The organism is Wylensekiella montiformis, from assembly GCF_009697385.1.
In the GTDB taxonomy this organism is placed as follows: Bacteria; Bacillota; Negativicutes; order Selenomonadales; family Selenomonadaceae; genus Selenomonas_A; species Selenomonas_A montiformis.
In genome coordinates, this window is record NZ_VUNL01000011.1 from 57,672 (window position 1) to 100,521 (window position 42,850).

Here is a 42,850-nt window from a genome sequence, read left to right on the forward strand (position 1 = left end):
CGGGATTCTTTTCCTCTTTCCATTTCATTCCCTTGGCAATGGCATCCTGATGCGAGCCGGAGAACGCCGCAAAGACCAGTTTTCCGGCATATGGCTGGCGATATCCGACCTGCATACGCGTAAGACGCTCATACGTTTCGACCAGTTCCGGCATATTCGAAAAATCCAGTTTTGGATCAATTCCCAAGGCAAACAGATTCATAGCCACAGTGACGATATCCACATTGCCCGTGCGTTCTCCGTTTCCGAACAAGGTTCCCTCAACCCGGTCGGCTCCTGCCAAAATGCCCAGTTCCGTATCAGCTACGCCGCATCCCCGGTCATTATGCGGATGGAGCGACAGCACGACATGATCGCGGTATTTCAGATGCTTATTCATATAAGCAACCTGCATAGCGTAAACATGCGGCATGCTCATCTCTACGGTTACCGGCAGATTGATGATCGCCTTGCGGTCTGCGGTAGGTTTCCAAACATCCAGCACCGCATTGCACACTTCCAGCGCATATTCCGGTTCCGTTCCCGTAAAGGACTCCGGGGAATATTCGAAACGATAGTCTGCACCTGCCTCTTCCGTAAGCTTCTGCAAGAGCTTCGCCCCGTCCACAGCCATCTGCTTGATTTCCTCTTTGGACTTCCGGAACACCTGCTGCCGCTGCGCTACAGAAGTCGAATTATAAACATGAACGACCGCATTCCGAACTCCCTTCAACGACTCGAAGGTCTTGCGGATGATATGCTCGCGGGCCTGCGTCAGGACCTGTATCGTTACATCATCAGGAATCAGATCGTCTTCGACCAGACGGCGCAAAAACTCAAATTCCGTCTCTGAGGCGGCCGGGAAGCCGACCTCAATCTCCTTGAAGCCCACCTTGACCAGCATTTTGTAGAATTCCAGCTTTTCCTCCAGGTTCATTGGCGTGATCAGCGCCTGATTGCCGTCGCGCATATCCACGCTGCACCATACCGGCGCATGATCCGGCGCATCCTTCTTCGCCCAGTCCAAATCGATCTCCGGCGGCATGAAATAACCCTTGCTGTACTTCTGATAATTCATCATAATGCTCATCCCTCCAAAAAGAAAAAGCCCTTCATCTCTAAGAGACGAAAGGCCATGCTTACGTGTTACCACTCCAATTCGTGTCCGGCGGACACCTCTGCGGACTCCATCAAGTCCTACTGCTGTAACGGGCAGATCCCGTCCCGGTTTACTCGCTTCTGCTTTCAGCGGGATGCTTCAAGGTGAGTTCCGGACCGTTCCGCTGCTGTCTTTCACCAAACGACAACTCTCTGAATACATCCCGCTCCATACTATTCCTTTGCAACGCATTTCCCTGTGTTGAATACTAAGATAGCACAGAACCGTTTTTTTTGCAAGCATTTTATGTAAAACTGTAAACTTTATTTTTTAGCAGTATGATTTTCCGGCTCCCGGGGAGATTTTTTTGCCGCAGCCCGCATCTTTTCTTCTTCGCGCTGTTTTCTTTTTCTTTCCTTATGCGCTTCATAGCGGCGGCGGCCGTCCTCAAACGCGCGTTTTGCTTCCTCCGTATCAAGGATCAGCGGCGGTACGGATTTCGGACGGGAATTCCGATCCAGTGCCACCATGGTAAAATACGCGGTGAGAGCACGCTGCGGCTTGCTGTCCTGATCCAGATCCTCTACATCGACGTTTACCGCTACCTCCATCGAGCTATGACCAACAAAAACGATCTCTGCCGAACAGGTCACCAAATCCCCGATCAAGATCGGCAAATGAAATTCCAGCTCGTCAACGCGGGCTGTGACTACGTTCGACCGGGCATACTTGCGGGCGGCAGCATAAGCTGTCGAATCCATCATTTTCATGATTTCGCCACCATGCACATTGCCATTCGGATTGGTCTGGCTCGGCATCATGACCTGACTGATTACGATCTTGTTCTGTGCCATATACAGCATCCTCCTATTTGTTTCTGCAATCGTACCACGCATCGTCCATGTATACGCTTACAACAGTTTATTCTTATTGTACCATGTTTCCCTGTGAAAATACATTCGTTTTTTTCACAAGATACAGCAATGTTTTAAGCATATCTTCTTTCCGCTGAAAAAACAGTAACGGATGTCACAAAAAATCGGCAGAAAGGCCTGATCCAAAATGGCCCCTCTGCCGAAATAACTGTCATGCCATCCTGCCCGCCGCGCAAGCAAAAACGACAAACCCGTTTAGATTGTTACTCGATCCTCTTCAGGCGGGAGCTTTAGCGCCCCTAAAGCCCTGAATAAATCTCACTTTATGGACTACTTTATGAACTGGTCGATAGCCCGGTTAAGGCGGTCCAACGCTTCCTTATCCTCATCACGAACCGCGTCCACCACACAATGCTCCAAATGATCCTTGAGTATGATTTTGCTCACGCCATTGATCGCACTGCGGACAGCGGATAACTGCACCAAAACCTCGCTGCAGTCCCTTCCGTCCTCCACCATGCGTTTGATGGATTCCAAATGACCGATCAGCCGCGACATACGGTTCAGTACGGCTCTGGTCTGTGTATGGCTGTGATGATGCGTATGCGTGACGACCGTCCCATCAGGCAGGATATGAGTATGAGCCGGATGTTCCGGTCTTTTTTCCTCCTTCATAATCGCTCTCCTTCCGTCGGGACAAAGCTTAACAAGGGCGGCAGGTCACTGCACGGCAATGCACAGCGTCTCGCCATTGATGTTCCACTCTTTTGCGGTTCCCTCCGAACGATCATAGCAGACCTCATCCGCCAGAGTGATCTCCCGCAAATAAGCTTCATTCTTCCGGACGATCTGTTCCAGCTTCGCATTGCCGCTGAGGCTGACCCGGATATGATCGGTTACCTCATAGCCGTTTTCCTTGCGCATGGTCTGGATTTTGCTGATTACTTCACGGACAAAGCCCTCTTCCAGCAAGTCCTCGGTCAGGGTAGTATCCAGCGCAATGGTCACGCCGTTATAACGCTGACAGTTATAACCTTCCGTCTGCGCCATGGTCACCTCGACATCTTCCGGCGTCAAGGTAATCTCGCCGGAAGAGAGGGAGAGCTTCAGCATTCCCGTTTTGTCCAGTTCTGCCTTGGCCTGATGTCCATTGACCCGGCTCAGCGCCGCCTTGATTTCGCCGATCTGCTTGCCGACCTTCGGCCCCAGTACGCGGAACTGCGGTTTGAAGGTATAGGTGAGATAAGATTCCATATTGTCCTTAAACGTCACCTGTTTCACGTTCAGCTCATCCTCTACAATCTTCCGGAAAAATTCCGGCAGCTCGCGTTCAGCATGTACATACATATTGGCTACCGGCTGACGATTTTTGATATTCGTCTCATTTCGCGCAGCACGGCCGAGAACGACAATCTCAAGGACAAGCTCCATATTCTGTTCCAGACCGGTATCGATCCACGCTTCATTGACCTTCGGGAAATCCGTCAAATGTACGGATTCCGGAGCATTCTTATCAATACTGCAGACCAGATTGCGATATATCGACTCGGTAATGAACGGTACCATCGGCGCCGCGGCCTTGGCGGTTGTAACCAGTGCAGTCCAGAGCGTCATATAGGCATTGATCTTATCCTGCTCCATGCCCTTAGCCCAAAAACGGCTGCGGCTGCTGCGGACATACCAGTTCGACAGTTCATCGACAAACTGCTGCAATGCCTTGGCGGCTTCGGTAACCCGATAATGAGACAGATTCTCGTCGACATGCTTGACCATGGTATTCAAACGGCTCAGACACCATTTGTCCATGACACTAAGCTTGTCATACTCCAACGTATATTTCGTTGCGTCAAACGCATCGATATTCGCATAGAGCACGAAGAATGCGTAAGTATTCCAGAGCGTGCCCATGAACTTGCGCTGGCCTTCCTGCACGGCGTCGTCGTGGAAGCGGTTCGGCAGCCATGGCGCACTGTTCTCGTAGAAATACCAGCGGATGGCGTCGGCGCCGTGCTTTTTGAGCGCGTCCATCGGATCGACGGCGTTGCCCTTCGACTTGCTCATCTTGCGGCCTTCCTTGTCCTGCACATGGCCGAGCACGATGACATTCTTGTAGGGCGCCTTGTGGAAAAGCAGCGTTGAAATCGCTATAAGCGAATAGAACCAGCCGCGCGTCTGATCGACGGCCTCGGAGATGAAGTCCGCGGGAAAACGCTTCTCAAAGATGTCCTTGTTCTCAAACGGATAGTGCCACTGCGCGAACGGCATGGAACCGGAGTCAAACCAGCAGTCGATGACTTCCTTGACGCGGTGCATCTCCTTGCCGCACTTCGGGCATTTGATCGTGACGTTATCAATGTATGGGCGGTGCAGCTCGATGTCCTCGGGGCAGTTGTCGCTCATCTCTCTGAGCTCGGCGATGGAGCCGATGACGTGCTGCTCGCCGCAGTCCGGGCAGACCCATACAGGCAGCGGCGTACCCCAGTAGCGATTGCGCGAGAGGCCCCAGTCCTGCACATGCTCGAGCCAGTTGCCGAAGCGTCCCTGACCGATGGACTTCGGGATCCAGTTGACGGTGTTGTTGTTCGCGACGAGTTCGTCCTTGACCGCCGTCATCTTGATGAACCACGTCGGGAACGAGTAGTAGAGAAGCGGAGTGTCGCAGCGCCAGCAGTGCGGATAGCTGTGCGTGAATTCCGGCGCCTTGAAGAGCTTGCCTTTCTCCCCGAGGTCCTTGAGGATCAGCGGATCGGCCTTCTTGACGAAGACGCCCGGCCAGTCCGTGTCCTCCGTGAGCTCACCCTTGCTGTTGACGAAGTTCACGAAGCCGATGCCGTTCGCCATGCAGACACGGTTATCGTCCTCACCAAAGGCCGGTGCCAGATGGACGATGCCCGTGCCGTCCTCCGTCGTGACATAGTCATCCGCGAGGACGAGGAACGATTTCTTGCCCGGCTTCATCTTGCCGACAGCGTAGGGATAGAGCGGCTCGTACTCCCGGCCGACGAGTTCCCTGCCCTTGCAGCGCGCGAGCACCGTGCGCTCGCCCGGCACGTCCTCGAACACTTTGTCGACGAGGGCCTCGGCGAGGATGTATTTCTTCTCCCCGACTTGCACCTTCACATAGTCGACCTCCGGATTCACGCAGAGCGCGAGATTCGACGGCAGCGTCCAGGGCGTCGTCGTCCATGCGAGATAGCAAGTATCCGGCTCGCCTTTCACGCCGAACTCGACCATCGCCGAGCGCTCCGTAACATCCTTATAGCCCTGCGCGACCTCGTGCGAGGAGAGCGGCGTGCCGCAGCGCGGGCAGTACGGAACGACCTTGTAGCCCTCGTAGAGCAGGCCCTTTTTCCAGATCTCCTTGAGCGCCCACCACTCGGACTCGATGAAGTTGTTCTCATAGGTGATGTAGGGATGTTCCATGTCCGCCCAGAAGCCGACAACATCGGAGAACTCCTCCCACATGCCCTTGTACTTCCAGACCGACTCGCGGCATTTCTTGATGAACGGCTCGATGCCGTACGCCTCGATCTGCTCCTTGCCGTTGATGCCGACGGCCTTCTCGACCTCAAGCTCGACCGGCAGGCCATGCGTGTCCCAGCCCGCCTTCCGGAGGACTTTCTTGCCCTTCATCGAAGCGAAGCGCGGCAGCATATCCTTGATGACGCGCGTCAGCACATGACCGATATGCGGCTTGCCGTTCGCCGTCGGTGGCCCGTCATAGAACGTGAACGTATCCGAGCCCTCGCGCTGGTCAATAGCCTTCTGCGCGATATTATGCTCTTTCCAAAACTTCAATACGTCTTTTTCACGATCCACAAAATTCAGATTGGTTTCTACCTTATCATACAAAGAGATTCCCCCCCATTCATAAAAAAAGCCCGCATCCAAAACAGGATGCAGGTCATCTGCCTACTGAAAACCACCTATTTTCACGCACCATCATGCGCTGTTCCGTAACGGGGAATTCCGGCGGGGCCTACTCATGCGTTCAGCCTGCTGCTCCAAAGGGATCTTCAGCCTTTCCTACTCGCTCCCGGCTCTCACCTCACCCGGTTCGCTGACGCTTTCACCATCGGCCTACTCTTCTTCTTCCATGCATTTCTATGTGATATTCCTTATTGTAGCACAGGGACGAGCGGATTACAAATAAAAAATCCCCGGCTCTGTTCTCTTCTTTTTTCAGCCGGTTTAAGCTATAATAAACTGAGATTTTCTATCAGCATCATAAATGCGGGAGGCTTTTATGCATCAATATCTGTTTTTTATCGGCGATTTTCCCGTCCGCACTTACGGACTCGTACTCTCGCTGTCCATCATTCTGGCTACCGGGACCGGCTATTTTCTTGCTCAAAGAGAAGGACACGGCGATGAAAAGCACCTCGTCGATCTCGGGATTTACTGCGGCATTGCCGGCTTGATCGGCGCACGTCTTTGGGATGTCTTTTTCTTTGACTGGGGGTATTACCGCCACCATCTCACCGAATTGTTCAATGTCTGGCAAGGCGGCATGGCCGTTCAGGGTGGAATTGTATTCGGCGTAATCGCAGGAATCCTGTACTGCCGCCGCCATCATCTCGATACCATCCGCCTCATGGACACACTGGCTCCGGCCATCATCCTCGGACAGGCGTTGGGACGCTGTGCCAATCTTTTGAATGGGGATGCCTTCGGCGCCCCGACCGGCGGTTCCTTCGGCATCATTTACCCAGCGACTACACTGGCCGCTCATACCTACGGCGCACAGCCGCTCTGGCCGGCCGAAGTATGGGAAGGTCAGCTGGATATGGTGATCTTCGCCCTGCTGCTGATGTTCCGCTGTACCAGCCATGCCCGGGGACAGTGCTTCGCCCTCTATGTCATGCTGTACAGCACTGCCCGGTTTGGTCTGGAATTTCTGCGCGGCGACTACGCGGAAAAAGTACTCGGTTTCATGACCAGTGCGCAAACGACCAGCTTTTTCGCTTTTTCCATCGCCCTGTTTTTCTTTATCCTCCTCGGTCTGCGCCAAAAGCGGAAGACTCCGCCTTATCCGGATAAAAGAAAATGAATGCCCATCAGACCTGCCCGGCGGACGCGCGCTTGACGTACTCCGATCACTTCCTCTATAATAATAGATAATAATATGATGATTTGTTATCGATACCATCGAAAAAAGGAGCACACCAGCTAGTGAAGATATTAGCCCGTCATTTAACGGCCGATTTATTTAACTGCAAAAACAGCAAGCTCACCGACACTGAGCTGATCAAAAAGAATCTGCAGGACACGCTCAAGGATCTGAATTTCCGCCTGATTCATTTGGATACCGAGCCGTTGGAAGACTGCCATGTCGCGATCATGGCCATCTTTCAGGAAGGCCACCTTACCATGGATATCTATACGGATTTAAAATATGTTGCCATCGATATTTTCCTCTGCCGGGAAAATGCGGAACCGGATAAGATCGCGCGGAATATCCGCAGCTTTTTCAAGCCGGACAAGGTAAAGACCACCGTCTTGAAACGAGGAAATTTCGGCAGTGCTAAAGACATCCGACCAAAAGTCAGAACCAAGGTCGCTCCGCTTCGCCGCATCCACAATACCGGAGCAAAAGTCATCCGCGCACTGGCCAGAAGAAACCACAAATAAAGACTCGGATGCAAGGCTGCATGAAAATCCATTTGGGACTTCATGCAGCCTTTTTCTTTTCCCGGCAGATATAAAATAAGCCTACCCCCGAAGGGATAGGCTTATTTTATGATATATCAGCTTCTGATATTTATGCGCAAATCAGAGGGCACGCTGAACCTTGCCGGAACGCAGGCAGCGCGTGCAGACATTAACACGTTTGACTTCACCATCCACTACAGCGCGGACACGCTGAATGTTCGGTTTCCAGGAACGTTTCGTCTTCAGATGCGAATGACTGACGTTATTGCCAGACAGCTCGCCCTTTGCACAAATTTCGCAAACACTTGCCATGTGTTACACCTCCTTACCCCATCGGGACACATAGTCCCAACACACAATATAGGTATTTTAACACAAATCGTAACGCCTTGCAAGGAAAATCCCAATTTATCCGCCCCAAAGCAGCATAAAGTAAAACTTATTCAGCGGGAGTTTTTTCTCCCCCGCTGAATTTAGTCGAACTTATCCAGAGCTTTAGGGGGGTATCCCCCGCCTGCAAAGACGGAAGTCTTAGCGCCCCTCAGCATCGGATAACGGGAGAAACGGAAAGCTGTCAGAGAGATTACGACGGCCGTCTGTGCCGGTCAGCCTCATCAAGAATGGCCTGCAGTTCTTCCCCATGGAATAAATATTTTTCATTGCAGAAATGGCAGCATACTTCTGCCTGGCCATCCTGCACCAGACTCTCCAGATCCTTGCGATTCAGGCTCATCAGCACTTCACCGATCCGCTCCTTGGAACAGGAACAGCGGAAGGACAGATCCGTAGCAGTCAGGTAATGAACCGGCATCCCCTTCATGAGTTCGGCGATGATCCCCTTTGCATCCATTCCCTGTTCTACCATGCTGGAAACAGAGGAAACCTGTCTCAGATTGGATTCCAGACGATCCAGACAATCCTCGGAAGCATCCGGCAATGGCTGAAGAAAAAAGCCGCCGGCGCCAATGCAATGAAAGTCTGGATCGATCCGAACGCCAAGGCCGACACTGGAAGGCGTCTGTTCAGAAACAAACAGATATTTTGTCAGATCATCCGCGATTTCCCCATCGGTGATTTCTATGCTGCCAGTTACCGGCTCCTTCAGGCCGGTAAACCGCGTAACGGAAAGCATGCCCTGCCCCACGCCGCCGCCGACATCAAGCTTCCCTTGGGAATTAAGCGGCAAATTCACATGCGGTTCGTCGACATAGCCGCGTACAAACCCCTCCGGTACGGCATCGGCGACAATTTTGCCCAATGGCCCGTCACCAGCGAATTGTATGGTCAAAGCCTCCTGGTTCTTGAGATTTGCCGCCAGAAGAAGCGCTGCGGTCATCGTACGGCCTAATGCGGCAGCCGCCACCGGGTAACAGTCATGACGGCGGATTGCCTCATTCACCAGATCCGTTGTCACTGCCGCATAAATGCGGACTCCGTCAGCCGTTGCCTTTGCCAGATGATCCTTCACTTTTTTCATCCTTTCCGTATTCCGAGTTTCAATCCCTCACATGGTATACTGCATCAATACATCGTCAGTATCCGCATCATAAATCCGGATCACGCGGTTTTCCAAAACAGCGTACGTATTGCGTCCATCCGCGCGCTTGGATAAGGCAGCCGATCCCGGATTCAAAAAGATCGTACGGCCGCGCTTTTCCAATACAGTGGTATGAATATGTCCGGTAATAAAAAGATCCGCCTTGAGATGCGCCGCCATGGCATCCTTCTCCGCATCCGTCATGACCGTATCTCCGTGCGTAATGATAATACGCAGCCCTTCCGCTACTACATAAGCATAAGGAGCCTGCACCGGTACGTTCAGGCAATCGGCATCCACAGCAGAATCACAATTTCCCCGCGCAATAATAACCGGCACAGGACAGGAATTGATACGCTCTGCCAGTCCGGCGGGATTATAATCCTCTTTTCTCGGATTCCGGGGGCCATGGTAGAGAACGTCACCGGCATGAAGAATCATATCTGCATCATGAAAATGCCGCTCATATGGCTTCTGCCAGGCCATCTCATGCCCATGCGTATCACTGATTATCCCGATTTTCATCGTCTGCGCCTCTTTTCTCAACCAATCTTCTTCAACAGATTGGCCATCTCCATGGCGGCCATCGCTCCATCGGCGCCCTTATTGCCCGCCTTTGTGCCTGCGCGTTCTACCGCCTGCTCAATGTTCTCTGTCGTCACCACGCTGAATATCGTCGGAACGCCCGTCTGCATGCCAACCTGGGCAATGCCTTTGGACACCTCATTGCATACATAATCATAATGTGTCGTCGAACCGCGGATCACGGCGCCAAGACAAATGACCGCATCATACCGGCCGCTTTCCGCCATTTTTTTTGCAGCCAGCGGAATCTCAAAGGCCCCCGGAACCCAGGCGACATCAATCTGCTCATCACTTGCCTCATGGCGGTGCAAAGTATCGAGCGCGCCGCCGAGCAATTTACTCGTAATGAACTCATTAAAACGGGCGACAACGATGCCAAAGCGCAGTCCTTTTCCCGTCACAAATCCTTCCATAACCTTTGCCATAATCTATTCCTCCTCTAATATTCCAGCCGCATGAGGCAGCCATCTTTCATTTCAGCGTCTCGTCGTTAAGCAGATGTCCCATTTTTACCTTCTTAACGGTCAGATATTTTTTATCGAATTTATTGGCATGGATCATAAGCGGCACACGTTCCGTGATGGTCAGTCCATAGCCCTCCAATCCGGCCCGCTTTGCCGGATTATTGGTCATCAGCCGGATACTGGTCAGGCCGAGGTCAGATAAAATCTGCGCGCCAATACCGTAATCGCGCAGATCCGGCGCAAAGCCCAGTTCCACATTGGCCTCAACCGTATCACGCCCCTTGTCCTGCAAAGCATAGGCCCGCATCTTGTTGGCCAGTCCGATGCCACGTCCTTCCTGACGCATATAAAGCACCACGCCTTCCCCGGCGGCCTCAATCCGGCGCAGCGCCGCCTGCAGCTGATCGCCGCAGTCACAGCGCAGCGAGCCGAGCGCATCCCCCGTCAGACATTCTGAGTGGACGCGTACCAGTACATTTTTCTTTCCGGCAACCTCGCCCTTGACAATGGCCAGATGACATTTCCCATCCAGCCGGCTCTCATAGGACTTAATCCGGAAATGACCGAATTTGCTGGGAAAATCCACATCCGCTACCTGCTCGACAAAGGATTCCGTGCGCTTGCGATATTCGATCAGGGATTTCACCGTAATCAAATGCAGACCATGCTCTTTGGCAAAAGCAATCAGCTTGGGCGTCCGCATCATATGACCATCATCATCCATGATCTCACAGCACAGCCCTGCCGGATAAAATCCGGCCAGCCGGGCAAGATCCGTTGTCGTCTCCGTATGACCGGCCCGGCGCAGCACACCGCCCTCCACAGAACGAAGCGGAAAAACATGTCCCGGACGGCGAAAATCCGATGGACGCGCTTTCGGATCAAGCAGCTTGCGAATGGTCAGGCACCGCTCATAAGCAGATATGCCGGTATCCGTTTCATGCGCATCAATCGAAACGGTAAACGCGGTTTCATGATTGTCCGTATTGTTGGCGACCATCTGACCGATATTCAGTTCATCCAGCCGCTTCCCATCGATTGGTGTACAGATCAGCCCTTTTGCGTATTTCGCCATAAAATTGACATCATCCGGCGTAACTGTAGCGGCGGCAACGATAAGATCCCCTTCATTTTCCCGATCCTCATCATCGACGACGACCACCATCTGCCCCTTTTTGATATCTTCAATGGCCTGTTCCACTGTTGCAAAATCTGCCATAATTTCTCTCCTTTGTTCAAAACCCATACTCCGACAGCATAGCACGGCTCAGACCGCCAGAGCGTCCCCGTGTCTCCGCCGGATTTCCAGCGATCAGCTTCTCGACATACTTGCCCAAAATGTCCGTTTCAATATTGATAAGGCTGCCCGCATGCTTGCTGCCAAGATTCGTTATCTCTCTCGTATGAGGAATCAGACTCACCATAAAATCCTGCTCCGTCACGGCCGCTACCGTCAGACTGATGCCGTCCAGAGCCACCGATCCTTTTTCCACAACGTAATGGAGTATCTCCGGCGCAGCTTCTATAGTCATGAGCACCGCATTGCCTTCTTCGCGAAGCGACCGGATCCTGCCGGTTCCATCAATATGTCCGCTGACGATATGACCGCCCAGCCGGGCCGATACAGCCAGCGCCCGTTCCAGATTCACCGGATCTCCCGGCTTCAATTCAGCAAGCGAAGTGCGCCGCACCGTTTCCGGCATGACATCTGCGGTAAAAAACGCGCGGCCAAACGATGTGACGGTCAGACAGATACCGTTCACGGCAATGCTGTCTCCCTCATGTACATCGCGAAGGACCTGAGTGCAATCGATTCTAAGATGCCCCGAACCCGCCTGACGGATCCGCCCCACTTCCTCGATAATTCCCGTAAACAATCACGTCACCTCCGAACGACATAGCCTGTGAGCAAAATATCGCCGTCCAGCATCTCTGTGGTCATACGGTCCAGCCGCACCGCATCGCCGAGGCTGGAAAATCCTTCTCCCTCAACCGGAGTCAGCGCACTGCGCCCGCCGATAAGTTCCGGTGCAATGAACATGCACACTTTATCGACCAGACCAGCTTTCAGCAGGGAAAAGTGAATCTGACCGCCGCCTTCTGCCAAAACGGAACAGATTTCCCTTTGGCCCAACTGCTTCATCAGGCTGCGCAGATCCACCCGACTGCCCTTTCCGGCCGTCAGAACTTGTACGCCGGCATTTTGAAGCGCCTCGACCCGCTCGGGCGGAGCCAGTTCCGTAACCGCGATAATCGTCGGGGCCAGCCCGTCTGTCACCACCTTTGCCGTCAGCGGCGTTCTGGCCATACTGTCCGCAATAATGCGCACCGGATTTTTCCCCTGCCGATCCGGCAGGCGCGTTGTGAGCGACGGATCATCCTTCAATACGGTTCCAATCCCGGCCAAAATCGCATCATACCGGTCCCTCATCTCATGCACGCGGTTTCGGGACGCATGATTCGTTATCCACTGCGACTCCCCGGTGCAAGTAGCAATCTTTCCATCCAGAGACATCGCCGCCTTGAGTACGACAAAGGGAAATCCGGTTTCCATCCATTTCAGAAACACCTCATTGAGCTGAGCTGCTTCCTTTTCCAGCACGCCGCAGCGCACGTCAATGCCGGCATTTTCAAGAATCCGGATCCCTTTCCCCGACACCAGAGGATTCGGATCCTTCATGCCGATGACCACACGCTGTATACCGGCTTCGGCAACCGCCTTGGCACATGGGCCGGTGCGGCCATAATGCGCGCAAGGCTCCAATGTAACATAAAGCGTCGCCCCTCTGGCCAGTTCCCCGGCCATGCGAAGCGCATGAATCTCCGCATGTTCCGTGCCGGCCCTGCGGTGCCAGCCGGCAGCTACGATATGCCCGTCGCGGACGATCACCGCTCCCACCAGCGGGTTTGGCGAAGTGCGCCCCTCCGCATGGCGCGCCAGCGCTAAGGCCGCGCGCATAAAATCTTCATCCTGCAAAACAATCACCTCAGATCCTATACGATCGAAACCATAAGGTCTGTAAATGAGACTTTGAGAAAACAAAAAAGCCACCGGAAAGAATGTTCTTCGCGGTGACCGAAACGGCATGCCAATAAGCACCCATGTCTTTTCTCATCCCGACTATACGGTCGGCTCCGGAATCTGACCGGATCATGCTCCGAAGAGCTCGCGGGCTATACCGCCGGTGGGGAAATACTCCCCGCCTCAAAGACAAATCTCTTGTAAATAATCATAGCACAACAGAACGTATCCTGCAACCCCGGCAACGCTTAATTCAGTGACGGGCCATCCGGACAGCGCACAGCAGAATCCGACTGCACCGTTTCCCGATAAATCGCCCGCAGAGAAGGCGGCCGCAAAACAGAAAGATCATTGCTGGCAGCCAGCCGGGACAAAACCGTTTCAACGAAAGCCTGCATGGAAGGACTCATGCCGATTCCGTCTTCCCGTTTGCGTTTCCACCATTCGTATTCCGCCTGAAACGTAAACGACGACCGGCCGTATGCTTTGCCGGCGCCCAAAAAATCGCAAATCATTTCTGCCGCATAACGATACGGCATATCCGTCGGATGCGCCCCCCGGTCAAAATTGTCCCACCAGGCCTCATAATGATGGAGATTCCGCCCGTGATGATGAATCCAGGCCAGCGAGCGTCCATGATTGCGTTCCTTGCAAACCTTAATAGGAGAACATACGCCGTTATAATACCGTACACTCTCCCGAAACTCCATAGGAGAAAACTTAGACCAGTCATGCATAATCCCCTGCCAGGGAATCCCGGCAATCCGGCAAAAATGAAACACCCAGTATTTGTGCCGAAGAATCATCCGTGTATGCCCAACCGCGCGTTGAAACAAGTTCACATTCTCTCCTCCTTCCAGCAGGAACGCATCAAAGCGATCTCCCGCGCATAGCCTGCATGATCGTTCGGCGTTTCCAGAATAAAGGGAAGGTTCCTGAGCCGGGGATGATTCGTCACCGCCGCCAATGCGGCAAGGCCGATTTTTCCCTCTCCAATCCGGGCATGGCGGTCTTTTCTGGAGCCGCACGCATTCAGACTGTCATTCAAATGGACGGCACGTAAGCGGGGGAGTCCGACAATGCGGTCAAACTCCCTCAGCACACCATCCAGATCGCCGGCAATATCATAACCGGCATCCCATACATGACAGGTATCCAGACAGACGCCCACTTTTTCTTTGCGTTCAATCCGGTCCAGGATAGCGCGCAGCTCTTCAAACGACCGGCCTACCTCGGTTCCCTTTCCGGCCATCGTCTCAAGCAGAACCGTCGTAGACTGCTGCGGCGTCAACACTTCGTTTAACAGCCCGGCAATCTTTTCGATCCCCGCTGCTGCCCCCTGCTTCACATGACTGCCGGGATGAAAATTATAATAATTTCCCGGCATGTACTCCATCCGACGAAGATCCTCCCTCAGGACATCGCGGGCAAACTCCCGCAGCTCTTCCCGGGCGGCGCAGGCGTTCATAGTATACGGCGCGTGGGCCACGACCTGAACAAAATGATGAGCGGCGGCAAAGGTACAAAAAGCTGCCACATCCTCCTCATCCAAGGCTTTTGCCCTGCCGCCGCGGGGATTCCGAGTAAAAAAAGCAAACGTATCCGCCCCGAGCTCCGCCGCCTCTCTTCCCATGGTCAGATAACCGCCGGCGGACGACAAATGACTGCCGATATGAAGCTGCTTCATCCTATCTATCCCCTTCCCCTGAAAGAGACAACCTTCCCGCTGTCGGATGCACGCATCCGCAGGTTTTCTCCTTCACGCAAGACCTTTTCTTCTGCCCATATCGTACACCATTTGACGATATGATGCAAAAAGCCGCTTTCCATCTGGCGGAAAGCGGCTTTTGAGTCCCTCGAAACCTCAGGCTTCCCTGAGCTTCCGGCGTATTTTTTCCTGATTCAGCTGCAGAATATTGCCGGCCATTCCCAGCACATACATCCCGTCTTTCAGCTTCAGAAGAATTCCGGTTTTCCCATTATCGGTTTCCAGCACGCCCTTCATCTCTGCATGCTCAGGCAAAGGTCTGTCACCCCAGAACAACGGCTTGGACATCGCTCTCAGTTTACTGATCCTCATACGTTCAGCCTCCTATGAAACAACACGATCTTCTTCCTGACTCACGGCTCCTCTTGAGAATATGATATCTTCTCTCTATGAAATCCATCTGTATTTGCTATATAATATAATAGAATAAACAGCCCATCATTTTACTCGGAGGATCATCACACCATGAACATCGCGATCATTACCGGCGCTTCCAGCGGACTTGGACGCGAATATGCCCGCCTGCTTGCCTCAGAGGAAACGCTGGATGAGCTTTGGCTCATCGCCCGCCGCCGGGATCTTTTGGAATCGCTGGCACAAGAGCTCAGCCCTGTTCCATGCCGCATCTTTTCCTGCGATCTCACACAGGAAACGGTTTTCCCCGCGCTCCAGCAGCAGCTCGCCCAGTCCGCCGGACTGGAGGTACGCTGGCTCATCAACGCCGCAGGCTTCGGCCGTATCGGAATTTCTTCCGACATCAATCTGACGGATCTTTCCCGCATGATCGATCTCAACTGCCGGGCAGCCATGTCCATGACCCAGCTGACGCTGCCCTTTATGTCCGCGGGAAGCCATATCCTTCAAATCTGTTCCTGCGCCGCTTTTCAGCCTATCCCGTATCTGGCCGTTTACGCTGCCACAAAATCCTTTCTTCTCAGCTACAGCCGGGCGCTCAGTGCCGAACTCCGCCCGCAGGGAATCGGCGTCACGGCAGTCTGCCCCTACTGGATCCGGGATACGGAGTTCATTTCTCAGGCCATCCGGACAGACAAAACCGGCCTGTTCCACGGATTTCCCTTTACCTGCACCAAACACGAAACAGCCCTGCGCTCTCTGCGCGCTGCGCGCAGCCATATCGAGGTATGCACTCCCGATCTCGTCTCTTTCCTGCACCGCATCCTGACCAGCATACTTCCGCACGGCATGCTGGTTCATCTCAGCAAAATTTATCGCTATTTCGCCTGAAGCAAACCGCCTTCCCGGACCGGAAAGGCGGTTTGCTTTTCTCCTGTTATCGCTTCGCGGAACAGCCGTGACAGCCGGAGCAATTGCCGCAGCAATCTTCTTTTCCATCACGGAAGTTTCGATAAACATGGCGGACGGCGAAGAAAAATGCTGCCGCCACCAACGCGCCGACTAAAAATGTCGCCATAAAAATCCCTCCCGACTGTGCTCAGAATCCAAGCAGACGGCCGATTTGATAAACCAGCAAGGAAATCAGCCATGCGGTTACAAACATGTAAACAGCGGAAAAAGCGACCCATTTCCAACCGCCTGCTTCTTTCTTAATCGTACCAAGCGCCGTAACACACGGCGTATAAAGCTGAGAGAACACCATGAAGGCCAGGGCGGAAAGAGCGGTAAAGCTTGTCGCCATCCCCGTATTCATGAATGCGCCGGCCGTCTCAATCGCATCCTCGGCTTCCGTAGAAACATCTGCCGCCCCGTAAAGAATTCCCATAGTCGCCACGACCGTCTCCTTGGCCATGATGCCGGACAGCAGAGCCGCGCCCGCCTCCCAGGTAGCAAAGCCATGGAATACAAACAGTTGTGACATCCAGGAGCCGAGCATAGCTAAGATGCTGTCCTCGATCTCGCAGGGCCCGCTGAAATTATAATTCGACATAACCCAGAGAAGGACCGATGCGGCGAAGATAATCGTACCGGCTTTAACCAGATATCCCTTTCCTTTATCCCATGTTTCCAAAAGCACCGTTTTCATATCCGGCAGGCGGTACGGAGGGAGCTCCAGCAAAAACGTAGAACCCTTATCCCGGAAGACCGTGGCACCCAGACATTTCGCGGCCACGATGGCCATCACCACACCGGCAATATACATGGCGAAAACAACATTTGCAGCCTGGTCAGGGAAGAACATAGCCGCAAACAAAGCCATGATCGGCAGCTTCGCTCCACAGGTCAAAAACGGCGTGACCAGAATCGACACCATGCGGTCTTTCTCCGAGTCCAGCGCCCTGGCGCCCATAATAGCTGGCACCCCGCAGCCGAAACCCATCATGAGCGGCATAACGCCCTTGCCGGTAAGGCCGCAGCGGCGCATGATCGGATCCATGATGAAAGCGATGCGCGCCATATATCCGGTCCCGTCCAAAAAAGACAAACAGAAAAACAGAACAAAAATCAAAGGAACGAACGTCAGCACAGCGCCAACACCAGCGATAATACCGTCGCATACCAGAGAAACAAGCCAATCCGCCACACCGGCATCCGTAAGGAAATCGGTCATAAACGCTACAAAATCCGTATTGATAACATCATCCAGAACATCGGCAATGGGCTGCCCGATCCAGGTAAACGTAATCTGGAATACCGCATAGAGAATCGCCAAAAAAATTGGCAGGGCAAGGAAGCCGTTCGCCAGATACCGATCCAGTTTCTCCGACACGGACTGACTCACATGCTCCGTATTGACCGCCTGAGCCATAATCTTATCGATCAGCTCGTATCTGGCCTCGATAAGCGCTTCCTCCTTGCTACTGTCCGGAATATCCTTCGCACGAATCGCCTGTACCCGGTCGATGTGTTCCTGCACCTGCGCACTGACATGATATTGCGACATCACCGTATCCGTAAAAACATCCAGCAGCTTTCTTGTACTTTTACTGCTTCGTCCTACGGTCTCGACGACCGGCATGCCAATGGCTTCTTCCAGCTTTTTGACATCGATGCGGATGCCGCGGCGCTCGGCATCGTCCTGCATATTCAAATCAATCAGCAGAGGAATCCCCTGCTCCAAAAGCTGAACCGTCAAAAAGAGATTGCGCTCGATATTCGAACTGTCCACGACATCCATGACCAGATCCAATTTATTGTTCATGAGATAATCTATGACGATTTTCTCCTCCGGGCTGCGTGCATTGACGCTGTAAGTCCCCGGCAAATCGACAATCGATATGGCCCGGTCTTTATAACGCGTATAGCCTACCTTTTTATCTACGGTCACGCCCGGCCAGTTTCCGATCTTCTGCCGCGCTCCGGTCAGCTCATTAAATATCGTAGATTTTCCGGTATTCGGATTACCGGTCAGTGCTACTGCTAATGTTGCCATGTCACTTATCCAACTCCTCTATGATTCTGATTCCCAAAAAGACCGTGCCTCTTCACGAAGCCATGACGACTTCCACTTTCTCCGCATCTGCACGCCGCAAAGCCAAACTATAAGAACGAACGCCGATAGCCATCGGATCGCCAAACGGCGCGGACCGCAGCACCCTCACTCTCGTCCCCGGAGTCAATCCCATGGTCATGAGGCGCTCCTTTAATTCCGAATCATGAATATGCTGAACTTTGAGCAGCATACCGGGTTTCCCCTCTTTCAATGTCATAGCCAAGCCTCCCGAATCAGTCTGTTGTAAATGATAATGAATTTCGTTTGCATAACTAGGATAACATACACCGGATGAGAATGTCAAGGATTATCATTTTCATTTGTACAAAAAGAAAAAAGCATGTGTAAAGCAAACGCTCACACATGCTCTGAGTTCAATGTGCCGGATGAACCAGCGCAACCGGACACAACACCTTTGCCCCCAGACGATTGGTAAATACATCGGCCTGTACCCGAAATACATCGGCCAGCAGATCTGCGGTCAGAACCTCTCCCGGCCGCCCCTGCGCCCAAATTCGCTTGTCCTTCAGCACGGCAACCTCATCGGAATATTGCAGCGCATGATTAATATCATGCAGAACCATAATGATCGTCATGTGATAATTTTTATTGATGTCTGTGACGATTTGCATCACTTCGAGCTGATGGGCGATATCCAGATAAGTCGTCGGTTCATCCAGCAAAAGAATCTTCGGTTTCTGCGCCAGCGCCATGGCCAGAAACGCCCGCTGACGTTCCCCGCCGGAAAGCGTCTGTACCTGCCGGTTCTGAAGCGATTCGAGGTGCGTAACCGACAACGCCCATTCCACCGCTTCACGGTCCGCTTTTCCATCTGCCCGGCGAAACCAATGCCGATAAGGGAAGCGTCCATAATCTACCAGCTCACGGACCGTCGTATCTGCAGGGGCCGCCGCCCCCTGCGGCAAGATAGCCAAAAGGCGAGCCAGCTGCTGCCGGTCCATGCAGCGTATATCCTGCCCGTTCAGCGCAATCCTTCCGTCATATTCGGTACAAAGTCCGGCAGCAGACCGCAGCAGCGTCGATTTCCCTGCCCCGTTCGGGCCGATGACCGCTGTGCGCCTGCCCTCCGGAAAGGTCAGGGACAGATTATGCAGAATCTCCCGCCCACCGATATGCACACACAACGAATCTACAGATAAAATCATCTTACAGCTCCCTTCGCAGCAAAAACAGGAAGAAAGGCGCTCCCAGCGCCGCCATGATGATTCCCACCGGAAGCTCCACCGGCGCAAAGGCTGTCCGCGCAAAGGTGTCGCTGAACATTACTACGGCAGCCCCCAACAGGACGGAAGACGGAAGGAGAAAGCGATAATCCGAGCCGATCATCAGGCGCGCGATGTGCGGAACGATAAGTCCCACGAAGCCCAACAGGCCAACCACGGATACGGCGCTGGCTGCCAGCAATGCCGCCACAGCAGTCAGAAAAAGGCGCGTGCGTTCCACATGCAGCCCCAGTCCACGCGCCAGTTCATCGCCAAGCTGCAGGACGTTCAGATGTCGGGCAGCCGGCAGGGCAAGAAGCAGTCCAGCCAGCGTATACGGCCATAACAGATCTACATGCGGCCAGCTTCGAGCGGAAAGTCCTCCCACCATCCACATCAGCGCATTGTGAACACGATCGCTGTAAAAAATCAATAAAGCGGAAATACCCGCGCCAAAAAAGGCTGAAACAGCCACTCCGGCCAGAATAATGCGAACGGGCTGAATTCCATTCTTCCATGCCAACAGATAGATCAGGACCGCCGCGCCCATCGCCCCCAGAAAAGCAGCAGGTGTAATCAGCCAGCCAAACTGAGGAAAGGCCAGCATAATCAGAATCCCCATCAATCCCGCGCCGGATGAAACACCGATAATATGCGGATCAGCCAGTGGATTTTTCATAATGGCCTGAAGAATCGCGCCGGACAAGGCAAGATCTGCACCGGTAAGAGCGGCAACGATCGTGCGGGGCAGCCGGATATTCCAAAGGATCTGCTCATGAACTCCCGCGCTTCCGCCCCGAAAGACCGACCAAATCTCAGACAAAGGGATGGAAACGGACCCCTTCATCATACTCAGTATTCCCGCCGCCCCCGGCAACACTCCGAAAAAAATCAGCAGAAGAATCCGCCTTCCCGTCCGACGGGGAATTTCTGACTTCGCCGCCGGGCGCTTCAACATGCCGCTCATGGAGCAAACACCTTCGGATACACGCATTTGGCCATGGTTTCTACCGCCTCAGGATAATGAATGCCGGGACTGAGCAAAAACAATTCCTGCGGCAGATAGTAAATGCGGTTTTCCCGCACAGCTTCCACCGACTGCCAGGCCGGATTGCTCTGCATCATCTCGTCCATCCCCGCCTGAATCTCTTTCAGATTGCCCATACTGGTCACGAATAGGATCTCCGGATTCTGTGCCACCAGCGTTTCCATGCTGTACGGCGCCGCATCCGGATTCTTTTCCAGCGGGGTGATGCCGCTGGCTGCATTCTCCCATCCCAGCATGTGTGCCACAGACCCTGCGATGCTTCCGTCCAGCTGAACCGTAAGTCCCTGATTGGTGCTGTGAATAACAAATACGCGCCGTTTCTGCTGCGGAATCCGGTCACGAACCGACTGGATTTTGTCATCCATCTCACGAACCAGCTGCTCTCCTTTTTCCTTTTCCCCGGTGATCTGTGCCAGAATACCGACTTCGCGCTTGACGTCCTCATAACTCTTCATATCCAGTACCAGCGTGCGAATCCCATTGCTTTCAAGGGTGTCCACCAATTTCTCATTCATTCCCTTGTTGACGATCACCAGATCCGGATTGCAGGACAAGACTTTCTCCACATCAATCTGATATACCTTGCCGACACTGGTCAGGTTCTTCGCATACGCAGGCATTTTGGTTCTGGAATCCGGACGGCCCGCCACGAGTCCGGCTCCTCCGACCGCCTCAAGCGGCTCAAGAAAAGAAGCGGATGTCACAACAATGCGCTGCGGCTTTTCCGCCAGCTCGACCGTCCTCCCCAGATCATCCCGAATCACTGCATAGGAATTCTCCGTTCCCGATGCCCCCCCGCCGTTTTGTTCCGGGCCGCAGCCGGTCAGAGTCAGCATCAAAACCAATCCCAGCAGCAAAAGCAGACAGCGTTTCATGGTCTCACCTCAGTTCTTACGCGTCAAAATCGTAGACAAATAATTCAGCTTCTCCTCTTTATGCGCCTCAATATCGTGGATAATCCGTTCTTCTTCCAGCCCCGCACGGCTGACCAGCACGGCCTGCCGGGACATATCGTGGCGGGCCAGAATATCCGTCACTTCCCCGAAATTTTTATACACTTTCATCAGGACCGCATTATCCGCGGCATCCAAAGCCTTCTCCACCTTTTCTGGAGCAGCCGTAGCGGGAATCACAGCCAAAATATCATTTCCTTCAACGATCGGATACCCCATCTGGCTGCCGATCGCCGCAAAGGCGGGAATGCCCGGTATGGTCCGAATCTCCACCGGCTCATGTTCCAGCAGACGATATACATAGATATACGTGCTGTAAAACATCGGATCGCCAAGTGTCAGAAAAGCAACATTTTTCCCTTCTTCCAGCAAGGCAAGAATTTCCTTTTTATTGTTCGCCCAGGCATCCGTGCTGTTCTCAGCAAAGCCGCGAACCATAGGAAATACCTGATAAACGATTTTCACGTCTTCTTTCAGATACGGCTGTGCAATCGATAAGGCCACACTGCCTTCTTTTTTCTCCGTCTTCGGCGCAATCAGTACATCCACATCCTTGATGGCATGAATCGCCTTGACCGTCAACAATTCCGGATCCCCGGGGCCTACGCCAATTCCATAAAATACTCCGCTCATCAATACCTGTCCTCCATTTCCGCCTTGCTCCGAATCACAAACACAAAAAAACCCTTCTCCTTTCGAAGAAGAGCAACCGACTTAGCCAGCAAAATCCCCTCCCCATCCTTCGTAGGTGCGAAAGAAGCCACCGGCTCCTTTGACGGTGATTGTCAGACAGGCAGTTCTCCTGACTCTGCTTCAGCAAGCTTCCCCGCCTTCCCGGCATCATATCCAGTGGCATATCCCTGAGAAAGCTCTTCACATTACAGTGGCGTGACCGCACCGGCCTTTCACCGGTTTCTCTATTAAGCCTAAGCACCTGTCCCTGCTACTGATTGTACACCGCGTCTCATGGTCTGTCAATCACAGGAAGAGAGGCGCGGCCCCACGATCCATTGTCTCACAAAAAAGGCCGGCCATCCTGCTCAGATGACCGGCCCCTTGCGGCAAATAAATCTGTTGTGATTCTTTGTTATTTCAGCATAGCCAGCATGGTTCCGGCAGCCACCGCCGTACCGATGACGCCGGCAACATTCGGCCCCATAGCATGCATCAGCAGGTAGTTGCCGGGCTTCGATTTCATGCCGACAACCTGACTGACCCGCGCCGCCATCGGCACAGCCGAAACGCCCGCCGAACCGATCAGCGGATTAATCTTCCAGCCAGATACACGGCACATGATCTTGCCAAATATGACGCCGCCGGCCGTGCCGAAGATAAAGGCGATCAGACCGAGAAGAATGATAAGCAGCGTCTGCGGAACGAGAAAATCTTCCGCATTCATCGTCATTCCGGTTCCGGTCGCAAGGAAAATCGTAACGATATTGCACAGCGAATTCTGAGCGGTATCCGAAAGGCGGTCCATAACCCCGGACTCACGGAACAAATTGCCAAGCATCAGGCAGCCAAGCAAAGCAGCAATCGGCGGCAAAAGCAGGCTGATGATGATTGCCGCGACGATCGGGAAGCAAACCCGCTCAAATTTCGTAACCGGACGCATCTGCTCCATGACCACTTCCCTCTCCTTCTGAGAAGTCAGCAGCTTCATAACCGGCGGCTGAATCAGCGGCACCAGCGACATATACGAATAAGCAGCTACGGCGATAGCGCCAAGGAGATGCGGCGCCATCTGAATGGACAGATAGATGGCCGTCGGGCCGTCAGCGCCGCCGATAATGCCAATTGCACCGGCTTCCTGCACATTGAAGCCCAGCATCATAGCGCCCATCAGCGCGACAAATACGCCGACCTGCGCAGCTGCTCCCAAAAGCAGGGTAGACGGACGAGCCAGAAGCGGACCAAAATCCGTCATCGCGCCAATTCCCAAGAAAATCAGCGGCGGAAAAATCTCATTGGCAATGCCGTAATGAATGGCCTGCATCAGACCAGGATCCGTAAGGAAACCCGTCCGCGGGAAATTCGCCAGAATACATCCGAATGCGATCGGCCCAAGCAGCAGGGGCTCGAACTCCTTGACAATGGCCAGATAAAGCAGGACCAGACCAACCAGAATCATAATGCCGTTTCCAGCGGTAAACGCGGCGAATCCGCTGTCATTCCATACCGCCTGCAGCGACACCGCAAATGCATTAAAAAGTTCCATATCTTTTCCTCCTCCCCCGGATTAAAACGGATTGCTGAAAGGAACCCGGCCGGAATTTTTCCATCCGTCGCGGGACAGCGGCCGGATCGCGTGAATCTGTTCGGGGCCATATCCGTAAGAGGACAATGCAGCAGCAATGACGGCAACCACTTCAGGCGATATCCCTTCCTCTGCCGCAGGCGCAGCAGGAGACGGGTCAGGAACAACTGCCGGCGCAGCAGACTCCTGTTTTACCTTCGGCTTGGTCGGATCAAGATAATGAATCAATTTGATCACCAGCCCCAGCGCAATCAACACCAGAAATACGACCGTCATGTTGATGAGCATGATAATGAATGGATTGGATGTTACCGGTTGCGACATAAACTCACCTCATTAAAATAAAAAAACATCCCTGTAAAAAACGAAATCACACCAGCTTTATTATAAAGGAATTTTCAAAAAAATAAAAATAGTTTATGGGAATATCTACGATAGCCCTGAGTTATCCGAATATTTCTCTTATTTATCCGATGCAAGAAGCGCCCGGATGCTGCGGACAAACTGCTCGCGGATTGCCGCGCGCTCTCCCAATGCGTGCAGATCCGTACGCACGGAAAAGCCGGCCGCCAGAAGGCGGCTTTTCCAGGAAGCCGGTTCGTTTCCGGCCATATCCCGGTAAACATGCACGCCGCCCGCCAGAAGCAGCGGCGCCAAAAGAACAGCCTCTGCCCCTCTTTGTTGCAGGCGATTCAGCACCTCGCGGAATCCCGGCCAGTCCGAGGGTTCAAGAACCCCGATATGAACAGGGATATTCCGATCATCCGCCATGCGCTGCAGGCGCTCATAAATCGGATTATGCTGATGCGGCGACCCATGCCCCAGCAAAACAACCTGCTCCGTTCCCCGACAGTCCAGCGACTGCAGAATGATGCGCAAAAGTTCCTCATCCCGCTTTTCTTCTGCAAAAAGCGGAGAACCGATCCGCAGTTCCGCAAAAAGGGGCTGACAGGCCGATGCCGGAAGCCATACCTTTTGAGTATACTCTTCTCCCGGCGTCAAATGAGAGGGCTGCAGAACAACCCGCTCCACACCGCGTTGACGCAAGTCTTCTAAGGCCTCCTCAACGGAAGGAACCAGAACGCCCTCCGCGCGCAGCCGCTTCCGCATAAACTGCGAAGTATACGCCTGACAAACCAGATAATCCGGAAAAGCATGCCGGATTGCCTCAGCACAGGCGTCCAGACTGGCATGACGGGCCGACGCGGAAGCCACACCGAAGCTGACGAACAGAATGGCCTTTTTTCCGTTCAACCCCCTCATCCCTGTTCCTTTTTGACGACATCGGCGATCCGGTGGCAGATCACATCGAGCTGCGCCTGATCCGGTCCCTCTGCCATGACACGAATCAGTGGCTCCGTACCGGACGGCCGTACCAGAATACGCCCATCGCTTCCCAGCTCCTGATCTCCTTCCTCGATAGCCTTCCGGATGGCTTCATTTTCTTCCCATCCATCCTTTGTCGCCACCTTGACATTGACCAGAAGCTGCGGATACGTCGTCATGAGTGCCGTGAGTTCCGAAGCCTTTCTGCCGCTCCGCTTCAAAGAGGAGAGAACCTGCAGCGCAGTAATCGGGCCATCTCCCGTTGTGCTGTAATCGGTAAAAATAATATGTCCGGACTGCTCTCCGCCAATCTTATACCCGTTCTTGAGCATATTTTCCAGAACATAGCGGTCGCCGACCTGCGTGATCTCTGCCCGGCCGCCAGCTTCCCGGATGGCCTTGTGGAAACCAATGTTGGCCATAACCGTCGTGACCACCGTATTATAAGGCAGCGTCCCCTTTTTCATCATATCCTGTGCACACATGACCAGAATATGATCCCCGTCGATCACCTGCCCTTTCTCATCGACGCAAAGGCAGCGGTCCGCATCGCCATCATGCGCAATGCCGAAATCGGCATGGTTCTCCAAAACGGCTTTCTGCAGCGATTCCAAATGTGTGGAGCCGCAGTGATCGTTGATATTCACCCCATTGGGCAGCGCGTGAATGACCTTGACCTTAGCGCCAAGCTCCCGCAAAATCTTCGGCATTACCTCATACGAAGCACCATTCGCGCAGTCCAGAACAATATTCATTCCGTCAAAACGCTCGCTGCAGGTGCTCAGAACAAATTCCACATACTGGTTCAAGAGGTCGGTGCGATACTCAATATGTCCGACCTTGTCGCCGGAAGGACGGGCAAGCGTGTCATCCTGCTCCAACTGATGAACGATAGCTTCCAGCTCATCTTCGACAGCATCCGGAAGTTTGTACCCATCGCCGCCGAAAAACTTGATGCCGTTGTCATGATAAGGATTATGGGAAGCAGAAATGACAATGCCTGCTTTTGCCTTATGGCGGCGGGCCAGATAGGCAATAGCCGGAGTCGGGATCACTCCGGCCAGCATGGCACGTCCGCCTGCCGAACAAATTCCTGCCGTAATCGCTGCCTCAAACATCTCGCCGGACAAACGCGTATCCCGCCCGATCAGAATCAGGGGCTGCTCCTCCGATTCCCTGCCGAAATAAAGCGTAGCCGCGCGTCCCAGCCGATAAGCCATTTCCGGCTGCAGCGTAACATTTGCCTCACCGCGAACGCCATCCGTACCAAACAATCTTGCCATAATATTGTATCCCTCCAATAAGTTCTGCCCTCAGCTTCCCGATTCATGTGTCCTTTCCGGGATGCCTCGTCCTTTCTAGTATGCACAGTTTTTATCCGAAAATCAAATCTTTTTCATAAAATGAAGCGCCGCCTTCATGCCATCCACAGCAGCACTCATAATGCCGCCGGCATAACCGGCTCCTTCGCCGATCGGGTAAAGCCCCGCTGCAGACTCCGATACCATCGTGCCGCGGCTGCGGCGGATGCGGCATGGCGCCGACGACCGGGCCTCCACCCCGGTCATGACTGCTCCTGCATCAGCAAATCCGGGTATTTTGCGGTCAAACCACGGCAATGCTCCTTCCAGCGTTTTCGTCATAAAAGCCGGCAGGCAGCGATGAAGATCAGCAGGACGCACGCCCGGCCGATATGTCGGTGCCGTCAGAAACTGTTCCGAACCGAATCTTCCTGTAAGAAAATCCCCCACCGTCTGAACCGGCGCACAATAATTCTTTCCTCCCAGCTCAAAAGCCAGCGATTCCAGTTCATCCTGCAGCGCCATACCGGCCAGAACCTCCCGGCCAAAATCATCCGGGCCGACTTGCACCAGCAAAGCGCTATTGGCGATTCCGGAATCGCGATGATAATTGCTCATCCCGTTCGTGCAAACATGTCCTGCCTCTGAGGTCGCCGCAACCACCTGCCCGCCCGGACACATGCAAAACGAATACGCGCCCCGCCCTGTCACCGGATCCTTATAGGTCAGCGCATAATCGGCCACCGGCAGCCGGGGATCACCAGCATCATCCCCATACTGAGCACGGTCAATCATCTCCTGAGGATGCTCAATCCGCACACCCATAGCAAAAGGCTTCGCCTCCATGGAAAGCCCATGAGAAAGAAGCATGCGATATGTGTCCCGTGCCGAATGGCCAATTCCCAAAAATACCGTATCCGTTTCCAAACGGTCTTCGCCGTTGACGATCACCGCACGCACCGCGCCATGCTCAAATTCAAAATCCGTAACCTGATGCTCAAAACGTACCTCTCCGCCCAGACGGAGAATCTCCTTTCGGATATTCCGGACTACGCCGCGCAGAAGATCGGTACCAATATGCGGTTTCTGCAAAAACCGTATTTCAGCCGGTGCCCCTGCCCGGACAAAAGCTTCGAGGACGTCCCGCGTATGCGGATCACTGATGCGGGTGGTCAGCTTCCCGTCAGAGAACGTGCCGGCGCCCCCCTCGCCGAACTGGACATTGGACCGGACATCCAGCGCTCCGCCCTGCCAAAACCGAGCAATATCGCGCTGTCTGGAATCCACATCGCGCCCGCGCTCCAAAACCAAAGGCTGAAGGCCGGCTCGGGCCAGCGTCAGAGCGGCAAACATTCCGGCAGGGCCAAAGCCAACGACAATCGGCCGCTTTCCGTCTGTACGGCTGCAAGCGCCCCGGTCAGGCCAGGCCGATGGAAGCGGTTCATCAGACAGCCCGACATTCCGATCACGCCGCAGCGCATTCAGAACGCGCTTCTCAGACACGTTCACACAGACATCCAGCATATAAACAAACTGTATCGGCGCTCCATGATAACGCCTGGCATCCACGGCCTGACGCAGAATTACCACCCCGGAGACAGCCTGAGGTGGTAATTTTAAGCGCCGGGCCGCAAGCTCCTTCAGATCGGTTTCCTCATAAAAAGGAACCTGCATATTTCGAATCCGAATCACTGAACCCATTCACTCCATATCTTTATCTTTCCGCATTATTCATTTTTTCTGGCCCGAACCGTAATATGAACCACCACATCATGATTGGTAACCGTCACGCCATCCGGCAAAATCAGCTTCACTGTCTTATCGGTATTCCGGGTGACATCTGCCAGAGAAACCTTTTCGGTCTCGATCGAAGAGATTCCCGAAATCACCGAATTCTTGCCCGCTATCTCAATCTTCGCCGGATCGACGCGCACCCCTGTAAGCTCATAATCCTTAGACAGGTCATCACCCGTCAACGGCTGAATCGCCACGATCTTTTTCAACAGACCGCGCGCCATCTGCAGCGATACATACATGGCCGACGGACTAACCGTGACCCCCTGTACTTCCCGCCCATCTGCGTTAATAGCCGTCAGCGGAACCTGAAGATCGAAATCGCTGTCATTTTTTCCATTCAAACCGACATAACCGATAACGCGCGCTACCTCATTCACCGCAGATTCCGGCCCCTCGACAGAAACCTCGGGACTGGACTGGCTGACCTTGGCCACGGTCACGCCGGGTGCCGGAGAACCATTGACATAAATATCTGCCCGGACCTGTTTGCTGACAATCGGATCCAGCGTAACTTCCACGGTATCCGGCTTCGCCTCCACCACTTCAAATCCCTGCGGGGCCACGATCTGCACTTTGCAGACATTCTTCCCCTTCTGTGCATCTTTGAGATCTACATATGCCGTAAAATCACTGCCGTCGTTATTCACAAACAGGGAGCGCGGCCCCCGGACCCGTACCTTGAGCGTATCGGCAGACTGTACAACCTTATAGCCGTCCGGTACGTTTTTCATCGTCAGCTGAACAGTGAAGCTTCCATCAATCGACGGATTTTGATCATTCATCACATAGCCCCAGAGGATCAGTGCGACCAGCAAAGCCAGAATCTTGGCAGCCAGGTTATGCTGAATCAGACTGCGGAACGTTGCAATCATTTTTTCTTCCTCCAGTTTCGTACCATATCCTTAAGACCAGCCTGCGGCGAAGCAAACGCCGGCATCAAAACCGCCTGCAAAGTCTCGATATCCAGATGGCGCATAATATGTCCATTTTCCGCCACAGATATCGTGCCAGTTTCTTCACTGACCACGACCACCAGTGCGTCACATTGCTCAGAAAGGCCGATGGCTGCACGATGGCGTGTGCCCAGCTCCGTAGAAAGCGTGCGGTTTTCCGTAAGCGGCAGCAGGCAGCCAGCGGCAATCAGCCGATTGCCGCGGATGATCGCCGCTCCATCATGTAGCGGCGTATTCACAATGAACACGTTCAGCAAAAAATCTGCGGAAATCAATCCATCGATCTGTATGCCGGTCGCACTGATATCATTAAGCCACATATTCCGCTCAATAACCAGCAGCGCCCCCGTCTTGGTAGCTGAGAGCTGCTTGACCGCTTTCGTCAGTTCGAAAACGACAGAACGCGCCTCTTCATCATCCAAAAGCGCGGTTTTTCCCAAAAAACTTCCCTGTCCCAAATGCTCCAAAGCCCGCCGAAGCTCCGGCTGAAAGACAATGGGAAGCGCTACAAAGAGCAGTGTTACCGCCTTCTGCAGCAGCCAGGAAATAACATGAAGCTCCGCCCAGCTGCAAACCATCGTAACCGCCAGAAGCACCAGCACGCCCTTGACCAGCGTAATCGCCCGGGTATCCTTGAGCATAACATAAATTTTATAAAGGATTACCGCAACAATCAAAATGTCGATCGCATCAAACCAGCCAATCGTCGATATGATGCCATGAAATTGCATCGGCAAAGTAATATTAAACGGCATAGACAAAACTCCCCGCTTCAACGTTTCTTTCTCTATTATAAAAAATATTCGAGTTCAGCGCAAAGAAATCCTTGTTCTCTGTGAAAAAATTTAAACAGCGGGAAAAACAGCCATTCCCACAGGCGGCAAAACCATAATAAAACGGCCTCACTGCGCTTCCAGCAAAAAAGGACCAGCCATTTCACTGATCCTCTTTCGTTCCTGCAATATATTATTTGATTTCGCGAATCCAGCCTTCCGGCGCTTCCACCGTACCCATCTGAATGCCGCGCAGCGTATTGTACAGCTTAGTAAGAACAGGCCCCATCTCATCCATGCCGCTGGGGAAACAGATCTCCTTGCCGTGATCGACCACCTTGCCGACCGGGCAGATGACTGCTGCGGTACCGCAAAGCCCGCACTCTTCAAACTCTTCCAGCTCCGTAAGCTTCACCGGACGCGTTTCCACCTTGTACCCCATATCCTCGGCAAGCTTAACCAGAGAACGGCGCGTGATGGACGGAAGGATCGAATCCGATTTCGGCGTTACGATGGTATGATCCTTCGTCACAAACAGGAAATTGGCTCCGCCCGTTTCCTCGACATACGTACGCGTTGCCGAATCCAGATACATATTCTCGTCAAATCCATTCTGATGGGCCAGAATATACGGATACAAACTCATCGCATAGTTCAGCCCGGCCTTAATGTTGCCCGTACCATGCGGTGCTGCACGATCGTAATCACTCACGCAGATCGTAATCGGCTTAACGCCGTTTTTAAAATACGACCCAACCGGCGTGCCGAAAAGGCGGAACTGGTAGGCATCAGCTGGTTTGACGCCGATAACCGGCCCCGTAGCAAACAAATACGGGCGAAGATACAGCGCTCCGCCTGTCTCATAGGGCGGAATCCAGTCGACATTCGCGCGGACGACTTCATCCACGGCCTCCAAAAACATCTCTTCCGGAACAGGAGGCATTTCCAGCCGCTTGGCAGAATCAATCATGCGTTTGGCATTCATATCCGGCCGGAACGTCACGACCTTTCCGTCCTTCTGCTTATATGCCTTCAGTCCCTCAAAAACTTCCTGACAATATTGCAAAATACCGGCACACTCATTGATCACGACATTGGCGTCATCCGTAAGACCGCCCTTTTCCCATTTTCCCTCTTTAAAATTTGCTACATAGCGCTGAGAAATCGGCTGATAACTGAATCCCAGATTCTCCCAGTCCACATTCACTTTTGCCATAGTAAAGCCCCTTTTCTTTCTTCAAAGTAACTTTATTCTAGCCCCGTCCTATACACTTGTCAAGTACATCAAAGAAGGAAAATAGACATTTTGACTCATTCCCCTCTTCTTGTTCCTTGCATAAATACATTTGTTTTTATCTTTTTCTGGAAAGAAACCCGTACTTCCGGCAAAGCCTCCCGAATATCGGAAGCAATCAATGCTTCGCCCTTCCGTTCATAAGCGAGATCCCCGGCCGCTCCATGAAGATACACGCCGAGGAGCGGTGCCAGCGCACTTTTCATCTGTTTCATCAATCCGGCAATCGTACCGGCCAAAACATCTCCGCTGCCCGCCGTGGCCATCCCCGGATTTCCCTTTGTCGTAAAGAAAACATCTCCATCCGGATAAGCCACAATAGTACACTCGCTTTTCACGACCAGAACACTTTGATACTCCGCCGCCGCGTCCCGTACCACCGGCAGCAAAGACTCCCGGAGCTCGGGAACCGGCACCCCCAGCAGGCCTGCCATCTCGCCGATATGCGGCGTGAGCACAGGGATCTGCGGCAGAGCGCTCAAATCATCCGGACAACTGCGAAAGGCATAAATGGCATCAGCGTCCAGGACCAGCGGTTTGTTGACCTTTGCGACAAAGAAACGAACCAGTTCCATCGTCTCCTCAGCACGGCCCAGGCCCGGTCCGATCAGGACGGCATCATATTCCGAAGCCAGAGAGAGCAGCGCTGCCAGCGCTGCTTCTCCGCCAAAAATTCCCGGCGTCTGCTCCGGAATCGGCCGAGTCATCACCTCCGTCAGCTTGATTTCCATGAGATCATGCAGGCTTTCCGGAACCGCCAGCGTCACGATCCCGGCCCCGGCCCGCAGAGCGGAGGAAGCCGCAAGCGCTGCCGCGCCCGTCATCCCGCGGGATCCAGCAATGACCAGAATGCGTCCGCAGGTGCCCTTATGTGCAGACCGTGCGCGAACAGGAAGCAGCAAAGACGCCATCTCATCATCCAGCAGGGCCTGATGGATTTGCTCCTCCTCCAGCAGCGGAGACGGCAGGCCAATATCATCCACCGTCCAGCTTCCGCAGTACTCTGCGCCGGGACTGAGCAAGTGACCGGGCTTCGGCAGTCCGAGGACCAGCGTCCGGTCGGCCTGCACGGCAACAGAGAGAACCCGCCCCGTGTCCGCCTCCACACCGCTCGGAATATCGATGGAAAGGACGGGTTTACCGGCCGCATTGATCTCTTCGATGACCCGCAAGGTCGGCTTGCGCAATTCGCCGGTGAAGCCGGTTCCCAATATTCCGTCCAGCACCCCATCGGCCAGCTTCAGCGCAAAATGAAGACGATCCCAGTCTCTGTCACATTCCAGGCGATGAATATCCAGCCCCATTTTCTGCAGCACCTGATACATGCCCGCCGCCGATTCCGTAAAATGATCCGGATTCCCGGCCAAAAACAGTTTAAGCCTCGCCCCCTGATTAAACAAATGACGGGCCGCAGCCAGAGCATCTCCCCCGTTATTGCCGCTTCCGGACAAAATACAGATGGTCTTTCCCTTTACGCCATGCATAAGCGCCGCCATCTGCTCGGCGGCGCGATGCCCGGCATTCTCCATAAGCAGCAGTTCCGGGAGGCCATACCGCTCTGCGGCAGCCTGATCAATCCGGCGCATTTCTCTTACCAGCGATACCTTCATCCGTCTCCCTCCATCACGCACTGGGCCGTCGCATATCGGGCCGTATGGCTCAGTGAAATCCAGATTCGCCGCACACCCTTCGCCGCAGCGGTTCGGTCCAGCTGACCGGACAATCTGACTTGCGGACATCCGAGTTCGTCCGGCAGAATCTCAATCTCCTGCAGCGTACCGCCGCGCAGCCCTGTTCCCAGCGCTTTGAGTACGGCCTCTTTTCCCGCAAACCGGGCCGCAAAGCTCTCGTTTCCCTGAGCGCCGCGCTCTATACAATAGCGTTGTTCCCCCGGCGTATACACTCTCTGGCGGAATCGCGGGTTTTCCAAAGCCCGCCTGATGCGATCCACTTCAATAAGATCCGTACCGATCCCCAGAATCATCCCTTCCGCCTCCTGTCTTTACAAAGATAAGCCTTCCCCATCAGGGGCGTTTCCCCTTCCGTGAAAGGCTTATTGCTTCCATACAAAAATTCAAAAACGATCAATATGAGGTCGTGGCCATAGAACTTCCTGCCGCCCCATTCGTCGAAGAAATGTTCCCCGTTGTACCAGAAACCGGCATGCCATCCGCACCGGTATCCGGCTCGCTCGTCTGCTTGCTGACATCCTTCTCATCCGGATCAAACCGATAGTTCCGGGCAATAAATACCTCTACCCGCCGGTTTTGCGAGCGTCCGGCCTCCGTATTGTTATCGGCAATCGGACGGTATTCGCTGTAACCGATCGCGCTGAATCTAGCAGGATTCAGCGAAGCATTAGCCGCCAGCAGGGCCTTCATAAAATTCATAGCGCGCGTCGCGCTGAGTTCCCAGTTCGACGGGAACTCAGCACTGCTGATGGGAACATTATCCGTATGGCCAGATACCACGACCCGCTCGGGAACAGACGACAGCAGCCCGGCCACCACCGGAACAATCGACTGCGCCTGCCCGGCCAACTGAGCAGATCCGGATGGAAACAGCGCGCGTTCCTTGATGCGGATCATGAGTCCCTCTTCGGTCAGCTGCGTACTGATCTGTTCCTGCAGGTTGTTCTGCTCAATGTACTCCTCCATCTTCTTCTGCACTTCCTGCAGCTGCTGGCTCTCCGCCAGATACGCATGGGTTCCCTTATCCTCGTCGGACGGCATATCCGCTCGCCGACCGACATTGGGTCCCATCTGATTGAAAAAGGACGGACCGCCCATGTTAAAGGCAGAACTAAAGGCCTGCGACAGCTCGGAAACCTTCTTCTGATCCGTCTGAGAAATGGCAAACAAGGAGATGAACAGCGCCAGCAGCAAGGTCATCAAGTCAGAATACGGCAGGAGCCATGCCTCGCTGTTTTCCTCCTCATGTTTCTTCCCGCGTTTTTTTCTTGCCATCCATCATCCCTCCCTCTTGAGTCCATCCCGTTCAGACTGCGGGATAAACACCATGAGTTTCGCCTCAATCTGTGTAGGCGAATCACCGGCCTGCAAGGAAAGAATGCCTTCAATAATCATGCGCTTCTCACTGACTTCTGCCTCAGAAAGCAGTTTCAGCTTATTGGCCAATGGCAGATAAATAACATAGGCCGAAAAAATACCGAGGATCGTTGCGACAAAAGCCGCCGCGATAGCATGCCCCAGCTTATTGACATCATTCAGATTTCCCAGTGCAGCAATCAGTCCAACCACGGCGCCCAACACTCCCAAAGTCGGTGCATAAGTACCGGCCTGTGTCAGGATCGAGCGGCTCACCGCATGGCGCTCCTGCATAACCGCCAGCTCCGCATCCAGAATATCGCTGACGAAGTCCGGATCCATGCCATCGATAACCATGCCGAGACCGGACCGGAAAAACGGATCCTCAATATCCTGAACACGCCCTTCTAGTGCCAGGATTCCCTCACGACGGGCAATCTGCGAAAGCTCGATAAACAAACTCAAAAGCTCTGCCTTTTCATGGAGTGCCGGTTTATGAAACGTCATTTTTATCAGCTTCGGCACGGCCTTCAGCTGGTTCATATTAAAACCGATAAACAAGCACGAAAACGTACCGCCGATAATGATCAAAAACGCGGCCGGGTTATTAAGTGCCGTAAGCGGCGCACCTTTCAGGATCATACCGACGAAGATGGAAATAAATCCCATAACCACGCCGATGACAGTTGACATCTCCAAAATAAAAGCCCCCCTAAATCTTCCTTTGCCATTTCCTTACCAGGAACGGACTTTCTCTCCGTAAAATCCATTTTAACATATCTATTATATTCCATGCAAAGAGAAAAAATCCTACTGTTCGCCGACAAAATATTTTTTCGTTTTTTTATAATAATTTTCGATTATCGTATCATATATTCATCAAAAGTATGATATAATATAAACGAAATAAAACGAATTTATACAGAAAGAAGCGATTCTATGGAACTGAGACAACTCGAATATTTCCAGATGGCCAGCCGTCTGCGGAATATCACCCGGGCTGCTGAACGTCTCCGAGTCTCACAGCCAAACATCACAGTAGCAATCAAAAAACTGGAAGCGGAGCTTGGCATCCAACTTTTTGACCGCAGCCAAAAACAGCTCTCCCTGACGCCGGAAGGTGCCGTCTTTTTGAACCGCGTAGAACTTGCCCTGCGCAATATACAGGATGCTGTGCTCGAAGTCAACGACTACAAGCAGCTGCAAAAAGGAACCATTAAGATCGGCATTCCGCCCATGATGGGCGCCTATCTGTTTCCCCGGATCTTCTCCAGTTTTCAGCGCCGTTACTCCCACCTTGATATTTTCATGCACGAGGAAGGCTCCATGTCCATCCGGGAACAGCTGGAACGCGATGAACTCGATTTCGGGATCATCATCATCTCCGGTGCTTCACATCACCTCCAGCTTCTCCCCATGTCAAAAAATCAGGTGGTATGCTGCGTGCCGGAAAACAGCCCGCTGGCCCAGAAAAAAACCATTTCCCTGCAGGATGTGGCGGAAACCAATGTCGTCATGATGAAGGAAGGCTCCTTCCTCCGCCAGACTATCCTGGCAAAAATGAAAGCGGCCAACGTGGCCCCCAACATCGTTCTGGAATCCAATCAGGTCGTCACCTTGAAGGGATTGGTCGCCAGCGGCGTTGGCGTAGCGTTCCTGCTGGACATGGTCGTCGAAGACACACCGGGCATCAAAGCCATCCCCTTAGCCGACCCGATTTTTGTTGACGTAGGCCTTGCCTGGAAAAAAGATCGCTACATCTCAAAAGCAGCGCAATCTTTCATCGACTTCTGCAAAGATCTATTAAAAAAGAAACAAGAGGAAGATACCTGACTTCACGGTATCTTCCTCCCAGAAAAAAGAGAGCAGGTTTGACCCGCTCTCTTTTTCTTATTCGGATTTCAAAAGAGGAACCGTCAGACTCCCCGTCGGCATCAAAATATACTCAGGATTGTCGCCTACATACGATCCGGCCAGTGCCAGTGCCTCCTCGACGGTATCCACTGCGCCGTCAAACAGCATATCCTTCGCCAGCTGACGGTCCAGCCCGGTAACCAGAATAAAATGCGCTTTTCGGGTGAGTCTGGTGATCGCATACGCTTTGTTCGCGCCGATCACAAAACGCTCCCGCAGCTTCGCCTCAATGGCATCCGCCGACCCGAGCGTCCGGCAGGTATCCTCCAACACTTTGCTTCCGCTGCCTTCCTCACATTCCGCCAGCAAAATGACCACGCCGCCCTGCCGTGTCGCCAGAACCGCATTATCCATGGTTTTCTGCATCTGATAGACATTGATATCCTTGGGATATCCGCCGCAGCTGGCAATGGTGATATCGGCCTGACGGGGAATTTCCACGCCATATACCTGATCGACAAAGCGGCAGGCTTCCTGATGTGCCTTTACATAATCACCAGCGAACATCCGGAGAAACCGATGCTCAGCGTCCAGAATGGCATTGAACAGAATAACACTGCGCCCCTTCGCCCAAAGCGCCACCCCTTCCATCTGATCTTCATAGACCGGATTGCCCGTCGTGCGCCCCAGGCCGGCATGAGGATCCATCATGAAGCTGTGATTATGCCGAACGGTTTCCATCGCGGCGCATCCCGGAAGAACCGCTTTACGGCCGCCGCCATAACCACTGAAATAATGATGAACAATCGTTCCAGTCAAAATGACATGATCACTGTGGCAGATATGCTTATTGATCAATACAGGGGTGAAACGGCTCGTCGTGCCGAAATACTCAAAATCCCCCGGAACGTTACAGTCGCTGTTGTACATCCGCAAACGGCTGGCGACTTCGTCCCCGACGCCCTCCGCCATTTCTTCCTTCGTCATCAGCCGATGCGTTCCCAAAGAAAAAACAATCTGCATATTTTCATCCGGAACACCAAGCCGGTTCATTTCATTGACCAAAACCGGCATGAAATCAAAACTGTTGGCCACACGGGTCGGATCATTGCAAATAAAGGTAATGGTATCTCCCGGCTTAATGATCTTGTCGATCGGCTCCTGACCGATCGGATGATAGATAGCATCCAGCACAGCCTGCTTCACATCAGTCAGCGGAGCAACGGACGGCATCTCCACCTCGCGAATCAGACGCGATTCATCCAACGAAAACGACTTGGTTCCATGCCCATAAGGAAACGTATAAGTTTTCATCCATACATCCTCCTGAATAATAAGAAAAAGATGACATCCATCGTGTCATCTTTTTCTCTTCGTTTATCCGAACCTGCACATGCTCAATAGAGGATATGTGCAATCACAAAACCTGCGCAGCAGCCCGTAAATACACCGAGAAGACCCGGAATCATGAAGCTGTGATTCAGGACATACTTGCCGATCTTCGTCGTACCGGAACGGTCAAATCCGATGCAGGCAAGATCCGACGGATACGTCGGCAGGAAGAAATAACCATAAATCGCTGAAATAAAGGAAATAATGATGACCGGATCTGTACCGATTCCAAGTGCCATCGGAACGACAATCGAAACCGCAGCGGCCTGCGAATTAACCAGCTTAGACGTAAAGAACGCGATCAGCGCATAGGCCCACGGATAACTCTGAACCGCAGTGCCGAGCACTTCCTTCAGGAAGGCCATATGATTGGAGAAATACGTATCGGCCATCCAGGCAACACCGTAAACCGAAATGACGGCGACAAGACCTGCGCGGAATACCTGACTGTTGCCGACTTCTTTTGCCTTCACCTTGCAGGAGAACAAAATGATCGCACCGATAAACAGCATGACCATCTGAATGACCGTCGTCATGGAAATCGCCTTCATGACGCCCTTTGCATCCGGAAAATGCGGAAGCATCCATGAGCAGTTGCCAAGGACAGCAATGACGATAATACCGGCGAAGAAAATATACATGGCACGATAATACGAAGACGGCAGTTCTTTATTGACCAGACTCTCCGTATCGCCAAAAACGTATTCTTTCTGCTCAGGATCCTTGATGAGCTCCTGGAACTCCGGATCATCTTCCAGATCCTTGCCGCGGCGATAGCTCCACAGTGCGGCCACGATAACGCCGCAGAAGGTAGCCGGAATCGATACAGCCAGCAGATTCAGAACCGTGTACGGCAGGCCAGCCGAGGCAAAAAAGCCGACAAATGCGACGAGCGCAACAGAAACCGGGGAAGCACTGATGCCCATCTGCGAAGCAACGGAAGCGACCGCCATCGGACGCTCTGGACGGATTCCCTCCTTAATTGCAATATCATAGATAATCGGGAACATCGTATAAACCACATGACCCGTGCCGCAGAGGATCGTCAGCAGCCAGGTCGTAATCGGCGCATAAATCGTAATGCGCTTCGGATTGCTACGCAGGAATTTCTCCGCGTATTTCAGCATAACCGTAAGACCGCCGGACGTCTGCAGGAAACCTGCGCAGGTGACGACTGCCATGATCGTGAGCATGACGTCCACCGGCGGTTTGCCCGGTTTATAACCGAAAACAAAGGTAAAGACAATAAGACCGATTGAACTGACAACAGCCAGTCCGATACCACCATGACGCACACCGACAATCAGACATGCCAGCAGTACCAGAAATCCGAGTAACATTTCCATGAATGAACTCTCCTTCCCAAAAAAAATAAAATAAGAACCCTTCTGTGCCCATTCCCTTATCATAAAATAACTTCTATGAATGATAAGGAATACGACATCCCTACAACTTGGAGGGATTGTATCAGTTTCCCCTGTTTTATTATGTTCGCTGCTTCTCTGAAAATCCCTGCTAATCAAGAAAAATTTTCTTATAAAGCGTTAAGAACAATAGCAACTGATACGCGCCTTCTCCGAATCCGAGTTTCATTATACTACAAAGTCCTTCAATAAGTAAACATTATTTATCATAAAATAAATCAATAATAGTAATTATTTATTATATAGTAAATTTTATTCATCGTTCTTCTTTGCCCCGCAGAAATGACAGAAAAAATTTTGGGCAACATCATTGTAAAAGCATAGTATTGTGTTATAATATGCTAAAAAGTTATATTTTAAGAACCACATCAGGAGGTACATCCACATGGCAACCATTAACGATAACTATTTGAAGCTGCCCGGCAGCTACCTGTTCGCAGAAATCGCGCGGCGCGTTGCCGCATTCAGGAAGGCCCACCCTGAAGCAGACATCATCCGTCTGGGAATCGGCGACGTAACCCAGCCGCTGCCCATGGCCTGCATCGAAGCAATGCATAAAGCCGTAGATGAAATGGCTCATGCAGAAACATTCCACGGCTACGGTCCGGAGCAGGGATATACCTTCCTCACCGACGCGATCATCGAACACAATTATACCCAGCGTGGCATTCAGATTGACTCTGATGAAATCTTCGTCAGCGACGGATCCAAAAGCGACTGCGGAAACATTCAGGAAATCTTCGGCACGAACAATAAGGTAGCCATCACCGATCCGGTCTACCCCGTGTATCTGGATACGAATGTCATGGCAGGGCGTACCGGAACGCTGAAAGCGGACGGACATTTTGAAGGCGTTACCTATCTGCCCTGCGATGCCAGCAACAATTTCGCACCGGAACTGCCGAAAGAACACGTCGACATGATCTATCTCTGCTGCCCGAACAATCCGACAGGAACGACACTTTCTCGTCAGGAACTCACAAAATGGGTCAACTATGCGCGCGAAAATCAATCCGTCATCCTGTTTGATGCCGCCTACGCCGCCTACATTACAGAAGACGACGTCCCCCGCTCCATCTACGAAATTGAAGGCGCCAAAGAGGTAGCGATCGAATTCCGCTCTTTTTCAAAGACAGCCGGATTTACCGGTACGCGCTGCGGATATACGATCATCCCGAAAAACGTAAAAGGAAAAGCAGCAGACGGCACGCTGGTAGAGTTTAACAAACTCTGGAACCGTCGTCATACGACAAAGTTCAACGGTACCGCCTACATTGTTCAGCGCGGCGCAGCAGCAATCTATACCGAAGAAGGACAGCAGCAGGTCAAAAAAACCATCGCGTATTATATGGAAAACGCCCGCATCATCCGTGAGGGACTGCAGGCGGCCGGCATAACGGCCTATGGCGGGATCAACGCACCGTATATCTGGCTCAAGACGCCCAATGATATGCCATCCTGGGACTTCTTCGATAAACTCCTCGCCGATGTCAACATCGTCGGCACGCCGGGAGCCGGATTTGGCCCCTGCGGAGAAGGATATTTTCGTCTCACCTCCTTTGGCGATCGGGAAAATACGCTTCGCGCAGTAGAACGTATCAAAAACCAGCTTCATTTCTAATTCACTGCACGAAAAAAACAGTGGACCGTATGTGATGGTCCACTGTTTTTTAGTGCAGCAAAAGATTAGACAAAAGCCAAACCGCAACGCCTACCCCGCCTAAAACCAGCAATACCGGGAGTGCGATGAAAAACAAGAATACCAGCAGCGCGCTGACTCCAAGGATCAGCGCCAGACGCGTTGTCCAATCGGATTTCTTCCACAGCCAATCTGTCCAGCCATGATGAGAGGTATATGCGGAAAATCTTGGAAACGACGAATTGGCTTCATCACTGTGTCTCCGATAATCTGTACCATGACGGAACGTGGACGATGCCTCCGTCTCCTCCGTTCCTTCAATAATCGTTACCCCATCATATTGTTCCTTCTCCTCCTCCGACATCACCCGGACTTTCGAACGCTCCTCGTCCATCCAATTTCCCCCTTCCTTGAACTGTGCAGCACAGCCAATCATCCAATCACATCATATATAACGAACGAATAAACCCATCCTCGGTCAGATAACGCGGATCATACGGCACACAATGAAGCAGGTCCTCCATTTCCATCATATATCCCCGCACATCAGCCACCTCTGCGCCTAAAAAATCAGAAATGCCTGGGACGTTTTCCAAATCCATACCATTCAACTTGGCAAATTCCAGAAGCACCGCAATAAAAAGCGCCGCGGAATCGTTAGGAAAAGACTTTTCGGACCGTACAGACATATAATCCGCCAAAAAACGACATAACAGTTTCACCGCATAACAGCTGAACCCAAACTGCATCCCATATTGCTTCAAACGCTTTATTTCCTTTGCATACTCTCCCGGCCGATGTTTCTGGTGAACCAAAACCGGAAGAGTATGCACCGGCGGAAGGACAGAAAGCTGTGCACAACGCGCCAAAATATTCAGCGTATGACGCACCAGCCCCGCTTCCCGGGAAAAAAACGCATGAAGAGAAGCGTCGGGTTCCTGACACCGATAACGCGTATATTGCTGAAGAACAATTTCCTTCATCCTTTTCTGCAGGTTCCGGCTGGCCGGAAGCACAGTGATGCGATTAACCAGCACCACCCCCAGCGTATTGATATGGCCGAAAAGAATACACGGCTCAAGCGGAGACGGCGTATGGTCCGGCACAGGCAGATCAACCAGTTCATCCGTAAACAGATCGCGGCAGAGAATACCATCCGGATAACATTCTTCCACAGAATAAACGCCAAATTTTGCATGCATCAGATCAAGAAGAATATCCCGTTCCGATCCATTGAGTTCCTCCTGCTGAAAGAAAACCTGAATGGGGATCATATCCGTCTCAATCATATGATAATCAAACAAAAAGTAATCCCAAAAACCACTCCAAAAATGCTCGCGTTCCGCTCTCTCCATCTGCTCATTTTGTATATCAAACTGAGGGCCCACATACAAAAAAACCGCCCGCTCCAGATCCGCCTTATACTTCGCTGCATGAAAGAAACGATGAATCCGCTCCAAAAGCATGTCCATCATATCCGACAAACATTGCATCGTGTCGTCGCTAAGCGTTTCCATGCGTGCCAGAGAACTGTAAAATTCATCCGTAGAACGGCGCGGAGGAAGGAAAAAATGACCTTGAACATAAAGAGATTCCTTCGTCTCCTTCAGCAAAAAATGAATATCATCGATTTTTCCTGCATCCATCAAATAATTCAGAAACTGACCGGCCACATGCAAAAAAGCTAAAATGCACGATTCATTCAAAGAAAAGGAATCCTGCTCACTGTGATACCGATAAAATATTTCCTGATAATCATAAGCCGTCAAAGAGGCAAGCGAATACAGGTTCATTTGATCGGTATACGTTACGAGGATTGCAATAACACTCCATGCCTTTTTCAGTTTTTCATCCGAATCACCCTGCCAGGCTCGACGGCGCAAATACTTTTCAGCCTCTCCCTGCGCCAAAATTTGTTCCGAAGAGGGATTTGCCTGATAAAAATGCTCAACCTGAGCATAAACATTTTCCATAATCACTGATCCTTATTAATTTATCGTTGCAAATGACATTATAACATAAGACCAGTCTTTCTTCAAAAAAGAACGATAAGAAAAAGACGCCCCGCAGGACGCCTTCAATGAAACCGGCAACTTCCTATCCTCCCAGCCCGTCTCCAGACAAGTACTTTCGGCCTCTGAATGCTTAACTACTGTGTTCGGTATGGGAACAGGTGGAA

The 42,850-nt window shown here is 52.6% G+C and carries 42 protein-coding genes, 1 rRNA gene, 2 riboswitches and 1 other annotated feature (1 of these 46 running past the window's edge); of the genes, 5 read left to right on the forward strand and 38 right to left on the reverse strand.

Annotated elements, in window-relative coordinates; all coding sequences use genetic code 11:
• The 4 genes from FYJ78_RS09965 to ileS form a co-directional block, all read right to left on the reverse strand.
• Positions 1–1,060, reverse strand: partial view of a 2-isopropylmalate synthase gene (locus FYJ78_RS09965; RefSeq protein WP_235899999.1) — the 5' portion only. The gene continues 611 nt to the left of window position 1, outside the view; only the first 1,060 of its 1,671 coding nucleotides appear in the window; it begins with the start codon at positions 1,058–1,060; the stop codon falls past the left edge of the window.
• Positions 1,061–1,097: 37 nt separating this feature from the next.
• Positions 1,098–1,334 (reverse strand) — a binding site (T-box leader).
• A gap of 67 nt (positions 1,335–1,401) precedes the next feature.
• Positions 1,402–1,932 (reverse strand): acyl-CoA thioesterase, encoded by a 531-nt coding sequence (locus FYJ78_RS09970; RefSeq protein ID WP_154621245.1) that lies wholly within the window; start codon positions 1,930–1,932, stop codon positions 1,402–1,404.
• Positions 1,933–2,283: 351 nt separating this feature from the next.
• On the reverse strand, positions 2,284–2,628 hold the full coding sequence (locus FYJ78_RS09975; protein WP_154621246.1) for a metal-sensing transcriptional repressor: 345 nt from the start codon (positions 2,626–2,628) through the stop codon (positions 2,284–2,286).
• A gap of 45 nt (positions 2,629–2,673) precedes the next feature.
• Complete coding sequence (gene ileS / locus FYJ78_RS09980) at positions 2,674–5,805, reverse strand: isoleucine--tRNA ligase (protein WP_154621247.1); 3,132 nt, start codon at positions 5,803–5,805, stop codon at positions 2,674–2,676.
• A 394-nt stretch (positions 5,806–6,199) separates the two neighbouring features.
• On the opposite strand from ileS, the gene lgt reads away from it, so the two are divergent.
• Positions 6,200–7,003, forward strand: a complete 804-nt coding sequence (gene lgt, locus FYJ78_RS09985; protein WP_154621248.1) for a prolipoprotein diacylglyceryl transferase — start codon at positions 6,200–6,202, stop codon at positions 7,001–7,003.
• A gap of 122 nt (positions 7,004–7,125) precedes the next feature.
• Complete coding sequence (locus FYJ78_RS09990; RefSeq protein ID WP_328597702.1) at positions 7,126–7,584, forward strand: S-adenosylmethionine decarboxylase family protein; 459 nt, start codon at positions 7,126–7,128, stop codon at positions 7,582–7,584.
• Between the two features lie 141 nt (positions 7,585–7,725).
• Here the strand turns inward: FYJ78_RS09990 and rpmB are convergent, their stop codons facing one another.
• The 10 genes from rpmB to FYJ78_RS10040 form a co-directional block, all read right to left on the reverse strand.
• Positions 7,726–7,917: a 50S ribosomal protein L28 gene (rpmB, locus tag FYJ78_RS09995; RefSeq protein WP_154621250.1), complete on the reverse strand. Its 192-nt coding sequence runs from the start codon at positions 7,915–7,917 to the stop codon at positions 7,726–7,728.
• A 271-nt stretch (positions 7,918–8,188) separates the two neighbouring features.
• Positions 8,189–9,073 carry an Hsp33 family molecular chaperone HslO gene (gene hslO, locus FYJ78_RS10000; protein ID WP_328597705.1) on the reverse strand — a complete coding sequence of 295 codons (885 nt, stop codon included), beginning with the start codon at positions 9,071–9,073 and terminating at the stop codon, positions 8,189–8,191.
• A gap of 36 nt (positions 9,074–9,109) precedes the next feature.
• Complete coding sequence (yfcE, locus tag FYJ78_RS10005; RefSeq protein WP_154621252.1) at positions 9,110–9,667, reverse strand: phosphodiesterase; 558 nt, start codon at positions 9,665–9,667, stop codon at positions 9,110–9,112.
• Between the two features lie 17 nt (positions 9,668–9,684).
• On the reverse strand, positions 9,685–10,152 hold the full coding sequence (ribH, locus tag FYJ78_RS10010; RefSeq protein ID WP_154621253.1) for a 6,7-dimethyl-8-ribityllumazine synthase: 468 nt from the start codon (positions 10,150–10,152) through the stop codon (positions 9,685–9,687).
• 46 nt (positions 10,153–10,198) lie between these two features.
• Positions 10,199–11,410 carry a bifunctional 3,4-dihydroxy-2-butanone-4-phosphate synthase/GTP cyclohydrolase II gene (locus tag FYJ78_RS10015; protein WP_154621254.1) on the reverse strand — a complete coding sequence of 404 codons (1,212 nt, stop codon included), beginning with the start codon at positions 11,408–11,410 and terminating at the stop codon, positions 10,199–10,201.
• A 16-nt stretch (positions 11,411–11,426) separates the two neighbouring features.
• A complete protein-coding gene (locus FYJ78_RS10020; RefSeq protein ID WP_154621255.1) occupies positions 11,427–12,068 on the reverse strand; it encodes a riboflavin synthase in 642 nt (213 codons plus the stop codon).
• A 5-nt stretch (positions 12,069–12,073) separates the two neighbouring features.
• The gene (gene ribD / locus FYJ78_RS10025) at positions 12,074–13,168 is read right to left on the reverse strand and encodes a bifunctional diaminohydroxyphosphoribosylaminopyrimidine deaminase/5-amino-6-(5-phosphoribosylamino)uracil reductase RibD (RefSeq protein WP_268878436.1); all 1,095 of its coding nucleotides are present in this window, start codon (positions 13,166–13,168) and stop codon (positions 12,074–12,076) included.
• Between the two features lie 123 nt (positions 13,169–13,291).
• A riboswitch (FMN riboswitch) is annotated at positions 13,292–13,408 on the reverse strand.
• A gap of 53 nt (positions 13,409–13,461) precedes the next feature.
• Positions 13,462–14,055, reverse strand: coding sequence for a DUF5662 family protein (locus tag FYJ78_RS10030; protein WP_328597703.1), 594 nt, complete (start codon positions 14,053–14,055; stop codon positions 13,462–13,464).
• Complete coding sequence (locus tag FYJ78_RS10035; protein ID WP_154621257.1) at positions 14,052–14,900, reverse strand: deoxyribonuclease IV; 849 nt, start codon at positions 14,898–14,900, stop codon at positions 14,052–14,054. Before FYJ78_RS10035 ends, FYJ78_RS10030 begins: the two co-directional genes overlap by 4 nt.
• Positions 14,901–15,077: 177 nt before the next feature.
• Positions 15,078–15,293 (reverse strand): hypothetical protein, encoded by a 216-nt coding sequence (locus FYJ78_RS10040; protein WP_154621258.1) that lies wholly within the window; start codon positions 15,291–15,293, stop codon positions 15,078–15,080.
• A gap of 153 nt (positions 15,294–15,446) precedes the next feature.
• On the opposite strand from FYJ78_RS10040, the gene FYJ78_RS10045 reads away from it, so the two are divergent.
• Complete coding sequence (locus FYJ78_RS10045; protein ID WP_154621259.1) at positions 15,447–16,226, forward strand: SDR family NAD(P)-dependent oxidoreductase; 780 nt, start codon at positions 15,447–15,449, stop codon at positions 16,224–16,226.
• Between the two features lie 46 nt (positions 16,227–16,272).
• Here FYJ78_RS10045 and FYJ78_RS10050 read toward each other — a convergent pair whose 3' ends face one another.
• The 19 genes from FYJ78_RS10050 to motA form a co-directional block, all read right to left on the reverse strand.
• Positions 16,273–16,413 (reverse strand): FeoB-associated Cys-rich membrane protein, encoded by a 141-nt coding sequence (locus FYJ78_RS10050; RefSeq protein ID WP_154621260.1) that lies wholly within the window; start codon positions 16,411–16,413, stop codon positions 16,273–16,275.
• A gap of 21 nt (positions 16,414–16,434) precedes the next feature.
• Positions 16,435–18,330, reverse strand: a complete 1,896-nt coding sequence (gene feoB, locus FYJ78_RS10055) for a ferrous iron transport protein B (RefSeq protein ID WP_154621261.1) — start codon at positions 18,328–18,330, stop codon at positions 16,435–16,437.
• Between the two features lie 52 nt (positions 18,331–18,382).
• On the reverse strand, positions 18,383–18,607 hold the full coding sequence (locus FYJ78_RS10060) for a FeoA family protein (RefSeq protein WP_154621262.1): 225 nt from the start codon (positions 18,605–18,607) through the stop codon (positions 18,383–18,385).
• 157 nt (positions 18,608–18,764) lie between these two features.
• Positions 18,765–19,556, reverse strand: a complete 792-nt coding sequence (locus tag FYJ78_RS10065; protein ID WP_154621263.1) for an ABC transporter ATP-binding protein — start codon at positions 19,554–19,556, stop codon at positions 18,765–18,767.
• Between the two features lies 1 nt (position 19,557).
• Positions 19,558–20,571 carry a FecCD family ABC transporter permease gene (locus FYJ78_RS10070; RefSeq protein WP_154621289.1) on the reverse strand — a complete coding sequence of 338 codons (1,014 nt, stop codon included), beginning with the start codon at positions 20,569–20,571 and terminating at the stop codon, positions 19,558–19,560.
• 5 nt (positions 20,572–20,576) lie between these two features.
• On the reverse strand, positions 20,577–21,536 hold the full coding sequence (locus FYJ78_RS10075) for an ABC transporter substrate-binding protein (RefSeq protein ID WP_154621264.1): 960 nt from the start codon (positions 21,534–21,536) through the stop codon (positions 20,577–20,579).
• Between the two features lie 9 nt (positions 21,537–21,545).
• A complete protein-coding gene (cobI, locus tag FYJ78_RS10080; protein ID WP_154621265.1) occupies positions 21,546–22,247 on the reverse strand; it encodes a precorrin-2 C(20)-methyltransferase in 702 nt (233 codons plus the stop codon).
• Positions 22,248–22,389: 142 nt separating this feature from the next.
• A riboswitch (cobalamin riboswitch) is annotated at positions 22,390–22,567 on the reverse strand.
• A 134-nt stretch (positions 22,568–22,701) separates the two neighbouring features.
• A complete protein-coding gene (locus FYJ78_RS10085; protein WP_154621266.1) occupies positions 22,702–23,832 on the reverse strand; it encodes a sodium ion-translocating decarboxylase subunit beta in 1,131 nt (376 codons plus the stop codon).
• Between the two features lie 21 nt (positions 23,833–23,853).
• Entirely contained in the window at positions 23,854–24,195 is a 342-nt protein-coding gene (locus FYJ78_RS10090; protein ID WP_154621267.1) for an OadG family protein, read from the reverse strand.
• A gap of 138 nt (positions 24,196–24,333) precedes the next feature.
• Entirely contained in the window at positions 24,334–25,125 is a 792-nt protein-coding gene (locus FYJ78_RS10095; RefSeq protein ID WP_235899998.1) for a sirohydrochlorin cobaltochelatase, read from the reverse strand.
• 5 nt (positions 25,126–25,130) lie between these two features.
• Positions 25,131–26,480, reverse strand: a complete 1,350-nt coding sequence (gene glmM / locus FYJ78_RS10100) for a phosphoglucosamine mutase (protein ID WP_154621269.1) — start codon at positions 26,478–26,480, stop codon at positions 25,131–25,133.
• 102 nt (positions 26,481–26,582) lie between these two features.
• Positions 26,583–28,190, reverse strand: coding sequence for an NAD(P)/FAD-dependent oxidoreductase (locus tag FYJ78_RS10105; RefSeq protein ID WP_328597707.1), 1,608 nt, complete (start codon positions 28,188–28,190; stop codon positions 26,583–26,585).
• A 35-nt stretch (positions 28,191–28,225) separates the two neighbouring features.
• Positions 28,226–29,167 (reverse strand): CdaR family protein, encoded by a 942-nt coding sequence (locus FYJ78_RS10110; protein WP_154621271.1) that lies wholly within the window; start codon positions 29,165–29,167, stop codon positions 28,226–28,228.
• Entirely contained in the window at positions 29,164–30,003 is an 840-nt protein-coding gene (gene cdaA / locus FYJ78_RS10115) for a diadenylate cyclase CdaA (protein WP_154621272.1), read from the reverse strand. The genes FYJ78_RS10110 and cdaA overlap by 4 nt, the downstream gene beginning before the upstream one ends.
• Before the next feature lie 211 nt (positions 30,004–30,214).
• Positions 30,215–31,237, reverse strand: coding sequence for a branched-chain amino acid aminotransferase (locus FYJ78_RS10120; RefSeq protein WP_154621273.1), 1,023 nt, complete (start codon positions 31,235–31,237; stop codon positions 30,215–30,217).
• Between the two features lie 95 nt (positions 31,238–31,332).
• A complete protein-coding gene (locus tag FYJ78_RS10125) occupies positions 31,333–32,925 on the reverse strand; it encodes an NAD(P)H-hydrate dehydratase (protein WP_154621274.1) in 1,593 nt (530 codons plus the stop codon).
• Positions 32,922–33,299 carry a holo-ACP synthase gene (gene acpS, locus FYJ78_RS10130; RefSeq protein WP_154621275.1) on the reverse strand — a complete coding sequence of 126 codons (378 nt, stop codon included), beginning with the start codon at positions 33,297–33,299 and terminating at the stop codon, positions 32,922–32,924. Before acpS ends, FYJ78_RS10125 begins: the two co-directional genes overlap by 4 nt.
• Positions 33,300–33,399: 100 nt before the next feature.
• Positions 33,400–34,281, reverse strand: a complete 882-nt coding sequence (locus FYJ78_RS10135; protein ID WP_154621276.1) for a flagellar motor protein MotB — start codon at positions 34,279–34,281, stop codon at positions 33,400–33,402.
• Between the two features lie 3 nt (positions 34,282–34,284).
• Positions 34,285–35,055 (reverse strand): flagellar motor stator protein MotA, encoded by a 771-nt coding sequence (motA, locus tag FYJ78_RS10140; protein ID WP_154621290.1) that lies wholly within the window; start codon positions 35,053–35,055, stop codon positions 34,285–34,287.
• Between the two features lie 246 nt (positions 35,056–35,301).
• Here motA and FYJ78_RS10145 point away from each other — a divergent pair, with 246 nt between their 5' ends.
• Positions 35,302–36,195: a LysR family transcriptional regulator gene (locus FYJ78_RS10145; RefSeq protein ID WP_154621277.1), complete on the forward strand. Its 894-nt coding sequence runs from the start codon at positions 35,302–35,304 to the stop codon at positions 36,193–36,195.
• 57 nt (positions 36,196–36,252) lie between these two features.
• On the opposite strand, the gene FYJ78_RS10150 is transcribed toward FYJ78_RS10145, so the two are convergent.
• Positions 36,253–37,530 (reverse strand): nickel-dependent lactate racemase family protein, encoded by a 1,278-nt coding sequence (locus tag FYJ78_RS10150; protein WP_154621278.1) that lies wholly within the window; start codon positions 37,528–37,530, stop codon positions 36,253–36,255.
• A gap of 83 nt (positions 37,531–37,613) precedes the next feature.
• Positions 37,614–38,954 carry an anaerobic C4-dicarboxylate transporter gene (locus tag FYJ78_RS10155; RefSeq protein ID WP_154621279.1) on the reverse strand — a complete coding sequence of 447 codons (1,341 nt, stop codon included), beginning with the start codon at positions 38,952–38,954 and terminating at the stop codon, positions 37,614–37,616.
• A gap of 463 nt (positions 38,955–39,417) precedes the next feature.
• On the opposite strand from FYJ78_RS10155, the gene FYJ78_RS10160 reads away from it, so the two are divergent.
• Positions 39,418–40,653 (forward strand): LL-diaminopimelate aminotransferase, encoded by a 1,236-nt coding sequence (locus tag FYJ78_RS10160; RefSeq protein WP_154621280.1) that lies wholly within the window; start codon positions 39,418–39,420, stop codon positions 40,651–40,653.
• A gap of 49 nt (positions 40,654–40,702) precedes the next feature.
• Here FYJ78_RS10160 and FYJ78_RS10165 read toward each other — a convergent pair whose 3' ends face one another.
• From FYJ78_RS10165 to rrf, 3 genes are all read right to left on the reverse strand, one after another.
• Positions 40,703–41,065: a hypothetical protein gene (locus tag FYJ78_RS10165; RefSeq protein ID WP_154621281.1), complete on the reverse strand. Its 363-nt coding sequence runs from the start codon at positions 41,063–41,065 to the stop codon at positions 40,703–40,705.
• 46 nt (positions 41,066–41,111) lie between these two features.
• A complete protein-coding gene (locus FYJ78_RS10170) occupies positions 41,112–42,644 on the reverse strand; it encodes a hypothetical protein (protein WP_154621282.1) in 1,533 nt (510 codons plus the stop codon).
• 111 nt (positions 42,645–42,755) lie between these two features.
• Positions 42,756–42,850, reverse strand: a 5S ribosomal RNA gene (rrf, locus tag FYJ78_RS10175); the annotation flags it as partial.

Excerpts from the sequence above, each read along its gene's own strand:
- FYJ78_RS10075 (WP_154621264.1), bottom strand. The coding sequence starts at position 21,536 with ATGAAACGCTGTCTGCTTTTGCTGCTGGGATTGGTTTTGATGCTGACT.
- FYJ78_RS10070 (WP_154621289.1), bottom strand. The coding sequence starts at position 20,571 with ATGTTGAAGCGCCCGGCGGCGAAGTCAGAAATTCCCCGTCGGACGGGA.
- motA (WP_154621290.1), bottom strand. The coding sequence starts at position 35,055 with ATGTCAACTGTCATCGGCGTGGTTATGGGATTTATTTCCATCTTCGTC.
- ribH (WP_154621253.1), bottom strand. The coding sequence starts at position 10,152 with ATGGCAAAGGTTATGGAAGGATTTGTGACGGGAAAAGGACTGCGCTTT.
- FYJ78_RS10085 (WP_154621266.1), bottom strand. The coding sequence starts at position 23,832 with ATGGAACTTTTTAATGCATTTGCGGTGTCGCTGCAGGCGGTATGGAAT.
- FYJ78_RS10015 (WP_154621254.1), bottom strand. The coding sequence starts at position 11,410 with ATGGCAGATTTTGCAACAGTGGAACAGGCCATTGAAGATATCAAAAAG.
- FYJ78_RS10155 (WP_154621279.1), bottom strand. The coding sequence starts at position 38,954 with ATGGAAATGTTACTCGGATTTCTGGTACTGCTGGCATGTCTGATTGTC.
- FYJ78_RS10045 (WP_154621259.1), top strand. The coding sequence starts at position 15,447 with ATGAACATCGCGATCATTACCGGCGCTTCCAGCGGACTTGGACGCGAA.
- FYJ78_RS10125 (WP_154621274.1), bottom strand. The coding sequence starts at position 32,925 with ATGAAGGTATCGCTGGTAAGAGAAATGCGCCGGATTGATCAGGCTGCC.
- FYJ78_RS10090 (WP_154621267.1), bottom strand. The coding sequence starts at position 24,195 with ATGTCGCAACCGGTAACATCCAATCCATTCATTATCATGCTCATCAAC.
- FYJ78_RS10050 (WP_154621260.1), bottom strand. The coding sequence starts at position 16,413 with ATGGCGACATTTTTAGTCGGCGCGTTGGTGGCGGCAGCATTTTTCTTC.
- FYJ78_RS09970 (WP_154621245.1), bottom strand. The coding sequence starts at position 1,932 with ATGGCACAGAACAAGATCGTAATCAGTCAGGTCATGATGCCGAGCCAG.
- FYJ78_RS10150 (WP_154621278.1), bottom strand. The coding sequence starts at position 37,530 with ATGAAAACTTATACGTTTCCTTATGGGCATGGAACCAAGTCGTTTTCG.
- lgt (WP_154621248.1), top strand. The coding sequence starts at position 6,200 with ATGCATCAATATCTGTTTTTTATCGGCGATTTTCCCGTCCGCACTTAC.
- acpS (WP_154621275.1), bottom strand. The coding sequence starts at position 33,299 with ATGATTCTGGGGATCGGTACGGATCTTATTGAAGTGGATCGCATCAGG.
- FYJ78_RS09975 (WP_154621246.1), bottom strand. The coding sequence starts at position 2,628 with ATGAAGGAGGAAAAAAGACCGGAACATCCGGCTCATACTCATATCCTG.
- feoB (WP_154621261.1), bottom strand. The coding sequence starts at position 18,330 with ATGGCAACATTAGCAGTAGCACTGACCGGTAATCCGAATACCGGAAAA.
- FYJ78_RS10165 (WP_154621281.1), bottom strand. The coding sequence starts at position 41,065 with ATGGACGAGGAGCGTTCGAAAGTCCGGGTGATGTCGGAGGAGGAGAAG.
- yfcE (WP_154621252.1), bottom strand. The coding sequence starts at position 9,667 with ATGAAAATCGGGATAATCAGTGATACGCATGGGCATGAGATGGCCTGG.
- FYJ78_RS10065 (WP_154621263.1), bottom strand. The coding sequence starts at position 19,556 with ATGATTTTATCTGTAGATTCGTTGTGTGTGCATATCGGTGGGCGGGAG.
- rpmB (WP_154621250.1), bottom strand. The coding sequence starts at position 7,917 with ATGGCAAGTGTTTGCGAAATTTGTGCAAAGGGCGAGCTGTCTGGCAAT.
- FYJ78_RS10135 (WP_154621276.1), bottom strand. The coding sequence starts at position 34,281 with ATGGCAAGAAAAAAACGCGGGAAGAAACATGAGGAGGAAAACAGCGAG.
- FYJ78_RS10040 (WP_154621258.1), bottom strand. The coding sequence starts at position 15,293 with ATGAGGATCAGTAAACTGAGAGCGATGTCCAAGCCGTTGTTCTGGGGT.
- glmM (WP_154621269.1), bottom strand. The coding sequence starts at position 26,480 with ATGGCAAGATTGTTTGGTACGGATGGCGTTCGCGGTGAGGCAAATGTT.
- FYJ78_RS10035 (WP_154621257.1), bottom strand. The coding sequence starts at position 14,900 with ATGAAGCAGCTTCATATCGGCAGTCATTTGTCGTCCGCCGGCGGTTAT.
- cobI (WP_154621265.1), bottom strand. The coding sequence starts at position 22,247 with ATGAGCGGAGTATTTTATGGAATTGGCGTAGGCCCCGGGGATCCGGAA.
- FYJ78_RS10110 (WP_154621271.1), bottom strand. The coding sequence starts at position 29,167 with ATGATTGCAACGTTCCGCAGTCTGATTCAGCATAACCTGGCTGCCAAG.
- FYJ78_RS10120 (WP_154621273.1), bottom strand. The coding sequence starts at position 31,237 with ATGGCAAAAGTGAATGTGGACTGGGAGAATCTGGGATTCAGTTATCAG.
- FYJ78_RS10145 (WP_154621277.1), top strand. The coding sequence starts at position 35,302 with ATGGAACTGAGACAACTCGAATATTTCCAGATGGCCAGCCGTCTGCGG.
- cdaA (WP_154621272.1), bottom strand. The coding sequence starts at position 30,003 with ATGCCGTTTAATATTACTTTGCCGATGCAATTTCATGGCATCATATCG.
- FYJ78_RS10170 (WP_154621282.1), bottom strand. The coding sequence starts at position 42,644 with ATGGAAAATGTTTATGCTCAGGTTGAGCATTTTTATCAGGCAAATCCC.
- FYJ78_RS10160 (WP_154621280.1), top strand. The coding sequence starts at position 39,418 with ATGGCAACCATTAACGATAACTATTTGAAGCTGCCCGGCAGCTACCTG.
- FYJ78_RS10060 (WP_154621262.1), bottom strand. The coding sequence starts at position 18,607 with ATGACATTGAAAGAGGGGAAACCCGGTATGCTGCTCAAAGTTCAGCAT.